Origin of the sequence: Citreicella sp. C3M06, from assembly GCF_018860705.1 — a bacterium.
Lineage (GTDB): Bacteria > Pseudomonadota > Alphaproteobacteria > Rhodobacterales > Rhodobacteraceae > Salipiger.
Genome location: NZ_JAHKQA010000105.1, coordinates 56,036 through 111,194 on the forward strand (window position 1 = coordinate 56,036; position 55,159 = coordinate 111,194).

54 protein-coding genes, 1 tRNA gene and 1 pseudogene (2 of these 56 cut by a window edge) are annotated in these 55,159 nt (G+C 64.6%); 26 read left to right on the forward strand and 30 right to left on the reverse strand.

Features of this window, described 5'->3' with window-relative positions; translation table 11 throughout:
- Positions 1-971: the 5' portion of an MFS transporter gene (locus KO516_RS23660; protein ID WP_216006251.1), read on the reverse strand. Its footprint begins 271 nt before the window's first position; the window shows 971 of its 1,242 coding nt (coding positions 1-971); its start codon is at positions 969-971; the stop codon falls past the left edge of the window.
- A 137-nt stretch (positions 972-1,108) separates the two neighbouring features.
- Between KO516_RS23660 and zapE the strand changes: the two genes are divergently transcribed.
- The gene (gene zapE, locus KO516_RS23665) at positions 1,109-2,188 is read left to right on the forward strand and encodes a cell division protein ZapE (RefSeq protein WP_216006252.1); all 1,080 of its coding nucleotides are present in this window, start codon (positions 1,109-1,111) and stop codon (positions 2,186-2,188) included.
- 67 nt (positions 2,189-2,255) lie between these two features.
- Here the strand turns inward: zapE and KO516_RS23670 are convergent, their stop codons facing one another.
- The 4 genes from KO516_RS23670 to KO516_RS23685 all read right to left on the reverse strand — a co-directional run bounded on the left by KO516_RS23670 (position 2,256) and on the right by KO516_RS23685 (position 5,771).
- Entirely contained in the window at positions 2,256-2,477 is a 222-nt protein-coding gene (locus tag KO516_RS23670) for a hypothetical protein (protein WP_216006253.1), read from the reverse strand.
- A 169-nt stretch (positions 2,478-2,646) separates the two neighbouring features.
- Positions 2,647-3,921 carry a folylpolyglutamate synthase/dihydrofolate synthase family protein gene (locus KO516_RS23675; protein WP_216006254.1) on the reverse strand — a complete coding sequence of 425 codons (1,275 nt, stop codon included), beginning with the start codon at positions 3,919-3,921 and terminating at the stop codon, positions 2,647-2,649.
- The gene (gene accD, locus KO516_RS23680; protein WP_216006255.1) at positions 3,918-4,832 is read right to left on the reverse strand and encodes an acetyl-CoA carboxylase, carboxyltransferase subunit beta; all 915 of its coding nucleotides are present in this window, start codon (positions 4,830-4,832) and stop codon (positions 3,918-3,920) included. The genes KO516_RS23675 and accD overlap by 4 nt, the downstream gene beginning before the upstream one ends.
- A 63-nt stretch (positions 4,833-4,895) precedes the next feature.
- Positions 4,896-5,771, reverse strand: coding sequence for a CPBP family intramembrane glutamic endopeptidase (locus KO516_RS23685; protein WP_252737879.1), 876 nt, complete (start codon positions 5,769-5,771; stop codon positions 4,896-4,898).
- Positions 5,772-5,904: 133 nt separating this feature from the next.
- Here KO516_RS23685 and KO516_RS23690 point away from each other — a divergent pair, with 133 nt between their 5' ends.
- The 4 genes from KO516_RS23690 (at position 5,905) to KO516_RS23705 (ending at position 8,694) form a co-directional block, all read left to right on the forward strand.
- Positions 5,905-6,468: a dihydroxy-acid dehydratase gene (locus KO516_RS23690; RefSeq protein ID WP_216006257.1), complete on the forward strand. Its 564-nt coding sequence runs from the start codon at positions 5,905-5,907 to the stop codon at positions 6,466-6,468.
- A gap of 64 nt (positions 6,469-6,532) precedes the next feature.
- Positions 6,533-7,306 (forward strand): DUF6478 family protein, encoded by a 774-nt coding sequence (locus tag KO516_RS23695; RefSeq protein ID WP_216006258.1) that lies wholly within the window; start codon positions 6,533-6,535, stop codon positions 7,304-7,306.
- Positions 7,307-7,317: 11 nt separating this feature from the next.
- Positions 7,318-7,695 carry a hypothetical protein gene (locus tag KO516_RS23700; protein WP_216006259.1) on the forward strand — a complete coding sequence of 126 codons (378 nt, stop codon included), beginning with the start codon at positions 7,318-7,320 and terminating at the stop codon, positions 7,693-7,695.
- A 90-nt stretch (positions 7,696-7,785) separates the two neighbouring features.
- Entirely contained in the window at positions 7,786-8,694 is a 909-nt protein-coding gene (locus KO516_RS23705; RefSeq protein WP_216006260.1) for a DMT family transporter, read from the forward strand.
- On the opposite strand, the gene KO516_RS23710 is transcribed toward KO516_RS23705, so the two are convergent.
- Positions 8,691-9,197, reverse strand: a complete 507-nt coding sequence (locus tag KO516_RS23710; protein ID WP_216006261.1) for a Hint domain-containing protein — start codon at positions 9,195-9,197, stop codon at positions 8,691-8,693. The two genes, KO516_RS23705 and KO516_RS23710, sit on opposite strands and share 4 nt — an antisense overlap.
- Before the next feature lie 134 nt (positions 9,198-9,331).
- Here KO516_RS23710 and KO516_RS23715 point away from each other — a divergent pair.
- Positions 9,332-9,415 (forward strand) — tRNA-Leu (locus KO516_RS23715).
- A 71-nt stretch (positions 9,416-9,486) separates the two neighbouring features.
- On the opposite strand, the gene cynS is transcribed toward KO516_RS23715, so the two are convergent.
- From cynS to cyoA, 10 genes and pseudogenes are all read right to left on the reverse strand, one after another.
- On the reverse strand, positions 9,487-9,954 hold the full coding sequence (cynS, locus tag KO516_RS23720) for a cyanase (protein ID WP_216006262.1): 468 nt from the start codon (positions 9,952-9,954) through the stop codon (positions 9,487-9,489).
- 17 nt (positions 9,955-9,971) lie between these two features.
- Positions 9,972-11,672, reverse strand: coding sequence for a bifunctional protein-serine/threonine kinase/phosphatase (locus tag KO516_RS23725; RefSeq protein ID WP_216006263.1), 1,701 nt, complete (start codon positions 11,670-11,672; stop codon positions 9,972-9,974).
- A 62-nt stretch (positions 11,673-11,734) separates the two neighbouring features.
- On the reverse strand, positions 11,735-12,580 hold the full coding sequence (locus KO516_RS23730) for a formate/nitrite transporter family protein (RefSeq protein ID WP_216006264.1): 846 nt from the start codon (positions 12,578-12,580) through the stop codon (positions 11,735-11,737).
- 36 nt (positions 12,581-12,616) lie between these two features.
- Positions 12,617-13,569: pseudogene (locus tag KO516_RS23735) on the reverse strand (FAD-dependent oxidoreductase).
- A gap of 405 nt (positions 13,570-13,974) precedes the next feature.
- On the reverse strand, positions 13,975-14,412 hold the full coding sequence (locus KO516_RS23740) for an Rrf2 family transcriptional regulator (RefSeq protein ID WP_216006266.1): 438 nt from the start codon (positions 14,410-14,412) through the stop codon (positions 13,975-13,977).
- A gap of 107 nt (positions 14,413-14,519) precedes the next feature.
- The gene (locus KO516_RS23745) at positions 14,520-15,218 is read right to left on the reverse strand and encodes an SURF1 family protein (RefSeq protein WP_216006267.1); all 699 of its coding nucleotides are present in this window, start codon (positions 15,216-15,218) and stop codon (positions 14,520-14,522) included.
- 68 nt (positions 15,219-15,286) lie between these two features.
- Positions 15,287-15,664: a cytochrome o ubiquinol oxidase subunit IV gene (gene cyoD / locus KO516_RS23750; protein WP_216006268.1), complete on the reverse strand. Its 378-nt coding sequence runs from the start codon at positions 15,662-15,664 to the stop codon at positions 15,287-15,289.
- A complete protein-coding gene (cyoC, locus tag KO516_RS23755; protein ID WP_216006269.1) occupies positions 15,664-16,323 on the reverse strand; it encodes a cytochrome o ubiquinol oxidase subunit III in 660 nt (219 codons plus the stop codon). The genes cyoD and cyoC overlap by 1 nt, the downstream gene beginning before the upstream one ends.
- Positions 16,320-18,308, reverse strand: coding sequence for a cytochrome o ubiquinol oxidase subunit I (cyoB, locus tag KO516_RS23760; RefSeq protein WP_216006270.1), 1,989 nt, complete (start codon positions 18,306-18,308; stop codon positions 16,320-16,322). The genes cyoC and cyoB overlap by 4 nt, the downstream gene beginning before the upstream one ends.
- Positions 18,298-19,464, reverse strand: a complete 1,167-nt coding sequence (gene cyoA, locus KO516_RS23765) for a ubiquinol oxidase subunit II (protein WP_216006271.1) — start codon at positions 19,462-19,464, stop codon at positions 18,298-18,300. The genes cyoB and cyoA overlap by 11 nt, the downstream gene beginning before the upstream one ends.
- A 410-nt stretch (positions 19,465-19,874) precedes the next feature.
- Here cyoA and KO516_RS23770 point away from each other — a divergent pair, with 410 nt between their 5' ends.
- Positions 19,875-20,225 carry a DUF2794 domain-containing protein gene (locus KO516_RS23770; RefSeq protein WP_216006272.1) on the forward strand — a complete coding sequence of 117 codons (351 nt, stop codon included), beginning with the start codon at positions 19,875-19,877 and terminating at the stop codon, positions 20,223-20,225.
- A gap of 15 nt (positions 20,226-20,240) precedes the next feature.
- On the opposite strand, the gene speB is transcribed toward KO516_RS23770, so the two are convergent.
- From speB to KO516_RS23785, 3 genes are read right to left on the reverse strand one after another with little or no spacing between them, the layout of a single operon-like run.
- Positions 20,241-21,209 carry an agmatinase gene (speB, locus tag KO516_RS23775; RefSeq protein WP_216006273.1) on the reverse strand — a complete coding sequence of 323 codons (969 nt, stop codon included), beginning with the start codon at positions 21,207-21,209 and terminating at the stop codon, positions 20,241-20,243.
- A 59-nt stretch (positions 21,210-21,268) separates the two neighbouring features.
- A complete protein-coding gene (locus KO516_RS23780; protein ID WP_216006274.1) occupies positions 21,269-21,970 on the reverse strand; it encodes a DUF599 domain-containing protein in 702 nt (233 codons plus the stop codon).
- Positions 21,971-21,972: 2 nt separating this feature from the next.
- Entirely contained in the window at positions 21,973-22,383 is a 411-nt protein-coding gene (locus KO516_RS23785) for a CopD family protein (protein WP_216006275.1), read from the reverse strand.
- A gap of 142 nt (positions 22,384-22,525) precedes the next feature.
- Here KO516_RS23785 and KO516_RS23790 point away from each other — a divergent pair, with 142 nt between their 5' ends.
- The 7 genes from KO516_RS23790 (at position 22,526) to KO516_RS23820 (ending at position 29,111) form a co-directional block, all read left to right on the forward strand.
- Positions 22,526-23,965: an FAD-linked oxidase C-terminal domain-containing protein gene (locus KO516_RS23790; protein ID WP_216006276.1), complete on the forward strand. Its 1,440-nt coding sequence runs from the start codon at positions 22,526-22,528 to the stop codon at positions 23,963-23,965.
- A gap of 75 nt (positions 23,966-24,040) precedes the next feature.
- Positions 24,041-25,120, forward strand: a complete 1,080-nt coding sequence (locus KO516_RS23795; RefSeq protein ID WP_216006277.1) for an FAD-binding protein — start codon at positions 24,041-24,043, stop codon at positions 25,118-25,120.
- Positions 25,117-25,458 carry a hypothetical protein gene (locus tag KO516_RS23800; protein ID WP_216006278.1) on the forward strand — a complete coding sequence of 114 codons (342 nt, stop codon included), beginning with the start codon at positions 25,117-25,119 and terminating at the stop codon, positions 25,456-25,458. The genes KO516_RS23795 and KO516_RS23800 overlap by 4 nt, the downstream gene beginning before the upstream one ends.
- Before the next feature lie 15 nt (positions 25,459-25,473).
- The gene (glcF, locus tag KO516_RS23805; RefSeq protein ID WP_216006279.1) at positions 25,474-26,826 is read left to right on the forward strand and encodes a glycolate oxidase subunit GlcF; all 1,353 of its coding nucleotides are present in this window, start codon (positions 25,474-25,476) and stop codon (positions 26,824-26,826) included.
- Between the two features lie 72 nt (positions 26,827-26,898).
- A complete protein-coding gene (locus tag KO516_RS23810; protein WP_216006280.1) occupies positions 26,899-27,681 on the forward strand; it encodes a serine protease in 783 nt (260 codons plus the stop codon).
- A gap of 14 nt (positions 27,682-27,695) precedes the next feature.
- Entirely contained in the window at positions 27,696-28,490 is a 795-nt protein-coding gene (locus KO516_RS23815) for a serine protease (protein WP_216006281.1), read from the forward strand.
- Between the two features lie 144 nt (positions 28,491-28,634).
- Positions 28,635-29,111, forward strand: coding sequence for an Hsp20 family protein (locus KO516_RS23820; protein WP_216006282.1), 477 nt, complete (start codon positions 28,635-28,637; stop codon positions 29,109-29,111).
- 132 nt (positions 29,112-29,243) lie between these two features.
- Here KO516_RS23820 and KO516_RS23825 read toward each other — a convergent pair whose 3' ends face one another.
- The 4 genes from KO516_RS23825 to KO516_RS23840 form a co-directional block, all read right to left on the reverse strand.
- Positions 29,244-30,488, reverse strand: coding sequence for a saccharopine dehydrogenase family protein (locus tag KO516_RS23825; protein WP_216006283.1), 1,245 nt, complete (start codon positions 30,486-30,488; stop codon positions 29,244-29,246).
- Between the two features lie 48 nt (positions 30,489-30,536).
- On the reverse strand, positions 30,537-31,628 hold the full coding sequence (locus KO516_RS23830; protein WP_216006284.1) for a carboxynorspermidine decarboxylase: 1,092 nt from the start codon (positions 31,626-31,628) through the stop codon (positions 30,537-30,539).
- Between the two features lie 309 nt (positions 31,629-31,937).
- Positions 31,938-34,100: an esterase-like activity of phytase family protein gene (locus KO516_RS23835; RefSeq protein ID WP_216006285.1), complete on the reverse strand. Its 2,163-nt coding sequence runs from the start codon at positions 34,098-34,100 to the stop codon at positions 31,938-31,940.
- A 338-nt stretch (positions 34,101-34,438) separates the two neighbouring features.
- Entirely contained in the window at positions 34,439-35,227 is a 789-nt protein-coding gene (locus KO516_RS23840; RefSeq protein WP_216006286.1) for an alpha/beta hydrolase, read from the reverse strand.
- Positions 35,228-35,308: 81 nt separating this feature from the next.
- Here KO516_RS23840 and KO516_RS23845 point away from each other — a divergent pair, with 81 nt between their 5' ends.
- Both KO516_RS23845 and KO516_RS23850 read left to right on the forward strand, forming a co-directional pair.
- Positions 35,309-36,790 (forward strand): NAD-dependent succinate-semialdehyde dehydrogenase, encoded by a 1,482-nt coding sequence (locus tag KO516_RS23845; RefSeq protein ID WP_216006287.1) that lies wholly within the window; start codon positions 35,309-35,311, stop codon positions 36,788-36,790.
- Positions 36,790-37,140, forward strand: coding sequence for a hypothetical protein (locus tag KO516_RS23850; protein ID WP_216006288.1), 351 nt, complete (start codon positions 36,790-36,792; stop codon positions 37,138-37,140). The genes KO516_RS23845 and KO516_RS23850 overlap by 1 nt, the downstream gene beginning before the upstream one ends.
- A 181-nt stretch (positions 37,141-37,321) precedes the next feature.
- On the opposite strand, the gene KO516_RS23855 is transcribed toward KO516_RS23850, so the two are convergent.
- Entirely contained in the window at positions 37,322-39,511 is a 2,190-nt protein-coding gene (locus KO516_RS23855) for a primosomal protein N' (RefSeq protein WP_216006289.1), read from the reverse strand.
- 106 nt (positions 39,512-39,617) lie between these two features.
- On the opposite strand from KO516_RS23855, the gene fsa reads away from it, so the two are divergent.
- The 4 genes from fsa to KO516_RS23875 all read left to right on the forward strand — a co-directional run bounded on the left by fsa (position 39,618) and on the right by KO516_RS23875 (position 42,427).
- Positions 39,618-40,271, forward strand: coding sequence for a fructose-6-phosphate aldolase (gene fsa, locus KO516_RS23860; protein WP_216006290.1), 654 nt, complete (start codon positions 39,618-39,620; stop codon positions 40,269-40,271).
- Between the two features lies 1 nt (position 40,272).
- A complete protein-coding gene (locus KO516_RS23865; RefSeq protein ID WP_216006291.1) occupies positions 40,273-40,620 on the forward strand; it encodes a hypothetical protein in 348 nt (115 codons plus the stop codon).
- A gap of 43 nt (positions 40,621-40,663) precedes the next feature.
- Positions 40,664-41,011 carry a hypothetical protein gene (locus tag KO516_RS23870; RefSeq protein ID WP_216006292.1) on the forward strand — a complete coding sequence of 116 codons (348 nt, stop codon included), beginning with the start codon at positions 40,664-40,666 and terminating at the stop codon, positions 41,009-41,011.
- Positions 41,012-41,077: 66 nt separating this feature from the next.
- Positions 41,078-42,427 carry a PepSY domain-containing protein gene (locus KO516_RS23875; protein WP_216006293.1) on the forward strand — a complete coding sequence of 450 codons (1,350 nt, stop codon included), beginning with the start codon at positions 41,078-41,080 and terminating at the stop codon, positions 42,425-42,427.
- A gap of 36 nt (positions 42,428-42,463) precedes the next feature.
- Here the strand turns inward: KO516_RS23875 and KO516_RS23880 are convergent, their stop codons facing one another.
- From KO516_RS23880 to KO516_RS23895, 4 genes are all read right to left on the reverse strand, one after another.
- Positions 42,464-43,306, reverse strand: a complete 843-nt coding sequence (locus tag KO516_RS23880; protein WP_216006294.1) for a DUF6206 family protein — start codon at positions 43,304-43,306, stop codon at positions 42,464-42,466.
- A 25-nt stretch (positions 43,307-43,331) separates the two neighbouring features.
- Positions 43,332-43,973: a ParA family partition ATPase gene (gene parA / locus KO516_RS23885; RefSeq protein WP_216006295.1), complete on the reverse strand. Its 642-nt coding sequence runs from the start codon at positions 43,971-43,973 to the stop codon at positions 43,332-43,334.
- A 283-nt stretch (positions 43,974-44,256) separates the two neighbouring features.
- Positions 44,257-47,019, reverse strand: coding sequence for a [protein-PII] uridylyltransferase (locus tag KO516_RS23890; protein WP_252737882.1), 2,763 nt, complete (start codon positions 47,017-47,019; stop codon positions 44,257-44,259).
- Positions 47,020-47,026: 7 nt separating this feature from the next.
- Positions 47,027-48,214 (reverse strand): penicillin-binding protein activator, encoded by a 1,188-nt coding sequence (locus KO516_RS23895; RefSeq protein ID WP_216006296.1) that lies wholly within the window; start codon positions 48,212-48,214, stop codon positions 47,027-47,029.
- A gap of 87 nt (positions 48,215-48,301) precedes the next feature.
- Between KO516_RS23895 and rsmI the strand changes: the two genes are divergently transcribed.
- From rsmI to KO516_RS23915, 4 genes are all read left to right on the forward strand, one after another.
- Positions 48,302-49,171 carry a 16S rRNA (cytidine(1402)-2'-O)-methyltransferase gene (gene rsmI / locus KO516_RS23900; RefSeq protein ID WP_216006297.1) on the forward strand — a complete coding sequence of 290 codons (870 nt, stop codon included), beginning with the start codon at positions 48,302-48,304 and terminating at the stop codon, positions 49,169-49,171.
- A gap of 29 nt (positions 49,172-49,200) precedes the next feature.
- Positions 49,201-49,644 (forward strand): YraN family protein, encoded by a 444-nt coding sequence (locus KO516_RS23905; protein ID WP_216006298.1) that lies wholly within the window; start codon positions 49,201-49,203, stop codon positions 49,642-49,644.
- Positions 49,645-49,718: 74 nt separating this feature from the next.
- Positions 49,719-50,654, forward strand: coding sequence for a glutathione synthase (gene gshB, locus KO516_RS23910; RefSeq protein ID WP_216006299.1), 936 nt, complete (start codon positions 49,719-49,721; stop codon positions 50,652-50,654).
- Positions 50,651-51,547 carry an alpha/beta hydrolase fold domain-containing protein gene (locus KO516_RS23915; RefSeq protein WP_216006300.1) on the forward strand — a complete coding sequence of 299 codons (897 nt, stop codon included), beginning with the start codon at positions 50,651-50,653 and terminating at the stop codon, positions 51,545-51,547. Before gshB ends, KO516_RS23915 begins: the two co-directional genes overlap by 4 nt.
- Here KO516_RS23915 and KO516_RS23920 read toward each other — a convergent pair.
- Complete coding sequence (locus KO516_RS23920; RefSeq protein ID WP_216006301.1) at positions 51,517-53,031, reverse strand: YifB family Mg chelatase-like AAA ATPase; 1,515 nt, start codon at positions 53,029-53,031, stop codon at positions 51,517-51,519. The genes KO516_RS23915 and KO516_RS23920 overlap by 31 nt on opposite strands.
- Positions 53,032-53,128: 97 nt before the next feature.
- Positions 53,129-53,995, reverse strand: coding sequence for a glutathione S-transferase (locus KO516_RS23925; protein WP_216006302.1), 867 nt, complete (start codon positions 53,993-53,995; stop codon positions 53,129-53,131).
- A 271-nt stretch (positions 53,996-54,266) separates the two neighbouring features.
- Between KO516_RS23925 and KO516_RS23930 the strand changes: the two genes are divergently transcribed.
- Both KO516_RS23930 and KO516_RS23935 read left to right on the forward strand, forming a co-directional pair.
- A complete protein-coding gene (locus tag KO516_RS23930; protein ID WP_216006303.1) occupies positions 54,267-55,145 on the forward strand; it encodes an RNA polymerase factor sigma-32 in 879 nt (292 codons plus the stop codon).
- Positions 55,142-55,159: the beginning of a ChaN family lipoprotein gene (locus tag KO516_RS23935; protein ID WP_216006304.1), read on the forward strand. The gene runs 807 nt beyond the window's last position; the window shows 18 of its 825 coding nt (coding positions 1-18); its start codon is at positions 55,142-55,144; the stop codon falls past the right edge of the window. Before KO516_RS23930 ends, KO516_RS23935 begins: the two co-directional genes overlap by 4 nt.

Genomic DNA, 55,159 nt, shown 5'->3' on the forward strand with positions numbered 1-55,159 from the left:
GCCGCCGAGAACACCAGCACCGAGGTTGGCGTGATCGGCAGCATGATGAACAGCGCCGCCGCCAGCGTGCGGGCAACGTAAATGCCCGACAACAGGTACTTCTTCGAAAACCGCTTTCCCGCCCAACCGGCTGTCAGCGTGCCGACGATGTTGCACAGCCCGATGACCGCAATGCTGAGCGCACCAAGCGCCGATGTCGTGGTGATGCCCAGCCCGTGCAGGATGCCGCCCGGCGCGATCGGGCCGCACATCTCGGTCACGAAGGCCGGGAAATGCGCGGTGATGAAGGCCAGCTGGTAGCCGCAGCTGAAGAAGCCGAGGAAAATCAGCGCAAAGCTCGGGTCCCGTCCCGCGCGCAGCAGGATGGCACCCAGCGATTCCTCCAGCTCGGCGCGGCTGGCCGGGGGCGTCGGTGCGCGCATGAAGGGCAACAGCAGCAGCATGGCGATAACCACCGCGGCAAAGACCATGAACACCGTCTGCCAAGGGAACATGCCCAGAAGATATTCTGCAACGGGCGCGCCGAGCACCTGCCCCGCGCTGCCCGCCGCGGTGGTGATCGCCAGCGACATCGAGCGGTTTTCCTCCGACGACGCCCGGCCCACCACCGCAAGGATCACGCCAAACCCGGTGCCCGCGATGCCGAAGCCCACCAGCACCTCGGACCATTGCATCGCGCCCGGCGTCACCGCCTGCGACGACAGCAGCAGCCCCGCCGAATAGACAATCGCCCCAAGGACCACCGCCTTGCGATCGCCAATCTTTTCCGCCATCGCGCCAAACAGCGGCTGGCCGATGCCCCAGAACAGGTTCTGCAAGGCGATGGCCATGGAAAACTCCGCCCGCGCCCAGCCGAATTCCTCGGCAATCGGGATCTGGAACACTCCGAAGCTGGCGCGCACCGCGAAGGAAATCAGGATGATCGCGCAACCGGTGATCAGAACGGGGGTAAAAAGACGTTGGCTGGTCATGGGGGCTCCTTTGCGGCGCAAATTCTGCCGCAGCCTCGGGCAGGTCAACGCCAGAAATGTGCCGGGTACAATCCTCTTTGCCGCTGTGCGGCACGCCGGGTCTACACAAACGATGCGGCGCGCGCTAATTGCCCAGCATGACCACGTTGCACCAGCTCTATGACGCCCGCGTCACCGAAGGACGGCTCACGCGCGATGACGCGCAGCAGGCCGCCCTGCCCGCATTCGAACGCATCCGCGCCGAGTTGGCGCAGACCCCCGAGACGCCGCAAAGGCGCGGCTTCTTCCGCAAGAAACCCGAGTTGCCAAAGATCCGCGGGCTGTACCTGTGGGGCGGCGTCGGGCGCGGCAAGTCGATGCTGATGGATCTGTTCGTCGACAGCCTCGATGTGCCGGTGCGGCGGGTGCATTTTCACGCCTTCATGCAAGAGATGCAGTCGGAACTGCACCGCCTGCGCAGCAAAGGCATCGAAGACCCGGTCAAGCCGATGGCCAAGCAGGTCAGCGATGCCGTGCGGGTACTGGCCTTTGACGAGATGCAGATCACCGACATCGCCGATGCGATGCTGGTGGGGCGGCTGTTCGAACAGCTGTTCGAGGCGGGCACCGTGGTTGTCACCACCTCGAACCGGCTGCCGGACGATCTGTACAAGGACGGCCTGAACCGGCAGCTGTTCCTGCCCTTCATCGCGATGATCAAGGACCGGCTCGAGGTGCGCGAACTGGCCTCCGAGCGCGACCACCGGCAGGACCGCCTGCGCGGGGCGCGCACCTATTTCACCCCCGTCGACGCCGCCGCGCGCAGCGAGATCGACCGGCTTTGGGCCGAGCTGACCCATGGCGACGAAGAAGAGCTGACCTTGACCATCAGGGGCCGCAAGCTGACCCTGCCGCGCTACAAGAACGGCATGGCCCGTGTCAGCTTTTACGACCTGTGCGGGCAGATGCTGGGGCCGGGAGATTACCTCGCCATCGCCGATGCGCTGCGCCTGCTGGTGCTGGAAAACGTGCCTCGCCTCGGGCGCAGCAACTTCAACGAGGCCAAACGTTTCGTGACGCTGATCGACGCGCTTTACGAGGCGAAGGTCAAGTTGATCGTCAGCGCCAAAGACGTGCCCGAAAGCCTGTATATCGAAGGCACTGGCGCCTTTGAATTCGAACGCACCGCCAGCCGTCTGAACGAAATGCAGGCCGCCGAATGGGGCGAAGAGCTTTAGCCAAGAAAAATGGGGCCGGTCGTTGCCGGCCCCAGTTGCTCGATGGTCTTGCCTGCAGTTTTTTCGGTCAGCGCACTGGGAGTGTCAGTGTCTGACCGACCTTGAATTGGTCGGAAGTCGCGAGCGCGTTGCGCATCGCGTCGAAAATGGCGCGGGAAAGAACTGTCTGGCCAGCCACACAAGCCGCCCTCGACGAGACATCGTCGATGACGTCCGCGGCTTTCGCAGGGACGCGGCCAGAAAAACGGCACAGCCCAAGCATCAGCGCGCGGCAAATCTTGCGCAGCATGAATGTTCATCCCCTAGATACAGCAGAAACGCCGTGGCAGCGTGTCCCTATAGCGTGTCTGCCACAATATATAGTCAACCGGCAGCGAATCGGTCAAGCAAAAGTGATTCGCCCAAGGGAATTTGTCCGAATTTACAACAAAACGTTTTAGATCAGGCAGATTGCCGCCTCAGCCGCCCTGTTTGCGTAGAACGTCACCCGCCAGATAGAGCGAGCCACAGATCAGGATGCGCGCCTCGGGTGTATCGCTGGCGATGCGCTGCAGCGCGTCCTCGACGCTGTCGGCAACCTGCGACACCATGCCGACCGAGGCCGCGACCCGTGCGGTTTCGCCAGCGGGCAGCGTATTGGCTTCGCCTGGAATCGACAGGGCGATCAGCCGGTCGGCGTGGTCGGCGAGCGGGCGCAGATAGCCCGCGATATCCTTGGTGTTGAGCATTCCGCAGATCAGATGCGTCGGTCGCTTCGGCAGGCCGCCGAGATGGCGCGCCAGCGCCGCGCCCGCCGCCGGGTTGTGCCCACCGTCGAGCCAAAGCTCGGCTTGCGGCACCAGCGCGGGCAGTGGCCCCTCTGTCAGGCGCTGCATCCGGGCGGGCCAGTCGGCGCGGGTGACGGCGGCCTCGCAGGCCTCCGGGCCAAGCGCGAGATGACGCAGCGCCGCCAGCGCCGCGCCGGCGTTTTCGATCTGATGCGCGCCGGGCAGGTTCGGCAGCGGCAGGTCGAGCAGGCCGTTTTCGTCCTGAAACACCAGCCGCCCACGTTCTTCCCAGACCTGCCAATGCTGGCCATGCGCCAGCAACGGCGCGCCCAGACGGGCGGCGCGGGCCTCGATCACCTGCATCGCCTCGTCTGGCTGCGGGCCAACCACGCAGGGCACTCCGCGCTTGAGGATACCGGCCTTTTCGCCAGCGATCTCGGCCAGCGTTTCGCCCAGATATTGCTGATGATCCAGCGAGATCGGCGTGATCACTGTCAGCGCCGGGGTGTCGAACACATTGGTCGCATCCAGCCGCCCGCCAAGGCCGGTCTCGATCAGCGCCACATCGGCAGCGCTGCGCGAAAAGGCCAGATAGGCGGCGCAGGTGGTGATCTCGAAATAAGTGATGCTCTCGCCGCCATTGCGCTGCCAGCATTCATCGAGAACCGCGCTCAGCGCGTCTTCGTCGATAAGCTTGCCCGCGACGCGAATGCGCTCGTGAAAGCGCGCAAGATGCGGCGAGGTATAGGCATGCACCGTCTTGCCCGCGCCTTCGTATCCGGCGCGCAGCATGGCAAGGGTCGACCCTTTGCCATTGGTTCCGGCGGCGTGAATCACCGGCGGCATCTGCCGTTCGGGATGATCGAGCGCGGCCAGAAGACGCCAGACCCGGTCCAGCGTCAGGTCGATGATCTTGGGATGCAGGGACATCATCCGTGCAAGGATGGCGTCGGAGCCTTGCGTCATTCCTCGGGCATCTCCGGCGCCGACAGATCGCCCGGAGGCGGCAGCTCGCCATGCACCGCCGGGGGCATGTGCATCAGCATCCGCAGAATGGTCATCAGCTCTTCACGCATCTTGCGCCGGTCGGTGACGCGGTCGAGCATGCCGTGTTCCAGCAGATATTCGGCGCGCTGAAAGCCTTCAGGCAGCTTCTCGCGGATGGTCTGTTCGATGACGCGCGGCCCGGCAAAGCAGATCAGCGCGTTTGGCTCGGCGATCTGCACATCGCCCAGCATGGCGTAGGATGCCGTGACGCCGCCGGTGGTCGGATGGGTGAGCACCACGATATAGGGCAGCCCCGCCTCGCGCAGCATCTGGATGGCAACGGTGGTGCGCGGCATCTGCATCAGGCTCAGAATGCCTTCCTGCATCCGCGCCCCGCCCGCCGCCGAGAACAGCACCAGCGGGCGCTTGAGCCGCTTGGCCTCTTGCGCCGCCTTGATGATGGCATTGCCGACATACATCCCCATGGACCCGCCCATGAAGCTGAAATCCTGCGCGGCGCAAACCACCGGGGTGCGGCCGATCTCGCCAGCGGCGACCAGCATCGCCTCTTTTTCGCCGGTGGTTTTCTGCGCGGCGCGCATCCGGTCGGGGTATTTCTTCTGATCGCGGAAATGCAGCGGATCGGCGATCGGCACCGGCACGGCGATCTCGTTGAACACGCCGCCGTCGAACAGCGACTCAAAGCGCGCCCGCGGCGTGATGTGCATGTGGTGACCGCAGGTGGTGCAGACGCCCAGATTGTCGGTCACCTCGCGGTGAAACAGCATGGTGCCGCAGCCGTCGCATTTCATCCACAGGTTCTCGGGCATCTCGCGGCGCGAGAAGATCGAGTTGATGCGGGGACGGACGTAGTTGGTGATCCAGTTCATTTCTGGGCCCTTCGCGGCTGGCGTTTGCGGCCCATTTATGCAGACGGGGCGCGGAATGCAACGTCAGACCCGGAGCGCAAGCCGCACCGCCAGCCAGCCAACGCCGATCCCGAGCAGATCCACCGGCATAAACGCCCGCAACATCGCCTCGTCTTCCATGTCGATGGGCAGGATGTACAGCGCAAGGCCGGTCATCGGCCCGTTCGGCGCCGCAACGGCGATAGCGGCAAGGTTGTTCATCAGGTGCAGTGCCAGCGCCGGGCCAAGTGTGCCGGTGCGCGCCGTCAGATCCGCCGCCGCCAGCCCGAACAGCACCGCCCAAAGCGTCACCAGCCCCGCATTGCCACCATAGATCCCCGGTGCCCAATGCCCCAGCCCGAACAGCGCCGACGGCAGCAGCAGCCAGACCCAGGGGCGCGAAAAGCGCGCAGCAAGCTGTGATTGCAGGTAGCCGCGAAACAGCAGCTCTTCGCTACCGGTCTGCACCAGCAACGCCAGCAGCGTCAGAGGCAGCAGCAGCGCCCAGCGGCCGGGGGCCATCGCGGGCAGCATCTGCGCCGCCATCGGCCATGGCGGCCACAGCATCAACAGCCCCGTCAGCAGCGCCTGAACCAGCAGCAGCGCCAAGGCCGCGCGCCCGAACTGGCGCAGCGCCAGCGGCAACGGCCCCAGCAGCGAGCGCCCCCTGCGCCCATGCACCAGCCGCGCCGTGATCAGCGCCGCCACCCCCATCGCACCCGTACTGAACAGCAGCGCATACATGCCCAGCGCCGTGTCGCCGCGCCGCATCTGGCCGATCAGCGCGGCGTGGGTTTGCGCGCTCAGCACCTGTTCCGCCAGCGCCAGCAGCCCCTGCCCGATGCCAACGGTCAGCGCCACCGCAAGGCCCAGCCCCATGGCAAGGCGCGGCAATGATGTGCGGCGGGCGGGATCGGTCATCAGGCGAAACGGGTCATATTGCATACGGGCATTGCACGCATGGCGCGCGGCCCGGCGCAAGCCCCGGACTTGTCCGCAGGGCACTGCCCAGCTATTGCCACGTGTTACAAGACGTTACGGGGGCACACAGACGATGGGACAGCTGCGGAACTCTGCCTTTCTGGGCGCAGCTCTTGTGATGGCGGGCTGCGTGACAGCCTCGCGCGGGGACGGGATCGAGACCGCCAGCCTTGCCGATGGGGCCGTAGTGGTCGGGGGCCCGCCCGGTTATTGCATCGACCCCGAAACATATCCGCGCGGACCGGACCGGACCTTTGCCATGATCGCATCCTGCCGGAATCTGACGGGCGACGACACCGGCCCGATGGTCGAGCCGATGGTTGTCACCGTCACCGTCGCAGAGCAAACCCCACAAGCAACCCTGCCCGATGCTTCCGCCCTCGCGGAAGAGGTGGGGCAGCGCATGATCGGCGGCATCCGATCCGGCGGGCTTACCCTGACGCATCTTGCCAGCGGCGGCACCGAGGTGATCGCAGACGGCGATCCGCGCTATTGGCGTGGCACCTTCCTGCAAGGGCAGCGCATGGTCGGGCTTGCGCTTTATGCCGGCAAGGGCAGCCCGCTTGCCGGGGCCGAGGGCGCCGCCATGTTGCGCGCCGTTCGCGACCGGATCGGAGCGCTCAGCCCCAAGGGGTGATTGACCATTCACCGAATTCAAGGATCTTGGGGATAAGGGTACAAAAACAGACGCAGGGCGGGCCATGGCAGGGATGACAGACGGGTGGATCGGGCGCGCGCTCGCGGCGGCATCGCTCAGGCGGTGGTCGCGCGCCGCGCGCAACGCCGATACCGCCGACCTGCGGGTGCTGCGCCGTCAACGCGCAGCGGCGCGCAAACTGAAGGCGCGCATAGACCGGCTGCTGTTCATCGCAGATAGTCGGCTGGCGCTGCCGGTCATCGGCAATCAGGCGTTTGCGCGCCCCAAGGATGCCGACTGGGCCTGGCGCCCCGAGTTGTGGTGCGCACCGCTGCCGGTGCCCGGCCTCGCTTCGGTGCCCAACCAGTCGATGCTTGGGGCCGAGGCGACGCTGTTCCACGATTGCGCCCGCTCCGAAATCACCCTGCGCCAGCTGCGCAACCTGCGCGAGGCAGATCTTGCCGCCTATGGGCTACGGCTTGACGTGCTGAACTTCGACGGCTCGTACCTGTCGCTGGCCATCGACCTGCCGACCGAGGCGGCAACGGGTTTGCAGCGCAAGCACCTCATCCGCATCGACACCATCGTCGAGATGGAAAAACCACTGGAAATCTTTGCCCGGCTCAACATCCGCCATGGCCCCAACACCGAACAGATCGTGCGCGAGCTGCCCCTGCACGAAGAAGACATCTGCATCGAATTCGATCTGGCCTATACCCGGCTCAACGAGAAACGCGCCGATCGCATGTGGCTGGACCTGATCTTTGAAGGCCCGCAGATGAATCAGGTGATCCTGCGCGATCTGACCTTCAGCCGCCGCCCGCGCGCCGAACTCTGAGGACGAAACACATGCCCGCCTATTCGCTGACCAAGACCCGCTTTGTCGAAGGCATCTGGCAAGGGCTGCTGGTGGCGCGGACCGCCGATGCCCCGCCGCCCGAAGTCATGGTCACCCTTCAGGATGCGCCGGTGCGCGGTGTCACCGTATCGCAAAGCACCACCCCCGGTCGCTGGGCGCTCGAGGTACCGGTGCCGGTTCAGGCGGTGGGCGACGGGGTGCAGACCTTTCTGATCCTCGATGCAATGAGCGGTGAAAAGCTTGACAGTTTCACCCTGATCGCCGGAGAGGCGGCAGGCGATGATCTGCGCGCCGAGATGGCCTTGCTGCGCGCCGAGCTGGATATGCTCAAGCGGGCGTTCCGGCGGCATTGTCTCGAAACCAGCTGAAGCGCCGGGCCGCGATCCGCACGCCGACGATTGCGCCCGGCCGCTTGTCACGCCATGGTGTGCCAAATTGGTATACCATACGAGGCCCTCATGACCCCGCTCGGCGGCATTTCGCTGAAACTCGCCTCTGTCGTGCTGTTCGTCATCATGTCGGCGCTGATCAAGGCCTCGGATGTGCCCACCGGCGAGGCGGTGTTCTTCCGCTCTTTCTTTGCGCTGCCGGTGATCCTTGGCTGGCTGATCTGGCGCGGCGACCTGCGCACCGGGCTGCGCGTCAACAGCCTGTGGAAACACGTCTTGCGCGGGGTTGTGGGCGTTTCTTCCATGGGCTTCAGCTTTGCCGCGCTGGGGCTGCTGCCACTGCCCGAGGTCACCGCGCTAGGCTATGCCGCGCCGCTGCTGACGGTGATCTTCGCCGCGATCCTGCTGGGCGAGCAGGTGCGGCTGTTCCGATTGACGGCGGTGATGGTCGGATTGCTGGGGGTGGCATTGGTGATGTGGCCGCTGCTGACCCTGTCCGAGGTCAATCAGGCGGTGCTGCTGGGCATCGGCTTTGTCATGGTTTCGGCGGTGCTGCGGGCGCTGGTGCAGATCCACATCCGGCGCATGGCCGCGACCGAACAGACCTCGGCCATCGTGTTCTATTTCACCATGACCTCGACGGTATTGTCCTTGGTCACCCTGCCCTTTGGCTGGGTGCTGCCGCCGCTGGATCAGACGCTGATGCTGATCGCGGCGGGGCTGATCGGGGGCGTGGCGCAGATCTGTCTGACCGCCGCCTACAAGGGGGCCGAGGCGGCGCTGCTGGCGCCTTTTGACTATGCGTCGATTCTGTTTGCCATCGTCATCGGCTACGCGTTCTTTGCCGAGGTCCCCACCCCGTTGATGCTGGCAGGCTCGTCCATCGTCATCGCCTCTGGCGTGGCGATCATCCTGCGCGAACGCTATCTGGGGCTGAAGCGGTTCAAGGCGCGTCAGGGCATGACCCCGCAGGGTTAGGCGGGAACAACCGCCGCCGAGGCCAGTTCCAGCCCGTCACCGTAAAGGATATGAGGACCGTCAAGCATCAGTTCGACCAGATCGACCTCGCGCGTGCCGATGACGCGAATGAACTGCCCGTCGACCAGCCGTTGCGCCGGTGCCAGCGCCCGCGAAGCGCCGAACAGTGCCCCCGCGCGCCAGTCGCGCACCAGTACCTCCTGCCCGGCGGGCAACAGCGCGTCGCGGTCGGGGCGGCAGTTTCCAAGCGTTCCGGCCTTGATCGCCACCAGCCGCACCCTCGCCCGATAGCGGCGGATGCCAAGCAGCGTCGCCGCGCCAGCGTTGCGGGTGATCACCCGATCGCCGGGGGCGAGATATTCGACCGGCAAAGCGCCATCGAGCGTCAGCACATTGGTGCCCGCGACAAGCGCGTTGAGGGTTTCGGGCGACACCACATGACGGGCCGGGCGCGACCCGCCTGACACATCGGTGCTGTCGCGCCGGACCATATTCGGTTTCATCGGCGCAATCCTGCTATTCACTGCAGCTCACTCTGCATCAGGCGCGGAAAAGGTCGCGTTAAAGTCTCGAATTCGAAACACATATTTTCCACTCGCCTAAGCTCTGCGGCTTTGATAGGACAGCTCTCGAACTGGCGGGTGTGGCGGAATTGGTAGACGCACCAGATTTAGGTTCTGGCGCCTTTGGCGTGGGGGTTCGAGTCCCTTCACCCGCACCAAGTTCACGACCCGGCACGCAAAAGGGCCGCACCTTCGGCAGAAGGCACGGCCCTTTGAAATTCTTCGGGGGTCACCAGCTGTTATAGGCCAGATACTTGCCCGACATGGTGATCACCACGCGATCGCCCTTGCGGTTCGGCTCGCGTTCGACAGACATGTCGAAGTCGATCGCCGACATGATGCCATCGCCGAATTTCTCATGGATCAGCGCCTTGAGCGTCGGGCCATAGACGCCGACCACCTCGTAAAAGCGATAGATGCAGGGATCTGTCGGCACGGTCTGGGCGAACACCTTGGTCGGGCTTTCGGACAGAACCTCGGCGGCCTCCTCCGGCAGACCCAGCAGTTCGACCAGCGCGGCGGCCTTTTCGGGTGGAAAGGCGTTCATCCCCATGCAGGCGGAATGGGTGAACACCGGCGACATGCCGATGCCCGATGCGATGCCTTCCCATGTCAGCTTGCCGCGCTTTTTCGCGGCAATGATCAGCGCGGCGACGTCTTCCTTGTCGAGGAACTCCTCGGGCGTAAGATCTTTCATATCTGTCCTCCTGTGGGTCAGCCGGCAAGTTGCGCGGCGAGAATCACGCAGATCACTGCGAGAATGATGGTCAGCGCCTGCCAGAAGCGCAGCGGATCGCGCGCGGCCAGCGGAATGTGGTGGGCTGCGCGGGCGGCGCTGCCGGGGCGGTGCAGATCGGCGAGGAATTCCGACAGCGCATCGTAACGGCGCAGCGGGTCCGGATGCAGCGCGCGGCGCAGCGCCGCATCGACAAAGGCGGGCACGGCGTTGTCGTCACTGCGGGCCGGGGCGTATTGCAACCGCCGCTGATCGGCGCGGGTGGCGATGCGCGCCACCTGCGCGCCGTAGGGAAGCCGCCCGGTCAGCATTTCATACAGGATGACTGCCAGCGCGTATTGATCCGACCGCCAGCTCACCACATCACCCGACAGGTATTCGGGGGCGGTGTATTGCAACGTGCCGGGCAGCTCTCCAAGCAGACCGGGGGCGGCCTCCTCGACCCCGGCGACAGACACCGACCCAAGGTCGATGATCCGCACGCTGCCGTCCTCGTCGATCAGAATGTTTTCGGGGCGAATGTCCTGATGGATCATCTCGCGCCGGTGCAGCGCGCGCAGGCCGCTGATGATCTGCCCGGCGATGTCGCGCATCTTGTCCAGCGGCGCGCCGGGATGGTCGGTCATCCGTTGCCGAAGCGTCCGCCCCGGCAGATATGCCATCGCGACGTATAGCCCCGAGCGCGGCTGCGGCAGATCGGCGGCCTGCATCACATGCACCGAGCTGACCCGCCGCGCCACCCATTCCTCCAGTGTGAAACGGCGCAGGGCGGCGGGGTTTTCGAGCGTTTCCGACGCCGGGATCTTGAGCACGATTTTGCGCCCGTCCGGGTCGGCGGCAAGAAAGACATGGCTGCGCGGCGTCTGGCTGAGCGCACGCAGCACCCGCAGCCCATCGAGCGTATCTCCCGGTTTGGGCAGCGGCAGCACCAGCAGCGCGGTGGTTTCAGGCAGGCCAGCCTCTTGCGGCAGCCGGGTCACCTGCAAGATCTGCACCGTCAGGTTGTCGGCGCTGCCCCGGCTCAGCGCCGTATCGACCAATGCGCGGCAGGCATCGTTCAGCGTAGGCAGGGTCAGGGCATGGGCGACATCCGCACCGCTGATATGCTCGTGTAGCCCGTCGGTGCTCAGGACAAAGACATCGCCAGCGCGTAGCGGCACGCGGCGATAATCGAGCGCGACCGTCTCGGCCGCGCCAAGCGCGCGGGCCAGCATCTCGCCGGAGCGGTGATCGACGGTCAGCGGATCAAGCAGGCCATCGGCATAGCGCGCCACCCGGGCATCGCCCGCGTGCAGCACATGGCCAGCGCCCCCCTTGAGGATCAACGCCGCAAAGGCGCAGACCATGCCGCTGTCCAGATCCGCCAGCGTCCGGTTCTGCCCGTAAAGCCAGGCGTTGGCGGATTGAAGCACCCGGCTTGCGGCGGTCTTTACCGTCCAGCTATCGGGGGTGTCATAGTAATCGGACAGCAGCATCCTGACCGCGCTCTGGGCAGCGACGCCGCTGGTCTGGCTGCTGGAAATGCCGTCGGCCACGGCAAGGACGATGCCCTTGAGCATCAGCGCATCGCCCTCGGGAACCCGCGCGCCGTGGAAATCCTGCATCAGCGGTTTGCAGCCCGCAGAGGCGCATTGGCCGATCACGGCCTCCAGCCGGTCTGTCGTCATATCCCGTGGCATGGATGGCCTCGCTCGGCGAAAAGAGGGGCCCCCGAAGGGGACCCCAGTCAGGGAGGTCGGAGCTATTCCGCCGGCACGACAGCGGCGTCGTCATTGCGCGCGGCGCCGCGCTTGGGGCTTTCGCGGAAATGCGTGGCGTAGATCATGCCGCCCACAAAGGTCAGGCCGCCGACAAGGTTGCCCACCACGACCGGGATCTCGTTGTAGATGAAATAATCGGCCCAAGTGAATTCACCGCCCAGCATGATACCGCTGGGGAACAGGAACATGTTGACGATGGAATGTTCGAAGCCAAGGTAGAAGAACACGATGATCGGCATCCACATCGCCATGATCTTGCCAGAGGTCGAGGTCGACATCATCGCGGCAACCACGCCGGTCGACACCATCCAGTTGCACAGCACGGCGCGCACGAAGACGGTTAGCAGACCTGCGCCCCCGGCGGCGGCATAGCCCAGCGTGCGGGCCTCGCCGATCTGACCGATCTTCTGACCGACCTCGTTGGGTTCGGCGGAAAAGCCGGTGGTAAAGACGATCGCCATCAGCACGGCGGTGGTCATCGCCCCGGCGAAGTTGCCGCAGAACACCAGCCCCCAGTTGCGGAACACGCCCTTCCATGTGCAGCCCGGACGCTTGGCCAGCACCGCCAGCGGCGCAAGGGTGAACACCCCGGTCAGCAGGTCGAACCCCATAAGGTACAGCAGGCAGAAGCCCACCGGAAACAGCAGCGAGGCGACAAGGAAATTGCCGGTCTGCACCGCGATGGTGACGGCAAAGGCGGCGGCAAGCGCCAGAATGGCACCCGCCATGTAGGAGCGGATCAGGGTGTCCTTGGTGGCCATGAAGATCTTGGATTCGCCGGCATCGACCATCTTGGCCGCGAATTCCTTGGGCATGACATACGACATGTCTAAAGTCCTTTCGAGGGGTGGTGGCCTGACCAGTCAGGCGTCGAGGTTCGGTTCGAGAGAGATGTCCCGGCCACCGATGCGGACGGGACGGCGGTCATCGGCGCCCTGCGCGGCGCCGGTTTCGAGGAAAATCACCCAGTTGTGCAGCGGGCATGTCACGCAGCCCCCATGCACGTTGCCGCTGCTGAGAGGTCGCCCTTGTGGGGGCAGCAATCCTCCAGCGCAAAGATGCGGTCATCCAAAGTGCGGAAGACGGCGATGGTCAGCGCGCCGTGGCGCTCACAGCTCACGCCTGATCTCAGCAGGTCGCTGCACCACGCTCCAACACTGACATCGCCAACCAGCTTGTCGCGGCCAAGGATCGCCTTGTCATTCCCCCCGCAGCGGAGATCGATCCCGCACGATTCCAGCTCCTCTTGCAGAGGGTAGGCGGCAGAGGCATCGGGCTGGCGTTCCATCAGGTTCTCCACCGTCACCGGCCTGCCCTGTGCCTTCGGACCGGCGGTCGCTTCGAGCTGTAGCTGGCCACCCCCGATCACCACGTTGCGGCCGCCGCTGCGGACCTGTCGCAGCGTCGCATCGACGTCATTCAGATCGCGGTCGGCCAGCACACCGGGAAGATTGCGCCCCGGCACCGGGGTCATGAACGACGACGACCCGGTCGCAATCACCAGCTTGTCATAGCTGGCCGACCGGCCGCTTTGCGCGCGAACGCTGCGGGCCGCGCAGTAGATCTCGACGATCTTTTCGCCCTTGTGCAGGGTGATGCCCTGCGCCGCATACCAAGCATCGTCATGGATCACGCTGTCCGCAAATGTCTTCTCGCCCGACAGCACCGGCGAAAGCAGAATGCGATCGTAGTTCCCCCGGGGCTCGGCGTTGAAGATGGTGATGTCATAGGCCGCCGCGCCCGGCGCCAGCAGCTGCTCGAGCATCCGGACTGGGGCCATGCAGTTTCCGATGATCACAAGACGTGGTTTGGACATGACTGGTCCTCGGGCTCTGGCGAACCGGAAGATCCCGGTCGCAGCGGTTTCGGTCAGGATTTGAACGTGGACGCAGACAAGCACTCGCAGACTGACGGATCAGTGCGCGGGCAGCCTCATTGCTGCGGAGCCGCATTCGGGTATTTGACGGAAATCGCCGCGCCGTTGCGGCCTAATAAGAGGCGACACCGCCTCTCGTTAAACATTCTGATACGAAGAATGATTCAACCGCGCAACAAAAGATCGCAGCCGCCCGCTGGCGCGGGAAGAAAAACACCTTCTCGACCCGTCAGGCGCACAATTAGATGGCGATAATTGGAAATCAGCGCTGCTTTTGTGCAACCCAAGAATGATCCGCGCCCGACCTGCGCGTCGAATTGCGCTGCTTTGATCGGGATTCGAAGGTCAGGGCGCGTGGGCGGCCCCTGCACCCAGCAGAATATCCAGCGTGCGCGGATGCGCCCCGACAGCATCGCGCAGCGTGACCCTGTCGAGATTGGCGTAGAATGCGTCCTTTGCCTCGCGCAGGGCGCGCACCAGCCCGCAAGAGCCACGCAGGATGCAACTGTCGCAATCGACCAGCGCAGCATCGCCTTCCATCTTGCGCGCGACCTGACCGACAAGGATGTCCGACGCGCAATGCGCCAGCATTACCCCGCCAGACCGGCCCCGCGTGCTTTGCAGCACACCATGATCGACAAGCTGGTTCACCACCTTCATCAGATTGCTTTGCGACACCTCATGCGCCCGGGAGATTTCCGAGATCGAAACAAGCCTGCCCTCATGGGCCGCGAGATACAGACAGACGCGCAAGGCATAGTCGGTGAATTTCGAAAGGCGCATCTGTCAGGTCCGGATATACAATCTGCTGACGGTGTAGACGATCAACCGCACAGTCAAGCTGGGCGAGGCCTTGTCAAAGGCGCGGCCCGCAAGCCGCGCCCAAAACTTCAATTTTTGTGGCGAATTTCGTGCCAGAGCAGCATGCCGTAACCGCCGATCACCATCAGCGCGAGCGCGTACCAAGTGATGGCGTAGCTCAGGTGCGAATTGCGGAACGACACCACGGTCTGCCCGCCGCGCGGCCAGCTGTTGGCTGTCAGCTCTTCGTCGATGAAATACGGTGCGGCCCGCTCAAAGCCCTTGGCCTGCGTGATCGAGCCGATGTCGCGGCGATACCAGAGCTGTTCGTCCGGGTTGCTCTCGCGCGAGAACAGCCAGCCGTCGGCTTCCGAGATGCGCAGCAGGCCGGTGACGGTGGTCTCGCCATCGATGTGGTCGAAATCGGCGATATCGCCGTTGTGCTGGGGCACGATGCCCCGGTTGATCATCACGATGCTGCCGTCGGCGCGTTGCAGCGGGGTCAGCACCCAGTAGGCCGGGCCGAAATCGGACGGCGTATAGACCAGCACCTCGTCATCGTTGAGATAGCTGCCGGTCACGCTCACCCGGCGGTATTCGTCGGCATCGCGCGCCACGGGCGCATCGAAGGCCGGGGCGGGCACCGGATCGGCGTGGATGCGCGCGTCGACCCGCTCGATCAGATCAAGCTTCCACGCGAGGCGCTGAACCTGCCATGTCCCGAGCGCGGCGAAACAGGCCAGCAACACGGCGGCCAGAAGCGATACGATGATGAGGCGGAGGGTCATCTTGCTGAGGTCCTCGAAACAAAGCCGGGGCCGCGAACGGCCCCGGCGAATGACGTGCGGAAAAGAAGTCAGCCCTGCTGGGACTGAAGGCTCTTCATCTGTTCGATCTGCTGATCCATCTCGTGCATCGGCATCATGTTCTCGTTCATGTTGTGCATGACCCAGAGCGAGCCAGCCAGAACGATCACAAGGATCACCACCGAGAAGATCGTGGCGGACAGGGTCCAGCCTTCCTCGGCCGATTTGTTGACGTGCAGGAAGAACACCAGATGCACGATGATCTGCACCGCGCCAAGGCCCATGATCCAAGCGATCAGGGTGGTGCGTGGCAGGTCGACTTCGGCCATGATCAGGTAGAACGGGATGATGGTCAGGATCGCGGCGAGCGCGAAGCCGATCATCAGTTGGCCCATGGTGCCGTGCGAATGTGCGGTATGATCAGCCATCAGACGAGCCTCACGAGATAGACAAACGAGAACACCCCGATCCAGATCAGATCAAGGAAGTGCCAGAACATCGACAGCGTCCCCAGACGCTGCATGTTGGCCGGGATCAGGCCGTGCATCTTGATCTGCGCCATCAGCGTGAACAGCCACACCAGACCAAAGGTCACGTGCAGACCGTGCGTGCCCACCAGCGCAAAGAACGCCGACAGGAAGGCCGAGCGGTCAGGCCCCGCCCCGAGGTGGATGAGGTGGTTGAATTCATACACCTCCATCGCGATGAAGCCGATGCCGAACAGCGCGGTGACGCCAAGCCACATCAGCGCGCCGTCCACCTTCTGCTTGTCGGCCTGCAGCATGGCGAGACCGAAGGTGACCGACGAGAACAGCAGCAGCGCCGTTTCCATCGCCACGAACCCCGGCTCGAACAGGTCTATCGGCGCCGGTCCGCCGGCATAGCTGTAGCCCAGCACGGCATAGGTGGCGAACAGCGCGCCAAAGATGATGCAGTCGCTCATCAGGTAGATCCAGAACCCGATGGGAGTCGGGCTGTGGTGCTGATGGTCGGTCTCATGGCCGCTGGTGGGCCTTGCGTGGTGCATCGGCTCGTCGGCCAGAGGCTCGACGATCGACTTGCCCGCCGAAGAGGTCACGGTGCTCATGTGAGGGCTCCTTTCGCTTCGGTCTGACGCACTTCATCCACGGGGATGTAGTAGTCGCGGTGGTAGTTGAAGGTATGCGCGATGCCGACGGCGATCATCGCCACAAAGGTCAGGATCGCCAGCCACCAGATGTACCAGACCATGGCAAAGCCGAAGACAAACGCGATACCGGCGATGACGACGCCCGTGGCGGTGTCCTTGGGCATGTGGATCGGCGCATAGTCGGTCGACCATTTGAAGCCGGCCTTCTTCATGTGCCAGAACGCTTCGCGTCCGGTGACATTCAGCTCCTGCGGAAAGTTGTACTGCTGCGGCGGGGACTGGGTCGCCCATTCCAGCGTACGCGCATCCCAAGGATCGTTGCCGCAGGCAAGCTTCTTGCGGTTCATGATCGACACGGCAAAGCACATGAAGGTCGACAGGATGCCGAACAGGATGATCAGCGCACCGATGCCGGCGATGATGAAATACGGCTGCCAGCCCGCGTCAGGGTAGCTGTTCATCCGGCGGGTGACGCCCATCAGGCCAAGCGCGTAAAGCGGCATGAAGGCAACGTAGAAGCCGATGAACCAGCCCCAGAAGGCGCGCTTGCCCCATTTCTCGTCGAGCTGGAAGCCAAAGGCTTTCGGCCACCAGTAGGTCACGCCCGCATAGATCGCGAACACCACGCCGCCGATGATGACGTTGTGGAAGTGGGCGATGAGGAACAGCGTGTTGTGCAGCTGGAAGTCGACGGGCGGGATGGCCAGCATCACGCCGGTCATGCCGCCGATGGTGAAGGTCACGAGGAAGCCGATCACCCAGAGCATCGGCACTTCAAGCCGCACGCGGCCCTTGTACATGGTGAACAGCCAGTTGAAGATCTTCACCCCCGTCGGCACCGAGATGATCATCGTGGTTATGCCAAAGAAGGTGTTGACGCTTGCGCCCGACCCCATGGTGAAGAAGTGGTGCAGCCACACGATAAAGGACAGCACCATGATGCAGGCGGTCGCCCAGACCATCGTGCGGTAGCCAAAGATCGGCTTGCCCGAGAAGGTCGACACGATTTCCGAGATGATGCCAAAGCAGGGAATGATCAGGATGTAGACCTCGGGGTGCCCCCAGATCCAAATCAGGTTCACATACATCATGGCGTTGCCGCCAAAGTCGTTGGTGAAGAAGTGGAAGCCAAGGTAGCGGTCCAGCGTCAGCAGCGCCAGCGTGGCCGTCAGCACCGGGAAGGCGGCGACGATCAGCACGTTGGTGATCAGCGCCGTCCAGGTAAAGATCGGCATGTCGAACATCTTCATCCCCGGCGCGCGCATCTTGAGGATGGTCGCGATGAGGTTGATGCCCGACAGCGTGGTGCCCACGCCCGCGATCTGTAGCGCCCAGAGATAGTAATCCATCCCCGGCCCGGTCGAGTAATTCGCCCCCGACAGCGGCGGAAACGCCAGCCAGCCGACGCGCGCGAATTCACCGATGAACAGCGAGACGTTGATCAGCAGCGCGCCCGACACCGTCATCCAGAACGAGAAATTGTTCAGGAACGGGAAGGCCACGTCGCGGGCACCGATCTGAAGCGGCATGACATAGTTCATCACACCGGTCACGAAAGGCATCGCCACGAAGAAGATCATGATGACGCCATGCGCGGTGAACACCTGATCGTAGTGGTGCGGCGGCAGCCAGCCTTCGTTGCCACCGGCGGCCATGGCCTGCTGGCCGCGCATCATCAGCGCGTCGGCAAAGCCGCGCACCATCATGATGAAGCCAAGCACCATGTACATGATGCCGATCTTCTTGTGGTCGATGCTGACCACCCAGTTGTTCCAGAGCGGCGCCCACAGCTTGAAGTAGGTCATCAGCGCAAGGAAGATCAGCCCCCCCAGTGCAACGCCGGCGAAGGTGCCGATCAGGATCGGTTCGTGGATCGGGATCCAGTCAAGCGTCAGACGCCCGAAGATCGGCGAGAAGGTTTCTGCTGGTTGCTCAGATGCCATTCGTCTGTGCCTCCGTCTGGGCCCCGAGGGGGCTGCAAAGTGCGTTGGAATCAAGCGCCAGAACATAGTTCCGGGTTTCGGTTGTGTTCAGCGCCTCGTGGTCGCTGCCGTGCTCGGCATCGTGGCCATCATGGCCATCGTGACCGGCGCCGTGGGCACCGTGGCCTTCCAGCGGCGGCAGTTCGACAAGGTTGCCAAAGCCGTCGATGGTGCGGGCGCGGTCGTGGCTGTAGGCCGCCGCATCGGGAATGCCCGCAAGGCCGCCGCCGCCCATCTTGTCCTGCATCATCATGTGGCCCATGCAGACCTTGCCCTCTTCGACGCACAGCTCGACGATCCGGCCGAACAGACCGTCCTCAACCCTGCCGTAATATTGCACCGGCGCGTTCATGGTCGGCTTTTCCAGCTCGAGATAGCTGGCGCGGGTCAGCGCTTCGCCGCCGTCGCGGCGCTCGGCAACCCATGTGTCGAACTCGGCGTTGCTCATGGCCAGCGTGTCAAAGATCATGCCCGCAAAACCCGGCCCCGAGTAATGCGCAGACCGCCCCGCATAGGTGCCCTGCTGACCGGCGATAAGGTTCAGCTTGGTTTCCATGCCGGCCATCGAATAGACCATGCCGCCCAGCGCGGGGATCGACAGGGTGTTCATCACGGTCGAGGAGGTCAGCGAGAATTCCACCGGACGCCCGGCCGGGATCGCCAGTTCATTGACCGAAGCGACGCCGTAATCGGGGTAGATGAACAGCCATTTCCAATCGAGCGACACCGCCTGCACGCGCAGCGGCTCTTGCTCGGAAACCTCGGTGGGCAGAGCGGCATAGGGGTCAAGCCGGTGCGTATAGACCCAAGTGTACCAGCCCAGCGCGATGATGATCAGGATCGGAACGCCCCAGACCACCGCTTCAAGCTTGTTGGAATGTTCGAAATCGGGATCGTAATCCGAGATGTCCTCGCGGTCGGCGCGATACTTGAGCGGGAACCAGACCGCCATGATCAACACGGGAACGATCACGATCAGCATGAGGAGAGTGGAGATGATCAGCAGGTCGCGCTGCTGCTCACCAACCCAGCCGTGCGGAAAGAGCACGTCATACTGGCACCCGGACAGCGCCAAGGCGCCCAGTGCCGCCAGTAGCGGTTTTTTGATAGCAAACAATGTTTCGGCCTCTTGTTAGTCCGGGAACGCCGCCAGCAAGGGGGAGGAGCAGGCAGTCCGGAGCAAGGGTTGCAGGCGTCAATTAGCCCCGCCGCGCCAAGGTAGCGCTGCGACGGATCGCCACATCTGGCGCCAAAGGTGAAAAACTCACGCAGGCTTGAAAAAAGATGCCCTCAACGTGCACCTTCTGCGACAATTTGCGCTGTTCGCACGCGTTTAAAGGCCCGCCGCGATCACGCTGTTTTGCTCTGGTTTGGCGCTGGCGGTTGCTCACGGCCTTTGGAAAGGGCGACTCGGCCTGCCCCGCACTGCCCCGCTCTTGATCCCGATCATGGACAACCCCATGCAATTGCCCGCCCGCCGCGCAGCTTGGGCTTGATTTGTGTGCCAACCGGGCGCAGCTTCATAGGATGAACAGCCTCACCCCCTTTCCGGGTCGGGGCGCGGCCTCGCCAGAGGTCGTCGCCTTCCAGAGACCCGAGCTGAATATCATCCTGTCACTGTATGGCCGCATGGTCGCCGCCGGAGAATGGCGCGATTACGGGATTTCCTCGCTGAAGGATCGCGCGGTGTTCGCGGTGTTCCGGCGCACCGCCGAAAACCCGATGTACCGGATCGAGAAACACCCCAAGCTGCGCGGCAAGCAAGGCATGTACGCGGTGTTTGGCCCCGAGGGGCAGGTGCTCAAGCGCGGGCAGGATCTGCGGACCGTGCTGCGCGTGCTGGAACGCAAGCTGATCCGGGCGGTCGACAACGACTGACCGCCCGGCGCTGTCTTACTTGCCCGCCGAATTGCCCGCCATGACGCAGAGCAGCTCGAACATGATGGTCACGCCCAGAAAGGCGGTGCCGCCCGTCTGGTCAAAGGGCGGCGACACCTCGACCATATCCGCACCGACGATGTTCAGCCCGGCAAGTTCGCGCACGACCTGAATCGCCTGATAGCTGTTCGGCCCGCCGATCTCGGGGGTGCCGGTGCCGGGGGCAAAGGTCGGGTCGACGAAGTCGATGTCATAGCTGACATAGGTCGGCGCGGTGCCGACGATCTCGCGGGCCTCGACCATGACATCGGCGACGCCGCGGGCGTGGAATTCCTCGATCGGGATGATGCGGATACCGTTGGCGGCGGCGAAATCGCGATCTTCGGTGTCATACATGCTGCCGCGAATGCCGATCTGCACCACCCGCTTCGGGTCCAGCAGCCCTTCTTCGACGGCGCGGCGGAACGGCGTGCCGTGGGTGTAAAGCTGGCCGCCGAAATAGCTGTGCCACAGGTCGGTGTGGCTGTCGAAATGCACCATGCCCAGCGCATCGTCGCGCGCCACCGATCGCAGCACCGGCAGCGAGGTCAGATGGTCGCCCCCCGCCGTCAGCGGCCGGATGCCGGCCCGCTTCATCTTGTTGTAGAAGGCGGTGATGCGTTCCATGCTGTCGAGAATATCGACCGGGTTCGGCCCGACATCGCCCAGATCGGCGCAGGCGACGGTTTCGAACGGGCGCATCCCGGTCACCGCATGCTGGGCGCGGATCATCGTCGAGGCGTCGCGCAGCTGTCGCGGGCCATGGCGCGGGCCGGGACGGTTGGTGGTGCCGCTGTCCCATGGCACGCCCACAAGGCCGATATCGACCTCGGCAAAACGGTCGTGATCGGGCTGCACCAGCGGCAGGCGCATAAAGGTCGGGATGCCGGCAAAGCGCGGCAGATCCATGCCGGAAACGGGGTGGAAGAAGGGATCAGTGGTCATGGTGTCCTCGTGAGTGATTATGTGCACGCAAATGCTTCACCTGGGGATTTGCAAGCCTTTCAGAGCTTGGGCTCATCCTGCATCAGGATCTCGCGCGATTGCGAGGCGAATTCCCGGCGCAGGATCACCGGCAGGGTGACCCCGGTGGCCAGCACCAGCGCCTCGGCCCCCAGCAGCCACGCGGCGCTGGCGATGCCGAAATAGACCGAGCGCAGGCCCCGGTTGTAGCTGCGCGCGGCAAAGATGTTGATCTCGGCGGCCTTGGCAGCGCGCAGATAGGCCAAGTCCGACGCGTCGTTGGGCACCGAGCCCATCATCACCGAGCAATAGCCGAACAGCCGGTTCGACCAGACGAATTTCAAGAAGGCGTTGGCGGCGAACAGCAAGGTCAGGAACAGCTTGACCTCCCAGACGATCACCGGCGCGTCGGCATCGGCGAAATCCCCCGCCACGCCCCGCAAGCGGTCGGCATCGCCCAGAAGCGCGAACAGCCCCGATATGGCGATCATCGCCGCCGAGGCAAAGAACGCCGTGCTTTGCCGCAGCGAGCCGACGATCTGGCTGTCGAAGATGCGCGGCTGGCGAGTGACGAAATGCACCATCCATGCCCGCCGGTAGCGCGTCATCAGCTTGGACACCGACGGTCGCGATTTCGGCGGGTGCTCGATGATCCGCGACGAGCCGAGCCATGCCAGCACCAGCAGCGCCACGGCGATCCCGTCCAGCACCGAGAAATACGACAGGCGGATAACCCAGTCCATGCTCAGAACGGCTTGGCGACGACGACCCAGAGGATCGCGATCACGCCAAGGACGCTGACCTCGTTGAAGATCCGCAGGAACAGATCGGAGTCGGGAAAGACCCCCTTGCGCGCCTGCATCACCAGGCGACCTGTCCAGCCGTAATGCAGCGCCAGCAACAGCACGAGCCCGATCTTGAGATGCACCCAAGGTGCCCAAGACCAGAAATCGGCCAGCACCAGCCCGGTGATCACCGCGATCACCGCCAGCCCTGCCGAAAAGCGATACAGCCGCACCGTCAGATCGCCCAGCGGGCCAAACGCCTGTAGCCGGGTGTATTCGCGCTTCCAGTAGATCAGCGCGCGCGGCACCGCGAAGATGGAGGTCATCCACCCCATCACGCAAAGAAGATGTATGATCTTGACCCAATCCATGGGCCCTTGATGGCCGGGGTTATGCGCCTGCGCAAGGGGCGTCACGGCGCGGAGCGCGGAAAAGTTCTTTCCGAGCATGGCCAAATTGGTTACAAGACTTTACCAATACTGGCGCCACTCACGGCGAAGGAGGATCCACCCGATGCAGATGCCGGACCCGAGCAAGCGCATATTGTCGCTGAAGGCCGAGATCGTCTCGCGATTGCGGCAGGTGCTTCCGCCCGATGCGGTGATCGACGATCCCGTCGAGACCCGCGCCTATGAATGCGACGCGCTGGTGGCATATCGCTGCCCGCCGCTTTGTGCCGTGCTGCCATCGTCGACCGAAGAGGTCTCGGCGGTGCTGGCGCTATGCCACGAGATGGGCGTGCCGGTGGTGCCGCGCGGCTCGGGCACCTCGCTGGCTGGCGGCGCACTGCCGACGGCGGATTGCGTGATCCTTGGGGTGGCGCGAATGAACGAGGTGCTGGAAACCGATTACGACAACCGTTTTATCCGGGTGCAGACCGGGCGCACCAACCTGTCGGTCACCGGCGCGATGGAAGAGCATGATTTCTTTTACGCGCCCGACCCGTCCTCGCAGCTGGCCTGCGCCATCGCCGGCAATATAGCGATGAACTCTGGCGGGGCGCATTGCCTGAAATACGGCGTGACGACCAACAACCTGCTGGGCGTGACCATGGTGCTGATGGATGGCACGGTGATCGAGCTGGGCGGGGCGCATCTGGATGCGGGCGGGCTGGACCTGCTGGGGGTGGTCTGCGGTTCCGAAGGCCAGCTAGGCGTGGTGACCGAGGCGACCCTGCGCATCCTGCGCAAGCCCGAGGGCGCTCGGCCGGTGCTGATGGGCTTTGACTCGAACGAGGTCGCCGGGGAATGCGTGTCGGACATCATCAAGGCGGGCGTGCTGCCGGTGGCGATCGAATTCATGGACCGCCCCTGCATCGTCGCCTGCGAGGCCTTTGCCAAGGCAGGATACCCCGATTGCGAGGCGCTGCTGATCGTCGAGGTCGAAGGCTCGGATGCCGAGATCGACGAGCAGCTTGGCCTGATCCTGCAGATCGCGCGGCGGCACAACCCGGTCGAGCTGCGCGAGGCAAAGGACGCCGAAGAGGCCGGGCGCATCTGGCTGGGCCGCAAGAGCGCCTTTGGCGCGATGGGGCAGATCAACGATTACATGTGCCTTGACGGTACGATCCCCGTGTCCGAACTGCCGCGCGTGTTGCGCCGGATCGGCGAGCTGTCGGCGGAATACGGGCTGAAGGTCGCCAATGTGTTCCACGCCGGGGATGGCAACATGCACCCGCTGATCCTGTTCAACGCCAATCAGGACGGGCAGCTCGAGCTGTGCGAGCAGCTTGGCGCCGAGATCCTCAAACTGTGCGTCGAGGTGGGCGGCTGCCTGACCGGCGAGCACGGCGTGGGCATCGAAAAGCGCGACCTGATGGGCGTGCAATATCGCCCCGACGACCTTGAGGCGCAGATGGCGGTGAAGGATGTGTTCGATCCGAAGTGGTTGCTGAACCCGGCGAAGGTTTTTCCGCTGGCGGCCAGCAAAGCGCGCCGGATCGCGGCGGAGTGATTGCGGCGCGGCGGGAGGGGGGGGCGCTGCCCCCCGCCTACGGCTCCCCCCGGGATATTTGAGGCCAGAAGAAACATGAGACCATCGAGTGAAGACGAACTGGCCGGGATGATTGCCTCGGCGGGTGGGCCTGTGCGGATCTGCGGCGGCGGCACGCGCGGGTTGAGCGGCGCAGGCGAGGTTCTGCAGACCGGCGGGATGTCGGGCATCGTCTTGCACGAGCCGGGGGCGCTGACCCTGGTGGCGAAGGCGGGTACGCCGCTGGCAGAGGTGGAAGCGGTGCTTGAGGGCGCGGGTCAACGCCTGCCGTTCGAGCCGATGGATGCGCGCGGCCTGCTTGAGAGCGATGGCGTTCCCACCGTTGGCGGCATGGCAGCGGCCAATGTTTCGGGGCCGCGGCGCATTCAGGCGGGGGCCTGCCGGGATTACATGCTAGGCGTGCGGTTTGTCGATGGCGCGGGGCGCGTGGTGTCCAATGGCGGGCGGGTGATGAAGAATGTCACCGGCTATGATCTTGTGAAGCTGATGGCGGGCAGTTTCGGCACGCTCGGGGTGTTGACCGAGGTGGCATTCAAGGTGCTACCCAAGCCCGCCGCGCAGGCGATGCTGGTGCTTGAGGGGCTTTCGGTGGCCGAGGCGGTGGCGGCGATGTCGCGAGCGCTTGGCTCGGCGTTCGATGTGACCGGGGCGGCCCATGATCCGCTGGCCGGGCGGACCTTGCTGCGCATCGAGGGCTTCGAGCGCAGCGTTGGCTATCGCGCCGAGCGGCTGCAGGCATTGCTGGCGGGGTGGATCGAGCGTGACGTAGTGGCGGTTGAAGAGGCTTGGCGCAGCATTCGTGACGTTGCGCCGTTTCATGGCCGCGCCGGCGATGTCTGGCGGATTTCGTGCAAGCCGTCGGATGCGCCCGAGGTGGCGGCGCGGCTGGGCGGCGATCTGCTGCTGGATTGGGGTGGCGGGCTGGTCTGGGCGTTGCTGCCCACCGGAACCGATGCCCGTGCAGCGCTGGCCGGGATCGGCGGCCATGCCACGCTGGTGCGCGGCGCGTCGCAACCACGTTTTGCGCCGCAGCCGGAGGCCGTTGCGGCGATTGCCAAGGGGCTGCGGGCGCGGTTCGACCCGAGGGGCATTCTCAACCCCGGTCTCATGGCATGAGCGCTCCGGCCCTCGCGGTTTTTGTGACCTGTTTCGTGGCCGGGCCGCTGCTGTTTGCGCTGTTGCTGCAATACGGCAACTCGTTGCGCGTGCTTTTGTCATTGGCGCTGGCCACGGTGGCCAGCGTGGTGGCGGCGCTGCTGATGCAGGCTGGCGGCTGGATGCTGAGCGCGCTGGCCATGCTGTGGCTGGCCTGGGTTCTGGCGGTGGCGCTGCTGGCGGTGACCACGCGGCGCAGGCTGGGCACGGCGCGGCAGCGCTGGACCATGATCATTGGCCTGCTGGCCACCACCCTTCCCTGGTTCGGGCTCGCCACCGCCCGCAGCCTTGTTCCCTGACCAGAGGTTCGCGACATGCAGACCACCTTTACCGACGCGCAACTGGCCGACCCCGGCACCGCCCGCGCCAACGAGATCCTGCGCGCTTGTGTGCATTGCGGCTTTTGCACCGCCACCTGCCCGACCTATCAGGTGCTCGGAGACGAGCTGGATTCGCCGCGGGGCCGTATCTACCTGATCAAGGACATGCTCGAGAATGATCGCAAGCCAGATGCGCGCACCGTCAAGCACATCGACCGCTGCCTGAGCTGTCTTGCCTGCATGACCACCTGCCCGTCGGGGGTGCATTACATGCATCTTGTCGACCACGCCCGCGCCTATATCGAAAAGCGCTACAAGCGGCCGTTTTCCGACCGGGCGCTGCGCTGGCTGCTGGCGCGGATCATCCCCTACCCCGGGCGGTTCCGGCTGGCGCTGCTGGGCGCCAAGGTCGGGCGGCCCCTTGCCCGGTTCCTGCCTGATCCACGGCTGCGCGCCATGCTTGAAATGGCGCCCAAGCGCATCCCGCCGGTGTCGCGCAATGACGACCCGCAAAGCTTTGCACCCCAAACCGCGCCGAAGATGCGCGTTGCGCTGATGACCGGCTGTGCGCAAAAGGCGCTGAACACCGACATCAACGATGCAACCATCCGCCTGCTGCGCCGTCTGGGCTGCGAGGTGGTGGTGGCCAAGGGCGCGGGCTGTTGCGGCGCGCTGACCCATCACATGGGGCGCGAGGCCGAAAGCCACGCCTCTGCCGCCGCCAACATCCGCGCATGGATGGCCGAGAAGGCTGGCAAGGGGCTGGATGCCATCGTCATCAACACCTCGGGCTGCGGCACCACCGTCAAGGATTACGGCCATATGTTCCGCACCGAGGCCTTGGCGGAAGAGGCGGCGCAGGTCTCGGCGCTGGCCTGTGACATTTCGGAACTGCTGGCAAAGCTGATGCCAGAGGCCCCGGCGGCGCCCCGCAATCTGGCCCGCGACGAGATCGCCGGGATCAACATTGCGCCCGAGCGGCCGACAACGGGCGCCATCCGCGTCGCCTATCACGCCGCCTGTTCGCTTCAACACGGGCAGAAGATCAAGGATCACCCCAAGGCGCTGCTGCGCGCCGCCGGGTTCGAGGTGGTCGAGCCCGCCGACAGCCACCTGTGCTGCGGCAGCGCCGGAACCTACAACCTGCTGCAACCCGAGATTTCGGGACAGCTCAAGGCGCGCAAGCTGCGCACGCTGGAGGCCAAGGCCCCCGACATCATCGCCGCTGGAAACATCGGCTGCATGATGCAGATCGGGTCGGGCACAGCCGTGCCGGTGGTGCATACGGTCGAACTGCTCGACTGGGCGACGGGGGGGCCCAAGCCGCGCGCGCTTGTGAACGACTGACGCAGCCTTGCAACGCACCGCCGCAATTTCGCCATATCAGCCCACTATTCAAGCGCGCGATCGGGGGATTCCATGCGGCGACTTCTGTTCTTATTGCTGGCGGCGTGCCTGCCTGTGGCGGCATCCGCCGATGGCGGGCTGTTCTCGATGGGCAGCCGCGAGGACGGGCGCGCATGGGAGGCCGTTGGCCGACTAGAGCTGGCCAGCAAGGCATTCTGTACCGGCGCGCTGATCGCGCCGGATCTGGTGCTGACCGCCGCGCATTGCCTGTATGACGTGACAACCGGCGCGCCGGTTCCGGTGGACCAGATCCAGTTTCTGGCAGGCTGGCGCAGCGGGCGGGCCGCCGCCTATCGGCGGGTGCGCCGCGCCGTCGCCCATCCCGACTATGTGTATGACGCCAGCGAAAAGACCGAACGGGTGCGTCACGATCTTGCGCTGATCGAACTGCAGCTGCCGATCCGCAATACCACGATCACCCCGTTCGGGCTGGCCCCGGCCCCGTCGAAAGGTGCGGATCTCAGCGTTGTGTCCTATGCGCATGACCGCTCCGAAGCGCCGTCGCTGCAAGGTCTCTGTCAGGTGCTGGCAAAGGAGGCGCAGATGCTCGTGCTGTCCTGCCCTGTGGATTTCGGCAGTTCCGGCTCGCCGGTGTTCGCCTTCGTCGACGGCGAGCCGCGCATCGTGTCGGTGATCTCGGCCAAGGCGCGGGCGTTGGGGCGCGAGGTGTCGCTTGGCACCGAGCTGGCCGGCTCTCTGAACGTCTTGTACGAGGAGCTGAGCCTTGATTCGGTGCGATTGTCGCTGGATGCAGGGGTGCGCCGGGAAACGGGGGCAAAATTCATAACGCCCTGAGATCTCTGGCGCTGATGCTGGCGCTTTCTGCCTCTGGCGCGCAGGCGCAGCAGGGCGCGGTGTTCGATGTGCTCGACAGTCGCGGCGCGCTGCTGGGCTGGGAAGGCGTCGGGCGGTTGGATCTTGGCGGCGGGTTTTGCAGCGGGGCGCTGATTTCGCCCGATACGGTGCTGACCGCGGCGCATTGCGTCTATGAAACCGATACTGGCACACCGCGTGACAGCGGCCGCATGGTGTTTCGCGCCGGCTATCATCGGGGCCAGCAGATCGCCGCGCGGCGGGTGCTGCGCTGGGTGGTGCCAGACCGTTACGCTGCGCTTATGGCGGCAAGGGGCCGCGCGACCAGCGCCGAGGCCGTCGCGTCTGACGTGGCGCTGCTGCGACTAGACAGCCCGCTGTCGAGCGCCGAGGCTGACGCCTTTCGCATTCACGTTGCCGCAGATCCCGGAACATCGCTGTCGGTCGCCTCTTATGGCCGGGGCCGCGAAGAGGTGCTGTCGCGCCAGCGCGACTGCGCGCTGACGCGAGAGTATCAGGACGGCATTCTGGGATTTGACTGCGACGTGACCTTCGGCTCGTCCGGCGCGCCAGTGTTCGTGCGCGAAAACGGGCGGCTGCGCATCCTGTCGGTGGTCTCGTCGATCACCGGCAGCGGCGAGGCCTACGGGCCCAGCCTGCCCGCGCTGGTATCGGGCCTGTCGGCACGACTGAGCCGGGAGGGCAGCCGCCCTCCGGTCAGCGCCGGCGCCCGGCGGATCACCGTGGGCAGTGATCGGTCCGGCATGACAGCGCGTTTCGTGACGCCGTGACGCTAGCAGGGTCTTGAAACCCCGATTTCCCGTTCCCAGATTTGCCTGACCGGGGTGCCGATGATCGGGCCCCGGCTCACTCAGTCGCCTGTCCCTGAAGGGAAGGCGCATCACACCATGGTTTCGCTTTACGGAGGATACCCCATGCGTCATTTTGATTTCGCCCCGCTCTACCGCGCCACCGTCGGTTTCGATCAGATCGCCGATCTGATGGATCGCACCCTTGCCAGCGACGCGCCGCAGGCCAGCTACCCGCCCTACAACATCGAAAAGACCACCGAGGATGCGTGGCGGATCTCGATCGCCGTGGCGGGCTTTGCCGACAGCGACCTGTCGGTCGAGTTGAAGGAACAGCAGCTGGTGGTTTCGGCCCGCAAGGCCGAGGAAGATGAGGGCAAGACCTACCTGCATCGTGGCATCGCCACCCGCGCCTTCGAGCGCCGCTTCACCCTTGCCGACCATGTGCGTGTCACCGGTGCCGTGCATGAGCACGGCATGCTGCACATCGACCTCAAGCGCGAGATCCCCGAAGCGCTGAAACCGCGCCGGATCGAGATCGCCCAGGCCTCCAGCCATCCGGCGATTGCGCAGGATGTGGTGGACGGCCCGTCGGTGAACTGAGCCATGCAGGTCTGAGAATTGGAAAGCCCCGGCATTGGCCGGGGCTTTTTGCTATTTGTGAGGTTGGCCGGGGGCCAGCCCCGGACCCCCGGGATATTTTCAGCCAGAAGAAGCCCGGGCGCGGCGCCTCTGTCAGCCGGTGTAGTCGGTCCAGGCCATGTCTTGGCCCTTGAGGCCACCCTTGATGACACGGGTCGGCAGGCCAATGCGATCAAGCAGGGTGAAGAAGGGCTTGGGGTCGAGTTCCTCGACGTTCTTCATGGTCTTGGCGTCCCATTCGCCGGTCGCGACGAGCATGGCGGCGGCGACCGGGGGCACGCCGGCGGTGTAGGAGATGCCTTGGCTGCCGACTTCGGTGTAGGCATCCTTGTGGTCCGCAACGTTGTAGACGAAGAGTTCGATGTCCTTGCCGTCTTTGGTGCCTTTGACCAGATCGCCGATGCAGGTCTTGCCGGTGTAGTCGGGCGCGAGGCTGGCCGGGTCCGGCAGGCAGGCCTTGACCAGCTTGAGCGGCACGACCTCTTGCCCTTCGGCGGTGGTGACCGGCTTTTCGGACAGCAGACCGATATTCTTCAGCACGGTGAAGACGTTGATATAGTGATCGCCGAAGCCCATCCAGAAGCGCACATCCGCCTGAGGGTAGTTGGTGGCAAGGCTGTGCACCTCGTCATGGCCGGATTGGTAGGCCTTGGACGGGCCGACGACGGGCAGATCCCATTCATGGCCCGACGCGAACATCGAGGTTTCCTTCCACTGCTGGTCTTCCCAGTAGTAGACCGTACCGGTGAATTCACGGAAGTTGATCTCGGGGTCGAAATTGGTGGCAAAATACTTGCCGTGGCTGCCGGCGTTGATATCGACGATGTCGATGCTTTTGACCTCGTCCATCTGGTCGATGGCAAAGCGCGCATAGGCATTGACCACGCCCGGATCGAACCCGGCACCGAGGATCGCGGTCACGCCCTTTTCGGCGCAGCTCTCGCGGCGCTTCCATTCGTAATTGGCGTACCAGGGCGGGGTTTCGCAGATCTTTTCCGGCTCTTCATGGATGGCGGTGTCGATGTAGGCGGCACCGGTGTCGATGCAGGCATCCAGCACGTGCATGTTCACGAAGGCAGTGCCAACGTTGATGACGATCTGGGCACCGGTGTCGCGGATCAGCTGCGCGACCTCCGGGGTCTGCGTGGCATCGACCGCATAGGCGGTAAAGGCACAGTCATGACCCTTGGCGCGCACCGATGCGATGATCGCCTCGCATTTGGACTTGGTGCGACTGGCGATGTGCAACTCGCCCAGCACATCGGCGTTCTGGGCGCATTTATGCGCGACCACTTGGGCGACGCCGCCGGCGCCGATGATGAGAACGTTCTTCTTCAAGTCAGAACCCCCTTGGATGATGAGGCGCCGTTTGCGGGCGCAGGCAGATCACGACAGGGCAGCCGCGAAATCGTCGTAGGTGAAAGCTTTCACAAGCCGTTCGGTCCCGTCCAGCTCGCGGATGGCGATGGATGGCATCTGCACCCCGTTGAACCAGTTTTTCTTGACCATGGTATAGCCGGCGGCATCCTGGATGGAGAGCCGGTCGCCTGGCTGCAACGCCTTGGGAAAGCGGAATTCGCCGAAGATGTCGCCCGCAAGGCAGGATTTGCCGCAGATCATCCATTCCAGATCGCCATCCTCGAGCATCTTGGCGCTTTCGCGGTAGATGAGCAGGTCGAGCATATGCGCCTCGATCGAGCTGTCGACGATGGCGAGGTTCTTGCCGTTGTAAAGCGTGTCCAGAACGCTGACCTCGAGCGTGGTGGAGTTGGTGATCGCCGCCTCGCCGGGCTCGAGATAGACCTGCACCTCGTTTTCGCCTGCAAAGCGTTTCAGCCGCTCGGCCAGGGCGTCCAACGGATAATCCGCGCCGGTGAAATGGATGCCGCCGCCAAGGCTGATCCAGTCCATGCGACGGATCAGATGGCCAAAGCGCTGCTCGATCATGCCGAGCAGCGCGTCGAAACGGGTGAAATCGGCATTCTCGCAATTGTTGTGGAACATGAACCCGCTGATGAAATCGGCGACAGGCTCGATATCCTCAGGCGCGTGCTCGCCCAGCCGCGAGAACGGCCGTGCCGGGTCGGCAAGATCGAAGCCGGAGGTCGAAACACCGGGATTCACGCGCAGGCCGCGTGTGTGATCACGGCTGATCTCTTCGAAATTTGCCAATTGCTGAGCGGTGTTGAAGATGACCTTGTCGGAAGACGCCAGCACCTCATTGATCTCATGGGCCGCCCAAGCAACGGAATAGGCATGGGTTTCGCCGGGGAATTTCTCGCGCCCCAGCTTGACCTCGAACAGCGAAGATGAGGTGGTGCCGTCCATGTACTCGGCCATCATGTCGAAAACCGACCAGGTCGCAAAGCATTTCAACGCCAGCAGCGCCTTGGCACCGGACTGCTCGCGCAGCCGGGCGATCTTCTCCATGTTCGGAAGAAGTCGGGACTTGTCGATCAGGTAATAGGGCGTCTGCATGCGCGTCGGGCCTCGTTTGGGGTCGGGACGGGGATGCATCGTCCAGTCCGATGCAGGGACGCCATTTAGCGTGCCTGACCGCGTCCCGCAATGATCGACCGGAAAAAACGGACTTTGAAGTCTGAGGCGGGCCAGCCCCCCGCCTTCGGCTCCCCCCGGAGTTTATCCGGCAAGATGAAGGAGGGGCGCGGCGCTTTGCCTTCATCTTGCCAGAAAAACTCCCGCCGGAGGCAGGCCGGGCATTTTGGCCGGGTGGGGCATCCGGGCTGGGCGGGCACCTTTCGGCCCCCGCCCCTTTTTCTCTAAAGATCAATTGTTCAGCTTGAAGGACCAGAAGAAGGTCTCACCCGAGCTGTCATCGACGCCGTCATTGTCGGTTGCGACGTAGACGGTGCCGTCATCCGTAATCGCCATGCCTTCGACCTTGTCGACGACGTAGCCGCCCCACGCTTTCAGGTCAGGGATTAGATCGCGAACCTCTTGCTTGGTCACCACCGGCAGGACAGTTCCAAGCGCGGCGGGCTGGAGGTCGGCGACGGATACGCGGTAGATTTTCTTGGTCACTGCGGCCGCGCCAATCTGGTTGTCGCGCTCGACGATATAGACGTGGTCGCCATGGGCGGTGATTTCGGACAGGCCTGTCCAGCCCTTTTCCGGGGATGCCTTGGGATAGAGCACCGCGCCCCATTCTGCGGTGTCCGGGGAGTAGGACAGCAGTTTGACGTGATCCTTGGGATCGTCGCCCCATTCGCGCTGCATCGCCATCCACAGCGTACCGTCGATCATCGTAATGCCTTCGAAACCGAAGCGCACCTCGTTTGCGAGCAACTCGGCGGGCAGGCCGATCTCGTCCGTGATCACGCCCTGGGCGTCCACGTGATACAGCGCATGCGGCACCAGCCGGTCCGAGCGGCCTTCGGAGGCGATCCAGAAACCCCCTTGCCCGTCGGACGTGATGCCTTCCATATCGAGCTTTTGCGCCGTATAGCCGCCACGGGTGACACCCAGCGCCTTGATGATCCGTGCCGGGGTCTGCGACGGGTCGATGGTGAAGATCGTCGGCTGGAAGCCGTAGAAGCTGTCGTTGACCGCGTAGATCATGCCGTCATCGCCTGCGACCATACCCGAGATCGCGCCCCAGCCGATCAGTTCGTCCGCGCCCTGCGAGGTCAGCGTCGGGTATTGCGCCGCGCCGTCCGCGTAGTCGTAGACCATGACATGGGAGCGCACGCCGCCGTCTTCCACGAGGTCTTCCTCGTTGGCGGTTGCCAGCAGGTTGCGCTGCGGGATCGCCACGATGCCTTCGGGGGCAATGCCGGAGGGCAGCATCTGTGTCAGCATCGGGGCTGCAGGATCGCTTACGTCGTAGACGCCGACCACCGAGCCGCGCTCGGACATCACGAACAGATAGGGCGTGCCGTCGAAGGTTGCGAATTCCAGCCCTTCGGGTTCGGCGCCCTTGGCATCGGAACGCTTGTCCGGGTAATGGCCGACCTCGATCACCGCCTTTTCGAAATCCGCGCCCGATTCATAAGCCACGGTGCCGTCCTTGGCGAAGATCGTGAAACCGCGCGAGCCGCCATCCATGTCGCCTTCGTTGGCGGTGGCGAAATGGTCGTCATCGATCCACTGCACCGAATCCGGCTCGCGCAGGCGGCCCGGCTGGCTTTCGGTAAAGAGCAGCGCCGCGCGTTCATCGGTCGCGTCGATGCCTTGCAGATCCACTGCCCCGGCAGAGAAATGCGACAACACCTCGCCTGATTTCGACAGCACCACGATGTGGTTGTTTTCCTGCATGGTCACGACGATTTCGCCGAGCCCGTTGACGTCGACGAATTCGGGCTCGGGGTCTTCGGGGGCGATCTCGGCGAGGCCGGTGACGTCGGCCGTCACCATGCTGTCGCATTGCGCCATGCCATCGGCCACGTCGAGGATGGTGACATAGCCCGCTGGCATCTGCCCGACCCGGCCATCGCCGAGGTCTTCGTCACGCTCGTTTTCGATGGCGATCACGACAAAGCTGCCATCCTGCGAAAGCGCCACTGAATCCGGCTGCCCGCCAAGGTCGCATTCTCCGGCAAGCTCGCCTGACAACGCGTCCAGCACCACCAGCTTACCCGACGGATTGGTGAAGCTCTCCGAGGTGTTCACGCCGACAAATGCCGTGGTGCCGGCAATGGCGACCGAGGTCGGCTCGCCGCCCATGTCGATATTGCCCAGCGGCTTGGGCATGGCGGGATCGGTGATGTCGATGCGCCCGATCACCCCCAGCGGGCTGTCGGTATAGACCAGCGTGTTGCCGTCTTCGGTGGCGTAGATGATCTCGGCCGAGGTGACACGGCCCCTGTCTTCGCCATCGGCCATGTTGTCCGGCGTGGCAAACGACGCGATGCGATTGAAGTTCATCTCGGCGGCGGCAGCCGACGCCGTCAGCGCGAGCGCAGAAGTCAGGCAGATCGTGCGCAGTGTCATGGGTATCCCCTATCCAAGTGTCCGCTGCAGCCATTGGACCCGGCGCGTAACGATCTCGCGACGGTTCCGTGACGGTCCGGCGACAGGTGCATTTCCACACCGGATCGCCCCTGGATTGGCGCCGTGTCACACTGCCCCCCCCTTTTTGCGGCCCAAACCGCCGTTCCGAAGACCGGCGGCAACGATTTTAGCCTCACCATCGACAGCGACGCGCCTGTTTGGGGCGGCTAGGCGGCAATCTGGGTGTTGGACCTCGGGCTTTTCGGGTTTACGCTGATCCGCCGCCGGGCGTGACAGGCAGGCGGGCGCCCTGCCCGCCCAGAAGCCTCGCCCGAGGCCTAGCCGAGCAGCCGGTCGGTGATCGCGCTGTCCGGCGCCGCCAGCCCGTCAATGACGTTGAAGTGGTGGCGGCCTTCTTCGATCACCAGCCCGCAGCCCCAGGCCTGCGACAACCAGCGCGCCTGATCGATGAAGGCGGGGCGTTCGTCACCGCCAACCCAAGCGGTGACCGGCACCATGGGCTGCGGCATCAAAACCGGGCTCTCCGCTTCGGCCTCGGCGGCATCCAGCCCCAGGGTCGCGTTCAAGTCGGTCTGTAACAGCGGGCGCAGGTCGGACAGCGGCGAGATCGGCATCACATGCGCCAGCCGCCCGGCCACCGCGTCCGGCAACAGGCCACCTGCCAGCATCCGCGCCACAAGATGGCCTCCGGCGCTGTGCCCGGCGAGACGGATCGGGCCAGAGACCTCGACCGCCGCTGCGGTGATCGCGTCGGCGATCTGCCGGGTGATGTCGGAAATCCGGACCTGCGGGCAATGCTCGTAAGATGGCAGCGCCACCGCCCAGTCGCGCGCCACCGCGCCGCCGGCCAGATGGGTCCAGTCGGCCCGCCCGAATTTCATCCAGTAGCCGCCATGCACAAAGACCACCAGCCCCGCCGCAGAGCCCTTTGGCAGCACCAGATCGAACCGGTTGCGCCCAGCGGGGCCATAGGACAGCCCCTCGCGCAACCGCCCGCTCAGCGCCATTGCCTTGCGAAAGTGGGCCGCAGCCCCGGCCCAGCGCGGCGGGTAGTCCTCCGCCTGCGCAATGTAGGGCCCGTTGGCGTAGGAGTCGCTCAGATCCATGGTATTTCCCCGTGATGGCGCTAGACTTCTTCGAACACACCTGTTCTGCCCAGCGCAGAAATCAATTTCGAAGAGGATGCCATGCTCGACCAGACCGCAACCAATCTCCCTTCGCTGCTGGACGATCCCACTCTCTTGCAGACCAAAGCCTATGTGAACGGTGAATGGATCACTGGCGCGGACGGCGAATTCGACGTGACCAATCCGGCGCGCGGGGATGTCATCGCGCGAGTGGCGAATCTGTCGCGCGCGCAGATCGCCGGTGCCATCGACGGTGCCTATGCCGCGCAGAAACCCTGGGCCGCCCGCACCGCCAAAGAGCGCAGCCAGATCCTGCGCAAGTGGTTCGACCTGATCATGGCGAACCAGAAAGACCTTGCCACTATCCTGACCGCCGAGATGGGCAAGCCGCTGGCAGAGGCCGCCGGAGAGATCGCCTATGGCGCGTCCTTCATCGAATTCTACGCCGAAGAAGCCAAGCGCATCTACGGCGAAACCATCCCCGGCCACCAGCCCGACAAGCGGATCATGGTGATGAAACAGCCGATCGGGGTGGCGGCGTCGATCACGCCGTGGAACTTCCCCAACGCGATGATCACCCGCAAGGCCGCGCCCGCGCTGGCCGCCGGGTGCAGCTTTGTCGGGCGTCCTGCATCTGAGACACCGCTCTCGGCGCTGGCGCTGGCCGTGCTGGCCGACCGCGCGGGCATCCCGGCGGGCGTGCTCAACATGCTGCCCTCGGACAGCGCCTCCGAAGTGGGCAAGGAATTCTGCGAGAACCCCAAGGTGCGCAAGCTGACCTTCACCGGCTCGACCGGCGTCGGGCGCATCCTGCTGGCCCAGGCCGCCGAGCAAGTGAAAAAATGCTCGATGGAACTGGGCGGCAACGCGCCGTTCATCGTTTTCGACGATGCCGATCTGGATGCCGCGGTGCAGGGCGCGATCATGTGCAAGTTCCGCAACAACGGCCAGACCTGCGTCTGCGCCAACCGGATCTATGTGCAGGCCGGCGTCTATGACGCCTTCGCCGAAAAGCTCAAGGACGCCGTGTCGAAGATGAAGGTCGGGGACGGGCTGGAAGAGGGCACCGATCTTGGCCCGCTGATCACCCCCAAGGCCATCGACAAGGTGCAGCAACACATTGCAGACGCAAAGGAAAAAGGCGCGAGCGTGATTCTTGGCGGCGGCGATGTGCTTCAGGGGGCGGGCAATTTCATCGAACCGACCATCGTCACCGGGGCCACCCGCGAGATGCTGTTCTCGACCGATGAAACCTTCGGCCCGCTGGCACCGCTGTTCAAGTTCGAGACCGAAGAGGACGTGATCGAGCTGGCCAATGACACGATCTTCGGGCTTGCGTCGTATTTCTACGCCAAGGACCTGAGCCGCGTCTACAAGGTCGCGGAGGCGCTGGAATACGGCATCGTCGGCGTCAACACCGGCATCATCTCGACCGAAGGCGCGCCGTTCGGCGGCGTCAAGCAATCCGGCCTTGGCCGCGAAGGCTCCCACCACGGCATCGAGGATTACCTCGAGCTGAAATACGTCTGCCTGAGCGTGTGATGACAAGCCCCGCGCCGGCTCCTTCGCCGCGCCCCACGCTCGATGCGTGGCTGAGCGCCGGCCAAACCGGCGCGGGCACCCCCTGGCTTTCGGCCCTGCAGGCCGAAAGCCTCGCCCGCTACGCGCTAATGCGCGGCTACGGCGTTCGGCTGATGGAAGCGTCCGCCCTGACCCTTCACGAACCCCCCCGCGATACTGATTGGGAAATCCTCGGAGCCGACGCCCCGGGAAGCAACTGGGAGGATCACTACGACCCCGGCTGCGCCTTCCGGCTTCTCGTCGATAAGCTGACCCTCGCACGCCGCGCAGGTGCCCGGCTGCAATACAAGCTCTGGCTCGGCCGGGCCTGACAGCATCACCCGACTGCCCACTGCCGCGCCAGCTTCACTGCCGGATGCCTCCGGCGGGAGTTTATCTGGCACGATGAAGTCAAGGCGCTGCGCCTTGGTTTCTTCTGGCCCAAAGTATCCCGGGGGGCCCGAAGGGCGGGGGCAGAGCCCCCCTGCAACAGAAAGAGAAAGGCGCCACGACTCAAAAAAAGTTCTGCGGGTCGATATCGATCGCCATGCGCAGCTCGCCCTTCAACCGGAACTGTGCGGCCCATGCCGTGAGCGCGGGTTGCAGCGCCGCGCCCTTTGGTGCTTTCACCAGAAGCCGGACCCGGTGGCGGCCACGCACCCGTGCGATTGGCGCAGGCGCGGGCCCATAGACCTGCGCGCCGACCCGGCGGAGCGGCCCATCCTGCCGCGCCATGGCGTTGCCAAGGTCGAATGCCTCCTGTGCCTCGGTCGAAGACAGGATGATCCCGGCGAGCCTGCCGTATGGGGGCATTCCGGCGGCGCGGCGCTCTTCGGCTTCGGCTTTCCAGAAATCTTCCTCGTCGCCCGACAGGATCGCCCGGATCACCGGGTGCTCGGGCTGAAAGGTCTGCATCAGCGCCGTGCCGGGTTTTTCCGCCCGCCCGGCGCGCCCGGCCACCTGCCGCATCAGTTGGAACGTCCGCTCTGCCGCCCGCAGATCCGAGCCCTGTAGCCCGAGATCGCTGTCGATCACTCCGACAAGCGTCAGGTGGGGAAAGTTGTGCCCCTTGGCCACGAGCTGAGTGCCGATGATGATGTCAGCGCCGCCACTGGCGATCGTTTCGATCTCGTCCTTCAGCGCCCGCGCCGAGGCGAACAGATCCGACGACAGCACCGCCAGCCGCGCCTCGGGGAACAGCTCGGCGGCTTCTTCGGCCAGCCGTTCGACACCGGGGCCGACGGCGGCCAGCTTGTCTTCGGCATGGCATTCGGGGCATTCCGAGGGCTTGGGGATGGTCTCGCCGCATTGGTGGCAAACCAGCCGCTGAAGGAAACGATGTTCGACCATGCGCGCGTCGCAATGGGGGCAGCCGATCTGGTGGCCGCAGGCCCGGCAGATCGTCACCGGGGCATAGCCGCGCCGGTTGATGAACAGCATCGCCTGCTCGCCTTTTTCCAGCCGCGCCCGCACCTGCGCCGCCAGCGCCGGCGACACCCAGCGATTTGAGGGCAGTTCTTGCCCGCGCATGTCGATGGCGCCCATCTCGGGCATCACCGAGGCGCCGAAGCGCGACACCAGATCCAGCCGCCGGTACTTGCCCGCATCCGCGTTGGCCCAGCTTTCCAGCGACGGCGTCGCCGAGGCCAGCACCACCTGCCCCGCGCAGATCGAAGCGCGCAGCACCGCCATGTCGCGGGCGTTGTACAAAGCGCCTTCTTCCTGTTTGTACGAGGTGTCATGTTCCTCATCGACGATGGTCAGGCCAAGATCGCGGAACGGCAGGAACAGCGCCGAGCGGGCGCCGACCACCAGCTGCGCGCCCCCCTGAGACACCTGTTTCCACACCCGCCGCCGTTCGGTCATGGTGACCCCGGAATGCCATTCCGCCGGGCGCGCGCCAAAGCGTGCCTCGACCCGTGTCAGGAATTCCGCCGTCAGCGCGATTTCCGGCAGCAGGACCAGCGCCTGACGCCCCTTGCGCAGGCAGGCCGCCACCGCTTCGAGGTAGACCTCGGTCTTGCCAGAGCCGGTGACGCCTTTCAGCAAGGTGGTGCCATAACGCCCCGAGGCGATCGCCTCGCGCAGCACCTGCGCCGCCGCCTCCTGATCGGCGGTCAGCGTCTTGCCGCCGCGTTCAGGGTCGAGCCGGGCAAAGGCCACATCGCGCGGGGCCTCTTCCTCGCGCACCGCGCCCTGCTTCGCCAGCCCCTTGATCACCGATGACGTCACGCCCGCCGCCTCGGCCAGTTCGCCCAGCGTATAGGCCAGCCCGCCGATCTCGCGCAGCACCTCGAGCACCCGGCGGCGCGGATCCGTCATCCGGTCGGGTTCGACATCGCCAAGCCGGTAGATCTTGCGCAGCGAGGGCGCCTCGGACAGCCCCGGCGCGCGGGTGGCAAGCCGCAGCATCGCTGGCATCGGCGTCAACGTGTAATCGCCCGCGCGCTGAAGGAACTCGCGCAGCTCGGCCTGCATCGGGGTCACGTCAAGCACCCGGATCACCGATCGCACCTTCGCGATATCGAAATCGCCCCGCCCCGGCCCCCAGACCACGCCCATGATCTTGCGCGGGCCAAGCGGCACCTCGACATAGGCGCCCTCGAAACAGCCGCCCGCAGGCGCCTTGTAATCCAGCGTCCGATCCAGCGGCTGGGTTGTCAGAACCGCGACGAGGCTGCCTTCTTCGAAGAACGAATCCATGGGGCCCTTTCCATCTGCGCACGTAAGGCAGCCCTTTCGGCCTGCCCCTGCATGGGGTATGACAGCAACATCCGAATGCCAAGCTTGGCCGGGAGGGCCGCAGCGAATGAAATTCTTCGTAGACACCGCCAATGTCGATGACATCCGCGACCTGATCGCGCTGGGGCTGGTCGATGGTGTCACCACGAACCCCTCGCTGATCGCCAAATCCGGCCGCAACATCATCGAGGTCATCCGCGAGATCTGCGATCTGGTGCATGGCCCGGTGTCGGCCGAAGTCGTCGCCACCGATTACGAGACCATGCTCGAGGAAGGCCGCGTCCTTGCCGAGATCGCCCCGAACATCGCCATCAAGGTGCCGCTGACGCTGGACGGGCTGCGCGCCTGCAAGACCCTGACTTCCGAAGGGCGCATGGTCAACGTCACCCTGTGCTTTTCGGCCAATCAGGCGCTGCTGGCGGCCAAGGCGGGGGCGACGTTCATTTCGCCCTTTGTCGGGCGGCTGGACGATATCAACATCGACGGGCTGGAACTGATCGCCGACATCCGGCGCATCTATGACAATTACGGCTACGAGACGCAGATCCTTGCGGCCTCGATCCGCTCGGCCAACCACATGTCGGAATGCGCCAAGATCGGCGCCGATGTGGCCACCGCGCCGCCTGCTGTCATCAAGGCGATGGCCAGCCATGTTCTGACCGACAAGGGCCTTGCCGCCTTTCTGACGGATGCCGAGACCGCCGGCATCAAGATCGTCTGAGATGGGCTGGGGCAAGGGCACACCGCGATCCATCCGGCAGGTTGAATCGGGCCTCAGCCTGCTGGAAAAGCGCGCGCTGATCCTTGCCTATCAGACCTGTCAGCAGGAACTCTACCGCGCCTCGCCCGAAGATTTCGGCGAGGCATTCGACGACATGCTCGATGACGCCCTGTCCAGCGGCGACGAAGACGGGCTGCTGTCGCGCGGGGCGCGCGGCGTGATGATGGACCTGCGCGAAACCATCCGCGAGCTGCCAGAGGAATGGCCGCTTCTGCGCGACTGCCTCGCCGCCGCGCTGCCGGAACCGATGACCGGGCCGCTTTTCGCCTATCTCGAAGAAAGCTGCTGACGCCGCGCTTCCCGAACCGCTCACGAAATGTCATAGCTGTGTGATGACACCGCGGCTGACATCTGTGTTCGCCCTTGCCCTCGCCTTGCTGTTCAGCATGTCGAGCGTCGTGTCGTCGGCGATGATGGCCCCCGACCGCGCCACGCTTCAGCTCGAAGCGCAGGCCATGGCGCTTGGCCTTTCGGACATCGAGCTTTGCGGCGAGATGGCCCACGCCGAGCATCACTGCCCGCTCTGCCATGGTCTGCCAGAGGCGCCACGCCTTGCGCGGGCCGATGTCACCACGCTGCTGCGCGCGCATGACGGCTGGCGGCGCGGCGACGATCTGTGGCGCGCCGCGCAGGCCCGCAACCCGAACCATTCCCCAAGGGCGCCCCCCGCGTCGGCCTGACCGCAACGCATCTGGCTCTCTTGTATATTGCCCGCCTCGAACCGGCGGGCCAATCGGAATGGATTCATGACCGAAAACACCCCTCGTGCGGCCACTGCCGCGCTCTATAGTGCTGTCTGGCGCTGGCATTTCATCGCGGGGCTGATCGTCCTGCCCTTCATGCTGATCCTCGCGATCACCGGCGGCATCTATCTTTTCAAGGACGAGATCAACGACGCTGCCCATGCGCCGCTGCGTTTTGTCGAAACCACGGGCAGCCCCCTTGCGCCCTCGCAGCTTGTCGCCTCGGCGCTCGGGGAACATCCCGGCACGCTCAAGGCCTATACGCCGCCCAGCGCCCCGGATCGCAGCGCCGAGGTCGACATTCTGGGCGAAGACGGGCTGCGCGATACGGTTTATGTCGATCCCTATAGCGGCGCGGTTCTGGGCACGCTGTGGGATGCCGGAGCCTCTGGCAGCCCGGCGATGTACGTCGTGCGCAAACTGCATTCGCTGGAATATGTCGGCTGGGTCGGCAACTGGCTGATCGAGGCCGCCGCCGGTTGGATTGTGCTGCTGGTTGGCACCGGCATCTATCTGTGGTTGCCGCGCGGGCGCAATCTTGGCACCGTCACCGTCAAGGCAAAGCGGGGGCGGCCGCTGTGGCGCGACCTGCACGCGGTGACGGGGCTGTATGTCGGTGGCTTCATCGTGTTTCTCGCGATGACTGGGCTGCCGTGGTCCGCCGTCTGGGGGCCGAAATTCTACGACAGCGCCTATGCGCTGGGGCTGGGGATGCCCGATGGCTACTGGTCGAACAAGCCGGTCTCGACCGTGCCGGTCAAGGATGTGGTCGATCGCGCGCCGTGGATCATGGAAAACCAGCCGATGCCGCTGTCCGAAGCCACCGCTGGCGTGCCTCTGGCGCTGGACGGCGTGGTCGCGCGAGTCGAAGCCTTAGGGATCGTTCCGGGCTATTCGGTCAGCATGCCAAGCGGTGAGACCGGGGTGTTCACCGCCTCGGTCTATCCCGATGACATCACCTATGAACGGGTGATCCATCTGGATCAGTACAGCGGCGCGGTGCTGTACGATGCAGGGCTGGCCGATCTTGGCACGCTCGGGCGTTGGGCCGAATGGGGGATCAGCGTGCATATGGGGCAGGAATGGGGGCTGGTGAATCAGCTAGGGCTACTGCTGGTCTGCCTTGCCATGGTCGGGCTATGCGTGTCGGCGGCGACGATGTGGTGGAAACGCCGCCCGTCGGGCGCGCTTGGCGTGCCGCAGGTGCCCGCCGACTGGCGCATTCCGCGCGGCTTGCTGGTGATGGCGCTGGCGGCGGGGCTGTTCTTTCCGCTGGTCGGCCTGTCGATGCTGCTGCTCGCGGTTGTCGAGATCGCGCTGCTATTCACCACGCGGCGCCGACAACCGGCCTGACATCTCTGGCGTCCGGGGCCTTCCCGGACGCCGTTTTCAGACATTGGGTTCGCCCTGCAAGCCCAGCAGCTTGCGAAAGCCTGTCCAGTAGCCGGGCAGCTTCGGGGGCAAATGCATTCCGGCGATGGCCTCATCCGCCCAGCGCGGCATCTCGCGCGCGGCAAACTCACGGCCCCAGTCAAGATAGGCCTGCGCATGTTCCGGCCGTAGCCGACAGGCCGAGCCGACCAGCCCCACCAGCGTTTCGGGCGCGCTGTACCATTCATCCTGAATGCCGGTGACACGGGCGCGCATCAGCGGCCCGACCCAGCGCATCAGCCGCTTTTCCGAAAACAGCAGCAGCATCCGGCCCATCTCTTCGCGCGAATAGCCGATCAGCGGCGGAAAGGTGTCGTAAAAGATCGCCTCATCGTCCAGCACCGCGAAATTGCGAATTGAGGGGTGAAAGCCGATGCGAGGGGCAATCGCGTCGGCGGCATTCCAGAACCGGGCGATGACTTGCCCGGCGGCCTCCATCATCGCCAGCGTCGCCTCGCGGCTTTCGCGCTGCATCCGGGGGCGCATCAGGGCGCTTTCGGGCAAGGCCTTCTGCACGATGACAGGAAAGCGCCCCCCCGGCGCGTCGAGCAGGTGAAATTCCGTCTCGGGCAGCGGCACGCCGCATTGACGCAGCGCGGCGACATAATCGTCATGCGCCTGCGCCAGCCGGTCCAGCGCGGCGGCGTCGGGCAGGCCGCGATAGACCTTGATCACCTTGTCGGAAAACGGCCCCGAGGCGGGGCGGAACGGCGCGCAGAAATATCCAAGGCGCGAAATCGGCTGGCCCTGTGCCACCTCATGCAGGCGGATGGTTTCGGCAAGCTGGGTCAGATCGGTCATCACGGGCACTCCTTGTCGGCCCGGTCTAACCGTTTGCAAGGATCTGTGCCACCTCTGTAGACAGCGCTTCGACCTCGTCACGGGCGGGGGTCTTGCGGCCCTCGGCGGCGCTGAGCCCATGGCCGAACGCCTCGGCATAGCCGACGCGGTTGGCGAATTGCGCGGTGGCGATACGGGCATGCATCTTTTGCGCCGCCTCGGTGATCTCGGCCGACAGGCGCGTGCCGGGGCGGGTGCGGTTGAGCACCATCAGCGCCTCGCGGCTTTCGCGATGGGCCAGATCCAGCACGCTTTCCGTCGCCCACAGGTCGAGATGGCTCATCGACACCGGCACGATCACCAGATTGGCGATGCGCAGCGCCGGGCGCAGATCGCTGTCGGCCTTGGGCGGCGTGTCGATGATCACCAGATCATAGCGATCAGCCAGCTTGCGGCATTCATAGGTGATCCCCCATGCCGAGGAGGTGGCGAATTCCATGCCCTCGACCTCTTCGGGGGCCAGTTCGAGCCGGGTCATGAACCAGCGCCCAAGGCTGCCCTGCGGATCGGTGTCGATCAGCGCCACCGTCTTGCCCAGCCGGCGCATTCCGACGGCGAGGTTGGCAGACAGCGTGGTCTTGCCCGACCCGCCCTTTTGCTGCGCCACCGTGATTACCGAACCCGCCATACCTGCCCCCTGCCCTATTTTCATCCGCAGCATAAGCCTTCCGCTGCGCCCGTCCAGTGGGCTTGGCATAAGATTTAACGCCACGTTAACCAGGATGAACGCATGATGGCGGGGCGTGACAAGGGTCGGGCGATGCGACATCGGGCGACATGGATGCTGGCACTGCTGGTCGGCCTGTGTGCGGCCCCCGGCGGCAGCGCGCAGGCCGGGCCATGGCCGCTCGCAAGTCAGTCACCAAGACAGGCCGCCGCGGGGTGCCCCGCAACGGCCCGATGCCCATCCTTTATTCGTTGTCGCGGGCCCGCTGCTTGCCTTCCTCTATGGCGGCGCGCATCCGCCGGTCCAGCGTCTTTTGCTTGGACGGCGTGTAGAACTTCAGCCCGAACATGTCCTTGACGTAGAACGTGTCCACCACCTGCTCACCATAGGTCGCGATCACCGCCGAGGCGATGTAGACATTGCTTTCCGACAGGGTGCGCGTCAGGTCGTACAAAAGCCCCGGACGGTCGCGGGTGTCGACCTCGATGATGGTGTAAATTTCCGACCCCTCGTTGTCGAAAGTGATCGAGGTCGGCACCGAGAACGCCCGCTCGCGCTTCTTGAACTTCAGCTTGGCATGGATCGCCTCGCGCGGTTTGACCTCACCCTTCAGGGTTTTGCCGATCATGTCGCGCAGACGCGGCAGGCGGCTTTGCTCGAAGGGCGAGCCATCCATGTCCTGAATCCAGAACGCCGCCGTTGCGTAGCCGTCCTTGGAGGTAAAGGTGCGCGCATCGACCACATTCGCCCCGACCAGCGACAACGCCCCCGCAAGCCGCGAGAAAATGCCCGGATGGTCCGCAAGTGCAAAGCACACGCGCGTGGCGTCGCGATCATCGTCGGGGTGGATGTCGATGCGGATCTCGTCATTGCTGATGTTCTTCAGCAGCCCGGCAAAGACCACATGGGCGGTGACATGCAGCCCCTGCCAATAGGGGTCGTAATGGCGCGCGGTTTCGGCGCGCAGATCCTTCTGATCCCAGCCATCCAACGCCTCGCGCAGCGCCTTCTTGGCCTCGGCACCGCGATTTTCTCGGTTCAGCGCCTCGAGACCGTCTTCCAGAGCCCGCCGGGTCTGGCGGTAGAGCGCTCTGAGTAAAGTGGCTTTCCAGTTGTTCCACGTGCCCGGACCAACGCCGCGAATGTCGCAGACCGTCAGCACGGTCAGCAGGTCGAGCCGCTCGCGGGTCTGCACGGCCTTGGCGAAATCGCGCACCGTGCGGGGATCGGCGATGTCGCGTTTCTGCGCCATGTCCGACATCAGCAAATGATAGCGGATCAGCCATTCCACCGTGGCACATTCGGGCTTGGTCAGCCCCAGCCGCGGCGCCACCTTGCGCGAGATCAGCGCGCCAAGCGCCGAGTGATCCTCGTCGCGGCCCTTGCCGATGTCATGCAGCATCAGTGCGATGTACAGAACCTTGCGATTCACCCCTTCGCGCAGGATCGTCGAGGCGACGGGCAGTTCCTCGACCAGATCGCCATGTTCGATCGAGCTGAGCGTGGCAATGCACTGGATGGTGTGCTCGTCGACCGTATAGGCGTGATACATGTTGAACTGCATCATCGCCACGATGGGTTCGAATTCAGGGATGAAGGTGCCCAGCACGCCAAGCTCGTTCATCCGCCGCAGCGAGCGTTCGGGGTTGCCGTGCTTGAGCAGCAGGTCGATGAAGATGCGCCGCGCTTCCTTGTTGTTGCGCATGTCGTCGTCGATCAGGTGCAGGTTGGCCTTGATCAGACGCATGGCATCGGGGTGCAGCAACAGACCGGTGCGCAGCCCTTCCTCGAAGATCCGCAACATGTTCAGCTTGTCGGACATGAAGGCGGTGGGATCGGTCAGCGCAAGGCGGTTGTGCACGATCTGATAGCCCTCGCGCACCTTGGGCGGGCGCTTGAACATGCGCTGCAGCAGCGGGGCGTCTTTCTGGTGCTCGGCCTCGAGCGCCGTCAGGAAGATGCGGGTCAGATCGCCGACCGCCGTGGCATGGCGGAAATAATCCTGCATGAACCATTCCACCGCACGGCGCCCGCCCCGGTCGGAATAGCCCATGGCCTCGGCCACCTCGACCTGCATGTCAAAGGTCAGTTGCTCGACCGCCCGGCCCGAACACAGGTGCAGATGGCAGCGCGTTGCCCAGAGGAATTCCTCGGCGCGCATGAAGGTGGTGTATTCCTCGCGCCGAAACACCCCGAGATTGACCAGCGTCTGCACGTCATCGGTATGGTGGATGTACTTGGTGATCCAGTACAGCGATTGCAGATCGCGCAGGCCGCCCTTGCCCTCCTTGACGTTGGGCTCGACCACGTAGCGCAGGCCCTGCTTCTTGAGCCGCTGCGCGCGCTCTGCGAGCTTGGCGTTGACGAAGGCCCGCTCGGAGCCCTTGAACAACTCGTTCTGCAGCCGGGATTCCAGTTTGCGGGCCAGCGGCTCGTGGCCGGTCACGAAACGGGTTTCCAGCATGGCGGTGCGGATGGTGTAATCTTCAGCGCCAAGCCGCAGGCAATCCTTGATGGTGCGCGAGGCGTGACCGACCTTCAGCTTGAGATCCCAGAAGATGTAGAGCATCGACTCGATGACGCTCTCGGCCCAGGCGGTGATCTTGTTCGGAGTCAGGAACAGCAGATCGACATCGGAAAACGGCGCCATTTCACCGCGCCCGTAGCCGCCGACCGCCAGCACCGTCAGCTTTTCGCCCGCCGGCTTGCCGCCCTTGGGATGCAGGCGCGTCGTGGCCAGTTCGAACACCAGCCGCACGACGCAATCGGTCAGCCAGGCATAGGCTTCGGTGGTCGGAAAGGCGGCATGGGGGCGCTTGGCAAAACCGGCGGCGATGGCATCGCGCCCGTCCTTGCTGGCCTGAGACAGGATGCGCACGGCGGCGGCGCGCACGCTCGTCTCGGTTGCGTCGTCATCGGCGGCGGCAAGAAGCGCGGCGCGGATGGTCGGCAGATCGAAGATCTCCGATGCCGGAACGACGAGGTCTTCCGGCATCGGGTAAAGCATCTGGTCGTCAGAAGCCTGCGCCGGAGAAGCTTGCGGGGGCAGGGTCAAGGATCACCATCTGGTTGTTGCGCACGGTTGCGACGGCAAGGCCACGCTGGTTGGTGCCGTCGGGTCTCAGGCGGAATACACCGCCCGTGCCTTGGAAACCAGCGCTTTGCGTCAGTGCGCCCGCGGTCAGAGCATCGCTGCGCCCCTGTTCCAGCAGCGCACCGATGGCGGCAATGCCGTCAAAGGCTAGCCCGGACAGCGGGTGCGGAGCGCTGCCGTAGCGGGCGGCGTAGCGCTGGGTAAAGCTGGTCTGCATCGACTGGTTGGGCAGGGTGAACCACGCCCCCTGTGCGCCGGGCATGCTGAACAGCTCGGGCTTCACATCCCAGCGGGTCAGGCCGATATACTGCACCTCGGACGGCGAGACGCCGTTTTCCGGCATGATCTGAAGCAGCACCGGCATTGCGGCGTTGGTCGCATCGGTGGTGACAAAGACGGAATCGGCGCCGGTATCTGCGACGATGCTGCCCATCGACTGGGCGGTCCCGGTGACGCCCTCAAGGGTCAGCGGATAGGTCTGCGACGCGGCGACACGCACACCGTTGCGCGCGGCGGCCCGTTCGACGGCGATTTTGCCGAACTGCCCCGGCACGTCGTCCGAACTGACAATCGCGACGCTGCTGCGGCCCTGCCGCTTGGCATAAGCCATCAGGCGGTCGGCGGTGTTCTCGAATGTCGGCCCGAGGATGTACAGGTTGCCCCCGGCAATCGACGCGTTGTTCGAGAAGGACAGAACATTGACCCCCTCGTCGGCGACCATCTTGCTGGCCTCGACGGCGACCTCGCCGCGCAGCGGGCCAAGGATGATGCGGGCACCCTCGTCGACGGCGCGCTGCGCCTGTGCGCCCGCAGCGGCCGGAGACCCAGCGGTGTCATAGACCGCAAGCTCGATATTGCTGTCGCCAAGGTCCGCGATGGCAAGCCGCGCGGCGTTTTCAAGATCGCGGGCGATGCTCGCCGCGCCCGGATCGCTCTGCGGAACCAGCAATGCGACGCGCACCGGAGCACCCGGATCGACGCTTGGACCCGAGGCGCTGCCGCCGGTATTTGTCATGACCGGCATGTCGCAGGCGGCGAGCAATGTGGCTGTCGTTGCAAGCGCAGTGATTCGGAGCGCCTTGCGGGCGCGGGTCAAAACGGCGAACATGCTGGAAACTCCCTCGATGGCTGGCGCGGTTACATATCCGCGCGACGTTACCCGGGAAGATAACCCGCAAAGCAGAGGGGTCCAGATATGAATGTCGAAAAGGGCGAATTGACGCCGGGTCTCTATCTTGTCGCGGTGCCGATCGGCAACGCCCGCGACATCACGCTGCGCGCGCTCGATGTGCTGCGCAACGCCGACCTGCTGGCGGCCGAGGATACCCGAAGCCTGCGCAGACTTATGGAAATACACGGTATTCCACTTCGGGATCGGTCTTGCCTGCCCTATCACGATCACAATGGCGACCGGATGCGCCCGAAACTGCTCGCAGCGCTCGCGGCCGGGCAATCCGTCGCCTATGCCTCCGAAGCGGGCACGCCGATGATCTCGGATCCGGGATTTGATCTGGCACGGGCGGCGCGCGCCGAAGGCATAGCGGTGACCACCGCTCCGGGCGTATCGGCGGTGGTCACCGCGCTCACGCTTGCCGGACAGCCGACGGACCGGTTTTTCTTTGCAGGATTCCTGCCAAACAGCGGCGGCGCCCGGCGAAAAGGGCTGGAATCCCTGCGCGACATCGAGGCGACGCTGGTCTTCTACGAATCGCCCAAACGCCTCGGTGCGATGCTGGCGGACGCCGCTGCCAAACTGGGAGCAGAGCGCCCCGCAACGGTTTGCAGGGAGCTGACCAAACGTTTTGAAGAGGCCCGCGAAGGCAGCTTGGCGGAATTGGCGGCCTATTACGACGAACACCCGCCAAAAGGCGAGATCGTGGTCCTGATCGGCAAAGGGAGTTCGGAGAAAATTAGTGAAACTGATATAGACGAGTCCCTGAATGACGCGCTGAAAACGATGTCGGTGCGGGATGCCGCCGATGCCGTCTCCGGGATGCTCGGGCTGAAGCGCCGACCGGTCTATCAACGCGCGATGGCACTGGCAAAGGAACGCGGCGACGGCTGACGCACCCCGCCGATCAAAAGGACCGACGCATGACGACGCAACTGGCTTTCGACTTCACTGCGCCAGACCCCGCCGCTGGGCCGATTCTGCCGCATGAGGGCGGTCGCCGGACCCGGGTTCATCGCGGAACCACCGGATATCACGCAGGTGTGTCGGCGGAACTGCGGGTGGCACAGGATTACGAACGCAGGGGCTATACGGTTCTGCGCAGCCGCTGGCGTGGTCTTGGGGGCGAAATCGATCTGATCATTGCCGATGGGGATGCCGTCATCTTTGTCGAGGTTAAGAAAAGCCGTTCCTTCGACAGGGCGCTGGAGCGGCTGTCACGCCGCCAGATCCTGCGCCTGTTCTCGGCCGCCGAAGAATTTGTTGGCACATTGCCGGGCGGATCCCTCACCGAAATGCGCTTTGACGTTGCCTTGATGGACGAGCGCGGCATGATCCGCATCATGGAAGGCGCACTGATGCTGTAGCCTGCGCCGGGGACGGGCATTGCCTCGCGCCGGGCTCTGCGCCATGTATGGCCAGAGCCAGCTTGGGAGTCCTCATGAAGATCGCTTTCCAGATGGACCCGATTGGTCCCATCGACATCGACGCAGACAGCACGTTTCGACTCGCTGAAGAGGCGCAGGCCCGCGGCCATGCGCTGTTTTACTACACGCCGGATCACCTGTCGTTTCAGGACGGGCGCATCATGGCACGTGGCCAGTCATTGAGCGTTCAGCGTGTCAAGGGCGCGCATGCCACGCTCGGAGAAATGCAGGAGGTCGACCTGTCGGATTTCGACGTGGTCTGGCTGCGTCAGGATCCGCCCTTCGACATGCATTACATCACCACAACGCATCTGCTCGAGCGGCTCGCGCCCGGCACATTGGTGATGAACGACCCATTCTGGGTCCGCAATTCGCCCGAAAAACTGCTGGTTCTGAATTTTCCCGACCTGACGCCGCCGACGGCGATCGCGCGGGATCTCGCGACGATTCGCGCTTTCAAGGAAAAGCACGGCGATATCATTCTCAAGCCGCTTTACGGCAATGGCGGTGCTGGGGTGTTCCGCCTAGATCAGAACGATCGCAACCTCAGCTCGCTCTATGAGCTGTTCACCGGCTTCTCGCGTGAGCCGCTGATCGTGCAGAAATACCTGCCTGCCGTCACCAAAGGCGACAAACGGGTGATCCTTGTCGATGGCGAGCCGGTCGGTGCCATCAACCGTGTGCCCGCCGCTGGCGAGGTGCGCTCGAACATGCATGTCGGCGGGCGCCCTGAAAAGGTTGCGCTGACCGATCGAGACCTCGAAATCTGCGCCAAGATCGGCCCGGTCTTGCGTGAAAAAGGTCAGGTCTTTGTCGGCATCGACGTTATCGGCGACTGGCTGACCGAGATCAACGTGACCTCGCCCACCGGCATTCAGGAGCTCGAGCGGTTCGACGGTGTCAATGTCGCCGAGAAGATCTGGCAGGCGGTCGAAGCCCGGCGCGGATGAGCTTGCGGCTCGCCGCGCTGAACAGCGGACTTCGGCTATTTTCGAAGCCCGCGCTGCGGCGGACCGCCAGTGCCGAACAGGCGGCGCGTGATCTGGAGCGCATCGCGCCCCTGCTGCCTCGGCCTGCATTCCTGCGCCGGATCGAGCGGCCCGGAGGGCTGCACTGGGTTTCCGCCGGGCCCTGCGCAATGCACCGGGTCATCCTGCATTTTCATGGTGGCGGCTTCATCACCGGCAGCCCGGCCACCCACCAGGGCATGATCGCGCGCCTGTCGCAGCTGTCGAGGATCGAGGTCTGCGCCCCTGATTATCCGCTTGCCCAGCGCGCGCCGTTTCCAGCGGCGTTCGATGCGGCCTGCGCCGCCTGGCAGGCGCTTCTGGCGCTTGGGTATCTCCCCGGGCAGATCGTTCTATCGGGCGATTCGGCCGGCGGCGGGCTGGCGCTTGCGCTGTTGTCGCGCTGTTGCATGGACGGGCAGCCACCTGCTGGAGCGGTAGCCTTTTCTCCGTGGACCGATCTTGCGATGACGGGGGAGAGCCTGTCGCGCAACGCCCGCTACGACGCTTTTCTGCCGGTGAGCCGAATGTCTGATCTGGTGGCCTTGATCCTTGGCGGGGCCGATCCGCGTGATCCGCGGATCTCGCCGCTTTACGCCCGCTTCCCCGCCTGCCCGCCAGTGATGATCTTTCATTCGCAGACCGAGATACTGGCCGATGACGCGACGCGTATGGCGGACCGCCTGCACGAGATGGGCGCGCGGGTCGCCCTGCGCAACCATCCCTGCGCGCCGCACGCCTGGCCCGTCTTCGATGGCTGGATTCCCGAGGCGCGACAGACCCTGCGCGAGGCCGCGCAATTCGTTCAGGCTTGTCTCGACGAGATCAACCGGTAGCCCAGCGCCTCGGCAAGATGGGGGCGCTGGATAGCGCCCGAGCCGCCAAGATCGGCGATGGTGCGCGCCACCCGCAAGATGCGATGGTAGCCGCGCGCCGTCAGGCCAAAGCTATCGGCGGCCTTCAGCAACAAGGCGCGGCAGTCTGTGTCGAGCCGGGTGATCTCATCCAGCAGCGCGCCTTCAGCGTCGGCATTGGTGCGCACGCCGGGGTGCGCGGCGAAGCGTTCCGACTGGATGTCGCGCGCCCTAGCGACGCGGGCAGCAACATCGGCGGAGCTGTCGCCCGATGGCGGCAGGTCGAGATCCATAAACGCGACGGGCGGCACTTCGATGCGCAAATCGAAACGATCCATCAACGGGCCGGAGATCCGCGCCATGTAATCGTCGCCACAGCCCGGCGCGCGCGAACAGGCACGACCCGGATCGCTCAGATAGCCGCATTTGCAGGGGTTCGCGGCCGCCACCAGCATGAAGCGGCAGGGATAGGCCAGATGGGCATTGGCACGCGACACCATCACCTGCCCGGTTTCAAGCGGCTGGCGCAGGGTTTCCAGCACGGTGCGCTGGAATTCGGGCAGCTCGTCAAGAAACAGCACGCCATTGTGGGCAAGGCTCGCCTCGCCGGGCTTTGCCCCCCGCCCGCCGCCGATGATCGCCGCCATCGAGGCAGTGTGATGCGGATCGCGATAGGGCCGACTGCGCGAGATGCCGCCTTCGGTCAGCAGCCCGGCGACCGAGTGGATCATCGAAGTTTCAAGCGCTTCCTGCGGGCTGAGCGGCGGCAGAAGCCCCGGCAGCCGCGCCGCAAGCATCGACTTGCCCGATCCGGGCGTGCCGACAAACAGCAGGTGGTGACGCCCCGCCGCCGCGATTTCCAGCGCGCGCTTGGCGCGTTCCTGCCCTTTGACATCGCGCAGATCGCGGGACTGCGCCGCGCGCGACAGCTCGCCCGGCGAGGCGGGCCGGATCGGGGCCTGTCCCGAGAAATGCCGCACCAGATCGCCAAGGCTGCGCGCGCCGATCACGGTGCAGCTGCCGACCCACGCCGCTTCGGGGCCGGACCCGTGCGGGCAGACCAGCACGCGATCCGCCTCGGCCGCGGTCATCGCGGCGGGCAGCGCGCCGGGCACCGGCACCAGCGTGCCATCCAGCGACAGCTCGCCCAGCGCCATCACCCCGCCGACCACATCACGCGGCAGGATATCAAGCGCGGCAAGCAGGCTCAGCGCGATGGGCAGGTCGAAATGCGAGCCTTCCTTGGGCATGTCGGCGGGTGACAGGTTCACGGTGATGCGCTTGGACGGCAGCGCGATGCCCATGGCGGTCAACGCCGAGCGAACCCGCTCGCGCGCTTCGGATACCGCCTTGTCGGGCAGCCCGACGATGGCAAAGGCCGGCACGCCGATGGTCACGGCGCATTGCACCTCGACCGGCAGAGCCTCGACCCCTTCGAATGCCACCGTATAAGATTGTGCGACCATGCCCTTGCTCTCCGCCGTCCTTGGCACCGTGACCGGAGCGTGGTTAGCGAAAGGTTAATTGCCGCATAAAAAGTTAATGCGGAAACAAGGTGTCGCGTCAGAGCAGCGCGGCAAAGGCAGGCCAGGCTGCCGGGTCCGCGACGGTCTTGTCCCGGCAGAAGGCATTGCAGAAGCCAAAGACCCGGCCCCCGGTTTCAAGCAGATGCGTGACCGGCGCGCCCGAATAGGGGCAAAGGTCGTTTTCCGAAGTGCCGGTTTCGATGGCGCGCGCCGGCAGCGGGGCCGGGCCGCGCCAGACACCTTTGGCCCATGGCCGTTCATAGCGCGCCAGATGCTCGCCGCGCGCGATGCCCATTGCCCGCCATCGCCGAAACGCCGGGTCCGCAAGATGGGCGGCGACATAGGCGCGGGCGGTGTCGCCCACGGGCAGCCCATGGCCCGCGATGCGCGCGGCGACGGGGGCGTAGAACGCATCGACAGCGCCGTATCTGCCAAACAGCCAAGGGCCGTCGCCACCATGACGCTTGCGCGCCAACCCCCACAGGGTTTCAATCCGCGCAACATCAGCCAGCACCGCCTCGGAAGGGCGAACATCGCGATAGGCCGCCTGAAGGTTCATCGGGCATTCCGCCCGCAAGGCGCCAAAGCTTGCATGCATCTCGGCGCAGATCGAGCGCGCCATGGCCCTTGCAGCGGGATCCGATGGCCAATGGCCCGCCAAAGGGTGCCGCGTCGCCAGTTCTTCGGCGATGGCAAGGCTGTCCCAGATCACCGCCCCATCTTCGGTTTGCAGGCAGGGTACGGTGCGGCCCGGCGCGATCTGCGGCAACTGCTCTGCCACCGCGCCATCGTCAAAGCTGATGCGGGTGATGACAAACGGCAGATCGAAGCGCTCCATCAGCAGCCAGCCGCGCATGGACCAGCTGGAATAGGTGTAGTCTCCGAGAAACAGGCGATCGGGCATGGACAACTCCGCAAGGCGATTTACCTTATGATTGCTGACACATCGCAGGACCCTGACAAAGCGCATTTCCGTGCCGCCATGGATCACGGATGCTGATGGATCAGCCGGCAAAATCACGCCGGGCGCCGCCCCCGTCCCCGCGATTTTCCGCAAACGCGGAAAAAATTTAGCGCCGGGGCGAAACTTGTCGCAGGTTTGGTGCGTTCATGGTCGTACAACCACGCACGCGAGACGGGCAAACCCCGTCCGGCATCCGACGGGGGATATGCGCATGACACCTGTGACCTTCAACGATCAGACATTGTCGCGACGCGCCATGAAAGCCGAGCTTCTTGACGCCGAAACCGAGCTGAAACTTGCCTATGCCTGGCGCGACCAGCGCGACGAGGCCGCCCTGCACCGGCTGATAACTGCCTATATGCGTCTAGCTATTTCAATGGCTTCAAAGTTCAAGCGCTACGGCGCTCCGATGGGCGATCTCATTCAGGAAGCCGGTCTTGGCCTGATGAAGGCCGCCGACAAGTTCGACCCTGATCGCGGCGTCCGCTTTTCGACCTATGCGGTGTGGTGGATCAAGGCGAGCATTCAGGATTACGTGATGCGCAACTGGTCGATGGTGCGCACCGGCTCGACCTCGTCGCAAAAGTCGCTGTTCTTCAACATGCGCCGGGTGCAGGCGCGTCTGGAGCGCGAAGCGCAGGCCGAAGGTCGCACACTGGAGCGCCACATGCTGCACGCCGCCATCGCAACGGAAATCGGCGTGCCGCTGCATGATGTCGAAATGATGGACGGGCGGCTTTCCGGCTCTGATTTCTCGCTCAACGCCACCCAGTCCAGCGACGAGGACGGGCGCGAATGGATCGACACGTTGGAAGACGATGGCGAGCAAGGCTCGGAGCAGGTCGAATTCGATCTCGACAACGCCCAGCTGCGCGAATGGCTGGTCGTGGCGATGTCCTCGCTGAACGAACGCGAGCGCTTTATCGTGCGAGAGCGCAAGCTGCGCGACGAAAGCCGGACGCTGGAAAGCCTCGGGCAGGAACTTGGGCTGTCGAAAGAGCGGGTGCGCCAGCTTGAGGCCGCGGCCTTTGGCAAGATGCGCAAGTCGCTTGAAGCGCAGAGCCGTGAGGTGCAACACTTCCTCGCATGATGCGTATCCTTCTG

Excerpts from the sequence above, each read along its gene's own strand:
- zapE (WP_216006252.1), top strand. The coding sequence starts at position 1,109 with ATGACCACGTTGCACCAGCTCTATGACGCCCGCGTCACCGAAGGACGG.
- KO516_RS23670 (WP_216006253.1), bottom strand. The coding sequence starts at position 2,477 with ATGCTGCGCAAGATTTGCCGCGCGCTGATGCTTGGGCTGTGCCGTTTT.
- KO516_RS23675 (WP_216006254.1), bottom strand. The coding sequence starts at position 3,921 with ATGACGCAAGGCTCCGACGCCATCCTTGCACGGATGATGTCCCTGCAT.
- accD (WP_216006255.1), bottom strand. The coding sequence starts at position 4,832 with ATGAACTGGATCACCAACTACGTCCGTCCCCGCATCAACTCGATCTTC.
- KO516_RS23685 (WP_252737879.1), bottom strand. The coding sequence starts at position 5,771 with ATGACCGATCCCGCCCGCCGCACATCATTGCCGCGCCTTGCCATGGGG.
- KO516_RS23690 (WP_216006257.1), top strand. The coding sequence starts at position 5,905 with ATGGGACAGCTGCGGAACTCTGCCTTTCTGGGCGCAGCTCTTGTGATG.
- KO516_RS23695 (WP_216006258.1), top strand. The coding sequence starts at position 6,533 with ATGGCAGGGATGACAGACGGGTGGATCGGGCGCGCGCTCGCGGCGGCA.
- KO516_RS23700 (WP_216006259.1), top strand. The coding sequence starts at position 7,318 with ATGCCCGCCTATTCGCTGACCAAGACCCGCTTTGTCGAAGGCATCTGG.
- KO516_RS23705 (WP_216006260.1), top strand. The coding sequence starts at position 7,786 with ATGACCCCGCTCGGCGGCATTTCGCTGAAACTCGCCTCTGTCGTGCTG.
- KO516_RS23710 (WP_216006261.1), bottom strand. The coding sequence starts at position 9,197 with ATGAAACCGAATATGGTCCGGCGCGACAGCACCGATGTGTCAGGCGGG.
- cynS (WP_216006262.1), bottom strand. The coding sequence starts at position 9,954 with ATGAAAGATCTTACGCCCGAGGAGTTCCTCGACAAGGAAGACGTCGCC.
- KO516_RS23725 (WP_216006263.1), bottom strand. The coding sequence starts at position 11,672 with ATGCCACGGGATATGACGACAGACCGGCTGGAGGCCGTGATCGGCCAA.
- KO516_RS23730 (WP_216006264.1), bottom strand. The coding sequence starts at position 12,580 with ATGTCGTATGTCATGCCCAAGGAATTCGCGGCCAAGATGGTCGATGCC.
- KO516_RS23740 (WP_216006266.1), bottom strand. The coding sequence starts at position 14,412 with ATGCGCCTTTCGAAATTCACCGACTATGCCTTGCGCGTCTGTCTGTAT.
- KO516_RS23745 (WP_216006267.1), bottom strand. The coding sequence starts at position 15,218 with ATGACCCTCCGCCTCATCATCGTATCGCTTCTGGCCGCCGTGTTGCTG.
- cyoD (WP_216006268.1), bottom strand. The coding sequence starts at position 15,664 with ATGGCTGATCATACCGCACATTCGCACGGCACCATGGGCCAACTGATG.
- cyoC (WP_216006269.1), bottom strand. The coding sequence starts at position 16,323 with ATGAGCACCGTGACCTCTTCGGCGGGCAAGTCGATCGTCGAGCCTCTG.
- cyoB (WP_216006270.1), bottom strand. The coding sequence starts at position 18,308 with ATGGCATCTGAGCAACCAGCAGAAACCTTCTCGCCGATCTTCGGGCGT.
- KO516_RS23770 (WP_216006272.1), top strand. The coding sequence starts at position 19,875 with ATGAACAGCCTCACCCCCTTTCCGGGTCGGGGCGCGGCCTCGCCAGAG.
- speB (WP_216006273.1), bottom strand. The coding sequence starts at position 21,209 with ATGACCACTGATCCCTTCTTCCACCCCGTTTCCGGCATGGATCTGCCG.
- KO516_RS23780 (WP_216006274.1), bottom strand. The coding sequence starts at position 21,970 with ATGGACTGGGTTATCCGCCTGTCGTATTTCTCGGTGCTGGACGGGATC.
- KO516_RS23785 (WP_216006275.1), bottom strand. The coding sequence starts at position 22,383 with ATGGATTGGGTCAAGATCATACATCTTCTTTGCGTGATGGGGTGGATG.
- KO516_RS23790 (WP_216006276.1), top strand. The coding sequence starts at position 22,526 with ATGCAGATGCCGGACCCGAGCAAGCGCATATTGTCGCTGAAGGCCGAG.
- KO516_RS23795 (WP_216006277.1), top strand. The coding sequence starts at position 24,041 with ATGAGACCATCGAGTGAAGACGAACTGGCCGGGATGATTGCCTCGGCG.
- KO516_RS23800 (WP_216006278.1), top strand. The coding sequence starts at position 25,117 with ATGAGCGCTCCGGCCCTCGCGGTTTTTGTGACCTGTTTCGTGGCCGGG.
- glcF (WP_216006279.1), top strand. The coding sequence starts at position 25,474 with ATGCAGACCACCTTTACCGACGCGCAACTGGCCGACCCCGGCACCGCC.
- KO516_RS23810 (WP_216006280.1), top strand. The coding sequence starts at position 26,899 with ATGCGGCGACTTCTGTTCTTATTGCTGGCGGCGTGCCTGCCTGTGGCG.
- KO516_RS23815 (WP_216006281.1), top strand. The coding sequence starts at position 27,696 with ATGCTGGCGCTTTCTGCCTCTGGCGCGCAGGCGCAGCAGGGCGCGGTG.
- KO516_RS23820 (WP_216006282.1), top strand. The coding sequence starts at position 28,635 with ATGCGTCATTTTGATTTCGCCCCGCTCTACCGCGCCACCGTCGGTTTC.
- KO516_RS23830 (WP_216006284.1), bottom strand. The coding sequence starts at position 31,628 with ATGCAGACGCCCTATTACCTGATCGACAAGTCCCGACTTCTTCCGAAC.
- KO516_RS23835 (WP_216006285.1), bottom strand. The coding sequence starts at position 34,100 with ATGACACTGCGCACGATCTGCCTGACTTCTGCGCTCGCGCTGACGGCG.
- KO516_RS23840 (WP_216006286.1), bottom strand. The coding sequence starts at position 35,227 with ATGGATCTGAGCGACTCCTACGCCAACGGGCCCTACATTGCGCAGGCG.
- KO516_RS23845 (WP_216006287.1), top strand. The coding sequence starts at position 35,309 with ATGCTCGACCAGACCGCAACCAATCTCCCTTCGCTGCTGGACGATCCC.
- KO516_RS23850 (WP_216006288.1), top strand. The coding sequence starts at position 36,790 with ATGACAAGCCCCGCGCCGGCTCCTTCGCCGCGCCCCACGCTCGATGCG.
- KO516_RS23855 (WP_216006289.1), bottom strand. The coding sequence starts at position 39,511 with ATGGATTCGTTCTTCGAAGAAGGCAGCCTCGTCGCGGTTCTGACAACC.
- fsa (WP_216006290.1), top strand. The coding sequence starts at position 39,618 with ATGAAATTCTTCGTAGACACCGCCAATGTCGATGACATCCGCGACCTG.
- KO516_RS23865 (WP_216006291.1), top strand. The coding sequence starts at position 40,273 with ATGGGCTGGGGCAAGGGCACACCGCGATCCATCCGGCAGGTTGAATCG.
- KO516_RS23870 (WP_216006292.1), top strand. The coding sequence starts at position 40,664 with ATGACACCGCGGCTGACATCTGTGTTCGCCCTTGCCCTCGCCTTGCTG.
- KO516_RS23875 (WP_216006293.1), top strand. The coding sequence starts at position 41,078 with ATGACCGAAAACACCCCTCGTGCGGCCACTGCCGCGCTCTATAGTGCT.
- KO516_RS23880 (WP_216006294.1), bottom strand. The coding sequence starts at position 43,306 with ATGACCGATCTGACCCAGCTTGCCGAAACCATCCGCCTGCATGAGGTG.
- parA (WP_216006295.1), bottom strand. The coding sequence starts at position 43,973 with ATGGCGGGTTCGGTAATCACGGTGGCGCAGCAAAAGGGCGGGTCGGGC.
- KO516_RS23890 (WP_252737882.1), bottom strand. The coding sequence starts at position 47,019 with ATGCTTTACCCGATGCCGGAAGACCTCGTCGTTCCGGCATCGGAGATC.
- KO516_RS23895 (WP_216006296.1), bottom strand. The coding sequence starts at position 48,214 with ATGTTCGCCGTTTTGACCCGCGCCCGCAAGGCGCTCCGAATCACTGCG.
- rsmI (WP_216006297.1), top strand. The coding sequence starts at position 48,302 with ATGAATGTCGAAAAGGGCGAATTGACGCCGGGTCTCTATCTTGTCGCG.
- KO516_RS23905 (WP_216006298.1), top strand. The coding sequence starts at position 49,201 with ATGACGACGCAACTGGCTTTCGACTTCACTGCGCCAGACCCCGCCGCT.
- gshB (WP_216006299.1), top strand. The coding sequence starts at position 49,719 with ATGAAGATCGCTTTCCAGATGGACCCGATTGGTCCCATCGACATCGAC.
- KO516_RS23915 (WP_216006300.1), top strand. The coding sequence starts at position 50,651 with ATGAGCTTGCGGCTCGCCGCGCTGAACAGCGGACTTCGGCTATTTTCG.
- KO516_RS23920 (WP_216006301.1), bottom strand. The coding sequence starts at position 53,031 with ATGGTCGCACAATCTTATACGGTGGCATTCGAAGGGGTCGAGGCTCTG.
- KO516_RS23925 (WP_216006302.1), bottom strand. The coding sequence starts at position 53,995 with ATGCCCGATCGCCTGTTTCTCGGAGACTACACCTATTCCAGCTGGTCC.
- KO516_RS23930 (WP_216006303.1), top strand. The coding sequence starts at position 54,267 with ATGACACCTGTGACCTTCAACGATCAGACATTGTCGCGACGCGCCATG.